The following is a 56,448-nucleotide window of genomic DNA, read 5'->3' as shown; positions in this document are numbered from 1 at the left end:
TGGCCGCGATGTCCATGGAGCGGCGCGGCGACCCCGAACGGTTCGTGGCGGAGCTCGCGGGCGACGACGAGGCGATCTCCAGCTACCTGGTCGAGGAGGTGCTCGACCAGCAGTCGCCCGGCATGCGCAGGCTCCTCCTGACGACGAGCATCCTGGACCGGGTGAACGCCGAACTGGCCGCCGAGCTCGCGGGCGACACCGACGGAGCCCTGTTCGCGGGACTCGTCCGGGAGAACTCCTTCCTGCGGCCCGTGGGGCAGGGCTGGTACCGCTGCCACCAGATGTTCGCCGACGTGCTGCGGACCTGCCTGCGGCACGAGACGCCCGGACTCGTGGCGCCCCTGCACCGCACGGCCGCCTCCTGGCTCGCCGGGTGCGGTCTGCTCGCCGACGCCGTACGGCACCTGTTCGCCGCGGGCGACGGGGACGAGGCGGCCCGGCTCATCGTCCACCACCTCGCGATCGGGCAGGTGCTCGGCCTGGCCAGGGCCCGGCTGCCCGTCGACACGGGCCGGCACCCGCCCGACGAACCGCCCGCGGAGGAACCGGAGTCCGCGCTGCTCGCGGCGGCCGTCGCCAGGACCCGCAGGGACGACCAGACGTGCACCAGGAACCTGGAGCGGGCCGCCGAACTCCTGGACCGGCTGCCGCAGGGGGAGGACGACCGCGTCGCACGGTGCCGGCTCACCCACGGCGTGATCCGGATGGAACGGCTGCGCGGCCACGATCCGCGCCGCGCGGGGGCAGCGGCGGCCGACGCGGAGGCGGCGGCACCGCAAGTGCCCCACACCCTGCTGGCCGAGCGGCCCGAGATACCGGCGCTCATCCTGACCGTGCGGGGCAGCGGAGAGCTGCGGGCCGGCAGCCTGAAGGCCGCCCAGGCCTCCCTCACCCGGGGACTGAAGGCGGCGGGCGCAGCGGGCAACGGCGCGCTGCGCCGGGACTGCCTCGTCGAACTCGCGCTCCTGGAGGCCCTGCGCGGCCGTTTCCGGGCCGCGGACGAGCTCACCGCCCAGGCCGTCCAGCCGCCGATGCCGCCGTGGACCGCGGGCGAGCCCTCGCGCGCCACCCTGCACCTCGTGCGGGCCTGGGGCGCCCTGGCGCGCGGCGAGCCCGTCCGGGCCCGGCACGAACTCGCCCACTGTGAAGCGGCGTTGGGAAAGGGCTCCGACACGTTCCTCGCCGAGATCGGCGGCATCGTCGCCCGGATCGCGAGCACGGTGGAGCGCGGGGGCCGGGGCGCGGACGCCGTCGCGAAGGCGGTGACGGTGTCCCGGCTGCCGCAGACGGTGCAGCGGACGGTCGCGCCGACCTGTGCCCGGCTGCTGAACCCCGCGCAGCCGCACCGCGCCCACGCCGCCGAACCGGCCGAGCAGGACCTGCTCGCGCAGGTTCCCGCCGAGCGGCTCAGCGCACGCGAACGCGATGTCCTCGGCCGGCTCGCGCAGATGATGACCACCGAGGAGATCGCGGACGAGCTCTACCTCTCGGTCAACACGGTGAAGACACACCTCAAGAGCGTCTACCGCAAACTGGCCGTGTCCCGCCGCTCGGCAGCGGTACGCCGGGCCCGCGAGCTCCAGATCCTGTGAGCGCGCCGGGCCGGGCGGCGCGCCTCAGACGAGCCCCAACTCCCTTGCCCGGACCAGCGCTTCGGCGCGCGAGCACGCGCCCAGCTTCCGGTACACGGCGCGCGTGTGGCTCTTGACCGTGTTGTACGAGACGTAGAGATCGTCGGCGATCTGCCGCAGCGAGACCTCCTCCTGCAACTGTTGGAGCACGGCGAGTTCACGGCCGGTCAGCCGCTGCGGCGACGGCAGTGTTCCGTTTCTCCGTGGGACCGGTGAGACCGGTGGGACGGGTGCCGGCACCGCGGCGAGCGCGTCCGAGGCCCGGTGCACCAGCGCACCGGCGGTCCGCGGATCCGCCACGTCCCCCGCGATCTCCACGAGGACCCCGGCGACCCACATCAGACAGGTCGTCAGGGCGGCGTCGGCCGCCGCCGTACCTTCCTGGTCGAGCGAGCAGAGCTGAAGGCGCAGCGCGGACGCGCGCCCCGTGTTTCCCGGATCTTCGACCGTGCGTGGGCACAGTGCTGTGGGCATGCCCCTCACCTCCCCATGTGGAGGGCATCACCCCACCACGGTGGGGCTCGCGCGACCCGGGCGGAAGGGGTCTTCCGCGCCGTTTTCAGGGATGTTCGGCCCGTTGCGCGGCCGAAAGGGGCTGTGCGCCCGGCTAGGGCCTGATCCAAACGACAGGCCCTACTCCCTCGGATCGCGTGGCCCCGGGAGCCGGCGGACCTCGAGGAGTTCGAGGCCGAGGCCCTGGATGCGGTCGAGGATCCCGTACAGGGCGGCCTGGTCGAGTCCCGCGCCGACCAGCACCGTCTCGGCGGGGCGCAGCACGACCGTCAGCTCGCCGAACGCCGACCGGAAGGCATCGCCGAGCCTGCCCCTGACGCGGATCTCGAAGTCGCTGCCTCCGGAGGGCGTTCCGGCCCGATCGGGTCCCGGACCCGTGTGTGAACCGCCCATGGCGTCACCTCCAGTGCGAGCATCACCCCGCATGCCATTGTCCCGGCGACCGCACGGCCCTGGGCATCACCTCGGACGGGTGACAGCCGGGCCCGGGGGCGGGGCTCATCCGCTGCGGGTGAACCGGGCCGGGCGGCGTCGGCCGCATGCTCCGGGTCCATCGGCTCCGCGGCCATCGAGCCGGGGCCGTCGAGGAGGAGGTTCGACATGACCGAGCAGATGCCGCAGGGCCCGGCGCGCTCCGACCCTTCCGGCGCGCCCGAACCGGCACCCCGCGCCAACGTGGGCGTCGTCGGGGGAGTCGTCTTCGCCGCGTTCGTGATGGGCATCATCGGCGCCTATCACGCGATCGCCGGCCTCGCCGCGATACTCAACGAGAACTTCTACCAAGCGCAGGACGACTACGCGTTCGACTTTGACATCAACGCCCGCGGCTGGGTGCAGATGATCACCGGGGTCATCGTCTTCGCCGCGGCGGTCAGCCTCTTCAGCGGGCGCACCTGGGCGCGGATCGTCGTCATGATCATCGCTGCGATGAGCGCGCTGGAGAACTTCTTCTTCACCCCGTACCAGCCCGTGTGGTCGGCGATCCTCATCGCCCTCGACATCCTCGTGATCTGGGCCCTCGCCATGTACGGACACCGTGAGGCGCACAAGGTCTACGGGGCGCCGCTCTAGGGCCTGTCTTCAAACTCCCGTCTGCCCGGCGACGCCTGGCACGCACGCTCGCGGCGTTGCCGAAAAGCCCGAGTAGCTCCGCTACTAGGACTCTCCGGCGCCTTGCGATCGCACGCACCAGACGCCGCCGGGCCGCCCTCCGGGCGACGACGGGAGTTTGAAGACAGGCCCTAGGCCGACTTGACCTGGGGCGACGGGCCCCGGCGGCTCAGGGCCGCCGGACCGTCAGGGCAAGGCCCGTGATCCCGCGCCAGTCCAGCGGCGGGCGTTCCCGGTACGTTCCCGGGCGCTGCCTCGGCACGATCACCCGCAGCGCGCCGGGGCGCACCTCGATGCGGACGGGGACGTCCATGCGCACCGCCTCGCCGTCGAGGCCGACGGGGATCGAGTCCTGGTCGGCGTCGACGACCACCGAGGAGGCGGTCCGCGTCGTCACGCCGGCGGACCGGCCGCCCCGCAGCAGCCCCGCGGCCTGCGCGGCGCTCGTGACCCGCACGCCGACGCAGCCGAGGATCCCGCCGTCGAGGCGGGTGCGCCGGCCGAGGCCCGCGATGTCCCGCGCGCCGTACGGGTTGTTGCTCACCAACAGCGCCTGCGGGTCCGCCACTTGGTGCTCGTCGACCCGTGCCGTCAGCTCCGCGCCCTTGTGCCGGGCGAGCAGGTCGGGCAGCAGCTCGAGGGTGGTACGGGTCTTGCCGTCGCGGTAGGCCGGGCTCTGCACCACCTCGGCGTAGGCCCCGAACGAGACGTTGTTGACGAACGGGAGGCCGCCCGCCCGGCCGAGGTCGACCCGCAGCTCCACGCCGTCGGACAGCGCGTCCAGCGCCTTCGACGGGTCCTCGCGGTCCAGGCCCAGGTCGAGGGCGAAGTGGTTGCGGGTCCCCGCGGGGATCACCAGGAACGGCAGGCCGAGTTCGGCGGCGACGTCGGCGACGAGGGCCTGCGTGCCGTCGCCGCCCGCGACGCCGAGGAGGTCCGCCCCCGCGGCGGCGCGGGCACGGGCCAGCGCCGCCACGTCGACCGGCTCCGGACCCTCCAACAGCACGACCTCGGCGCCCAGTTGCTCGGCCTTCGCGCGCAGCCCGAAGCGGTCGACCTTCCCGCCGCCCGAACGCGGATTCATGATGAGTACCGGCCGCTGGACCGTGGGCGCCGCCGTCTCGGGCATCGGGGCGGGGGACGAGCGCGGCCCCAGCGCCGCCCGGCCCGCCGCCGCGGCGAGCAGCCACAGGCCGCCCGACACCAGCACCACCCACACCAGGTGCCCGCGGGCGTACTCGACCACCACCCAGACCGGCGCGGCGAGCGCCAGCAGCAGCGCCAGATACCGCGCGGGGCCCCGCCTGCTGAGCACCCACCACACGGCGGCGGCCGTGACCGCCGTCCCCAGGATCCCCGCGCCCAGCAGCGCGAAGGTCCGCAGCCCCGCGAAGACGGCCAGGACCAGCACGGCGGCCGCCGCGGCGGCCAGCGACGCGCGCGCCAGCCACCGTTGCCCCCGCTGCTGTGTCGTCCGCCGGTGTGTCGTCGCTTCCATGACCGACAGTCTGCGGCCGGGGGAGCCCCGGGGACTCACCCCCGGGAGGCGACCTCACACCGGCGGGGTGACGTCGCGGCGCCCGGCCCGGCGCACGGTGTGCACAGCCGCACAGCCAGGAAAGGGAGCTCCGCCATGACCGAGACGACGAGCAGGCGCCGCACCGCGCGCGAGCGGGCGAGCACGGGCAGGTCCGCGAGGTCCCGGGTCCCGCGCTCCGGACACGACGCCTACACCCCCGCAGCCGACCGCCCCGACCCCGTGGACATCCTGGAGAAGCAGTCGGCGAGCAGGCTCCAGGAGCTGATCCCGATCCGCTACGGGCGCATGCTGGAGTCACCGTTCCGGTTCTTCCGGGGCGCCGCCGCGATCATGGCGTCCGATCTGTCGCACACCCCGGTCACCGGCATGCGCGCCCAACTGTGCGGGGACGCGCACCTGTTGAACTTCCGGCTGCTCGCCTCCCCGGAGCGGCACCTGATGTTCGACGTCAACGACTTCGACGAGACGCTGCGCGGGCCGTGGGAGTGGGACGTCAAGCGGCTCGCCGCCAGCCTCGTCATCGCGGGCCGCGGCAACGGCTTCGGCCGCACGGAGCGGGAGCGCGTGGTGCAGATCATGGCGGCCTCGTACCGACAGTCGATGGAGCGGTTCGCCGGGATGCGCACGCTCGACGTGTGGTACTCGCGGATCGAGGCGGACGAGCTGTACGCCACGGTGTCCGCGAAGCTGGACGGCCGCACCAAGCGGCGCATGTCGCATGCGCTCGGCAAGGCCCGCAGCCATGACCACATGCAGGCCCTGGACAAGCTCGCCCACGTCGTCGACGGCGAACTGCGCATCGCCGCCGATCCGCCCCTGATCACCCCGCTCGACCAGCTGCTGCCGGGAGTCGAACGCAAGCAGCTGGAGGAGCAGTTGATGGACCTGGTCGAACGGTACGCGCGCACGCTCAGCGCCGAACGCAGGGCGCTGCTCGCCCAGTACCAGGTCGTCGACATGGCGCGCAAAGTGGTCGGGGTGGGCAGTGTCGGCACCCGCTGCTGGATCATTCTGATGCTCGGCCGCGACGACCGGGACCCGCTGTTGTTGCAGGCGAAGGAGGCGGGTACGTCCGTGCTCGCGGAATTCGCGGGGCAGAGCGACCACGACAACCAGGGGGAACGCGTCGTCGTCGGGCAGCGCCTCATGCAGGCGGCCGGTGACATGTTCCTCGGCTGGGAGCGGGTGGAAGGGATCGACGGGGAGCAACGCGACTTCTATGTGCGGCAGTTGAGGGACTGGAAGGTGATTCCGCAGGCGGACCTGATGACTCCGCGCGTCATGGGCCTGTTCGGTCGGGCGTGCGGAGCGACGCTGGCCCGCGCCCACGCCCGTTCCGGAGACCGTGTCGCCATCGCCGCCTACCTGGGCCGTTCCGACCGCTTCGACCAGGCGCTCGCCCGCTTCGCGGAGGCCTACGCCGACCAGAACGAGCGGGACCACGAGGCGCTGGCCGCGGCCGCGCGGGACGGCAGGGTGACGGTGGCGTCAGCCTGAGCCGGTGGCCGTCGTACCGCCGAACCTGCGCCGCAGGAACTCCTCCTGGGCGAGGACGCGTCCGACGGCCACGCCGAACACCACCACGGTGAAGAACACGATCAGCCAGGACAGCACGGTGAACACCGAACCGAGCGCCCCGTAGCGGTCCGTGCTCATCCGCAGCGCACGCGGCAGCCACAGCCCCGACACCCCGCAGAACGCCACCACTCCCGCCCCGGTCAGCACCGCCCCCGGGAGCAGCGGCAGCCACGGCACCCGGCCGGCGAGCAGCAGATGCTGGGTCCACCACCACATCAGGGCGGCCGCCGCGAACTGCAAGGGGTAGCCGATGACGGCGCCCGCGCCGAACGCCCGGAGCAGCGCGCCCTGCACGATCAGCATCGCCACCCACACGAGCAGCCACACCGCCCACCGCCACGCCACGATGCGCACCCCGGAGCGCGGCACGTCCCAGGCACGCTCGCACAGCCGCTGAAGCGCCCGGGCGAACGCCGTGGCCGAGAGCAGCGCGACCAGCACGCCGGCCGCGCCCCAACTGTGCAGGGCGACGTCGCCTCCCTTGGTCAGCCGCTCGGCCTGCGCCACGGCCGACCCGGACGCCCCGAACAACGTACGCAGGGAGCGCAGGAGTTCGTGCCGCACCGGCTGCGGAAAGAACGAGGCGAGGGCGATGAGCATCGGCAGGGCGGCCAGGAACGCCTGTGCCGCGAGGCGTGTCGCCATGTCCAGGATGGTGACGTGCATCAGCTGCTGCACGATCCGGCCCGCGAGGGGCCGGGCGGCATCCGTGATCGTCATGACAACGCCCTCCCGGGACGGGGGACAAGCACTCCTGCCCGGGCACTGTCGGGCCTTCCGCCCGGACGTACGTCGCCCGCGCCGGGTGACACCTCGACTCCTGCCGACCGTCGCGTGCCCGGATTCTTCCCGTTCGCTCCCGTCATTGCTTAAAGGTGATCGAAACAAGCCTTGACCCATCAACTTCGAGCAAATAGCGTCCTTGCATTCCGGTCGACCCTTCACCAGGAAGGCTCCCTGTGCGCAGGCGCTCTCTCCTCGCCGCGGCCGCCACGACACTCGCGGCGGCGCCGCTCGCGTCCGGCTGCGGCCCCTCCTCGTCGAACGCCTCGGACGCCGCCGGCGGCGACGCGCGGCGCGGCCATCTCACGTACGGCGTCTGGGACGTCTACCAACTGCCTGCCATGCAGCGCGCGGCCCGGGCCTTCGAGCGGGCGCGGCCGGGCGTGAGCGTCGACGTCCAGCTGACCCCGAACGGCACGTACTGGACGAAGCTGCGCACCGCCTGCACCGGCGGCTCCGCGCCCGACGTGTTCTGGATGAACGGGCCCAACTTCGGCATGTACGCGGACGCAGGGCAGCTGCTCCCCCTGGACACCGAGGGCGGCGACGCCGTGCTGCGGACCGCCGACTTCCCGGCCGATCTGGTCTCCCTCTACCGCTGGAAGGGCACCCAGTACGGCGCTCCGAAGGACTTCGACACCGTCGCCCTCTGGTACAACAAGGAACTCTTCGACCGCGCCAAGGTGCCGTACCCGGACGGCAGTTGGACCTGGCAGGACCTCATCGAGCACTCCCAGCGGCTCACCGACCGAAAGCGCGGGATCTACGGGGTGGGAGCGCCCGTCCGCGCGCAGGAGAACTACTACAACTCCATACCCCAGGCCGGTGGCCGGGTCATCTCCGACGACAAGCGGAGCTCCGGATACGCCGACGAGCGCACCCGCGAAGGCCTGCGGCTGTGGGTCGACCTGATCCACCGCTACCGCTCCTCGCCCACCCTCCAGCAGATGACCGACACCGACCCCACCCAGATGTTCCAGTCGGGCACGCTGGCCATGACCTACGAGGCGTCCTACAACGCCGCCACCTTCTACGCGGACCGCGAGCTGCGGGCCAAGGTCGACGTCGCGCCGATGCCCAGGGGCAAGCACCGCGCCACCGTGCTGCACGGCCTCGCCAACGTCGTGTACGCCCGCACACCGAACCCCGAACTCGCCCGCGACTTCGTCCGCTTCCTCGGCACCGAACGCATCTCCCTCCTCCAGGGCAAGTACGGCACCGCCATCCCCGCCCGCAACGGCACCGCGAAGCCGTGGGCCGCCGGGATGCCGCGCTTCAACCTGACGGCACACCTCGACGCGCTCGACTACGCGGTGCCCTTCCCCGGTTCCGCCAACAGTGCCGCCTGGCAGCACAAGGAACAGATGTGGCTCGCCAAGGCGTGGAGCGGTGTCGAGAGCCTCGACTCCGCCACGGACTCCCTCGCGGACGCCATGAACCAGCTGCTCGCGCAGGAGAGGAAGGGCAGGGCCTGATGAGCGTCGACACACAGCCGAGAGCCGCGGTTCCCGCGCAGCGAAGTCACCAACAGTCAATGAACCAGCGGGAGTTGAAGCGTCGCGAGCGCCGCTTCCGGCACCGCGACAAGTGGTGGGGCTACGCGCTCATCGCCCCGGCCGGGCTCGGCCTCGCCGTCTTCTACCTGTGGCCCGTGGTGCAGACGCTGTACTACAGCTTCACCGAATGGGGCCCCTTCGGCGGGACGACCTGGATCGGGGCCGCCAACTACCGCACCCTCGTGGGCGACCCGGAGTTCTGGCAGTCCCTCGGCAACACCGCCGTCTACACCGGACTCGTCCTCCTCGGCATCCCGCTCTCGATGCTGATCGCCGTACTGCTCAACCTGAAGGGACTGCGCGGCACCGGCATCTACCGCACCCTCTACTTCCTTCCCGTCGTCACCATGCCCGCCGCGGTCGCCGTCGTCTGGCGCTGGCTCTACAACGGCGACGCAGGCATCCTCAACCACGCGCTGTCCACGATCGGCATCGACGGCACCCACTGGGTGTCCGACCCGCACACCATCCGCTTCGCGGTCGCCGTCGTCGGTGTGTGGATGACCGTCGGGTACAACATGATCCTGCTGCTCGCCGGACTGCAGTCCATCCCCGGCGACTACTACGAGGCCGCCGCCCTCGACGGCGCGGGCCGCGTACGGCAGTTCTTCTCGGTCACCATGCCGCTGCTGAGCCCCACGCTGTTCTTCACCACCGTGCTCTCGGTGATCCAGTCGCTCCAGGTCTTCGACCTCGTCTACCTGATCATCGGCGCCAACACCCAGAACGCGCTGCAGAACCCCGCCTACGGCGAGGGGCAGACCGTCGTGATGCTCTTCTTCCAGAAGGCGTTCTTCGACAACCAGCGCGGCTACGGCGCGGCCATCGTGTGCGTGCTGTTCGTCCTCATCATGGCGCTGACCGCCGTCCAGTTCCGGCTGCAGAAGAAGTGGGTCCACTATGCGTAAGGCCGTCGCGCGCGAAGGGCGGCTCTGGCCCGCCCATGTCCTGTTGATCCTCGGCGCCGTGATCACCGTGTTCCCGCTGCTGTGGGAGCTGCTGACCTCGTTCAAGACCTTCGGCGAGTCCGTGCGCGTGCCGCCGACGATCCTGCCCGCGCACTGGGACTTCACGAACTACGCCAAGGTCTTCGACGGCGTCCCGTTCGGCCGGCAGTTCGTGAACACGCTCGTCATGGCGCTGTTGCGAACCGCCGCCCAGATCCTGCTGTGCTCGATGGCCGCGTACGCCTTCGCCCGCATCCGCTGCCCGGGGCGCGGGCCGATCTTCCTCGGGTTCCTCGCCGTTCTCATGGTGCCGGGACAGCTCTTCCTGCTGCCGCAGTACCAGATCATGCAGAACCTCGGCTGGCTCGACTCCATGCAGGCGCTCGTCGTGCCCGGCATGTTCTCCGCGTTCGGCACCTTCCTGCTGCGCCAGTTCTTCATGGGGCTCCCGGAGGAGGTGGAGGAGGCGGCCCGGCTCGACGGCGCCAACCCCTTCACCGTCTTCTGGCGCATCGCGCTGCCGCTGGCCCGCCCCGGCCTGCTCGCGCTCGGCATCCTGACGTTCCTGTGGTCCTGGAACGACCTGATGTGGCCGATGATCGTCAACACCGACCCGGCGAAGATGCCGCTGTCGGCGGGCCTGGCCTCGCTCCAGGGCGCCCATCTCACCGAGTACCCGGTGCTGATGGCCGGGTCCCTGCTCGCCACGCTCCCGGTGATCGTGGTGTTCGTCGCGATGCAGCGCCAGTTCATCCAGGGCATCGCTTTCTCCGGCATGAAGGGCTGAACCACGCATGACCACCGACATCCGTACGCAAGAGCCGCACACCCACGCGCACACCCGCGACCTCCGCCTCGGTGTCATCGGGCTCGGCCTGCGCGCCACCGTCGCCCGCGAGGCCCACCACCCCGGCGAGGGCTCCGCCGTGGTGGCCGTCGCCGACATCTCGCCCGGCATGTTCGACCGGGCCCGCGAGTGGTTCGGCGACGACGTGCACACCTACGAGGGCCACCGGGCGATGGTGGACGCCGAGGACCTGGACGCCGTCTTCGTCATCACGCCCGACCACACCCACGAGGAGCTCGCCGTCGACCTCCTCGAAGCCGGTGTCGCCGTCTTCGTCGAGAAGCCGCTCGCCATCACCACCGAGGGCTGCGACCGCGTCCTGGAGGCCGCCCGCACCTCCGGCTCCCGGCTCTACGTGGGCCACAACATGCGGCACATGCCCGTGGTCCGCGTCATGCGCGAGCTCATCGAGCGCGGCGAGATCGGCGAGGTCAAGGCCGTGTGGTGCCGCCACTTCGTCGGGCACGGCGGCGACTTCTACTTCAAGGACTGGCACGCCGACCGCCGCAACACCACGGGACTGCTCCTCCAGAAGGGCGCCCACGACCTCGACGTCATCCACTGGCTGGCCGGCGCCTACACGGAGCGGGTCAGCGCGCTCGGCGGGCTCACCGTGTACGGGGACATCGCCGACCGCTCGGGGCAGGCGCCCGGCGCCACCATGCCCGACTGGTACGACCCAGAGAACAACTGGCCCCCGAAGTCCCTCACCGGGCTCAACCCGGTCGTCGACGTCGAGGACCTCTCCATGATGGTGATGCGCCTCGAAGGCGGCATCCACGCCAGCTACCAGCAGTGCCACTACACGCCCGACTACTGGCGCAACTACACGGTCATCGGCACCGAGGGCCGCCTGGAGAACTTCGGCGACCACGGCGAGAGCGCCGAGGTCCGCGTCTGGAAGCGGCGCAGCGGCTACCGCGCCGACGCCGACCTCGTCGTCCCGATGCCCTCGCCCGGCGAGGGCGGGCACGGCGGCTCCGACCCGCTGCTCGTCGCCGAGTTCCTGCGCTTCGTGCGCGAGGGCGGCGCCACCGACACCAGCCCCGTGGCGGCCCGCGAGGCGGTGGCGGCGGGCGTCGCCGCCACCCAGTCGCTGCGGGCCGACGGGCAGCCGGTGACGGTGGCACGGGTCGCGCCCGAACTCGCCGACTGGTTCACGGGCGGCCAGAACTGAGGGGACCGGACCCCCTCACCCTGCCCACGACCAGTTCGCGACCTCGGGAAGGTCCGTGCCGTGCTCGCGGATCCACGCGCGGTGCCGCGTGCGGGCGTCGGCCATCGTCTGGCGCACCGCCGTGGCCCGCACGGCGAGCCCCGGCACCCGGTCGATGACGTCCATGACCAACCGGTACCGGTCGAGGTCGTTGCGCACGACCATGTCGAACGGCGTGGTCGTGGTGCCCGACTCCTTGTAGCCGCGCACGTGCAGATGGGCATGGCCGGTGCGGCGGTACGCGAGGCGGTGGATCAGCCACGGGTAGCCGTGGTACGCGAAGATCACCGGCTTGTCGGCCGTGAACAGCGCGTCGTACTCGAAGTCCGGCATCCCGTGCGGGTGTTCGTCCTTGGGCAGCAGCCGCGTCATGTCGACGACGTTCACGACGCGCACGGCGAGATCTGGCAGGTGGGTGCGCAACAGGCCCGCCGCGGCGAGGACTTCCTGCGTCGGCACGTCGCCCGCGCACGCGAGGACGACGTCCGGCTCGCGGCTGCCGTCCTCGGTGCCCGCCCACTCCCACACCCCGGCGCCGCGCGCGCAGTGGGCACGGGCCGCGTCCAGGGACAGCCAGTCGAAGCACGGCTGCTTTCCGGCCACCACGACATTGACGTAGTCCCGGCTGTTCAGCACGTGCTCGGCCACGGACAGCAGCGTGTTGGCGTCCGGCGGCAGATAGACCCGTACGACGTCGGGGCTCTTGTTGAGGACGTGGTCGACGAAGCCGGGGTCCTGGTGCGAGAAGCCGTTGTGGTCCTGGCGCCAGACGTGCGAGGTCAGCAGGTAGTTGAGGGAGGGCAGCGGGGCTCGCCACGGCAGTTCCCGCGAGGTCTTCAGCCACTTGATGTGCTGGTTGACCATCGAGTCGACGATGTGCACGAACGCCTCGTAGCAGGAGAACAGGCCGTGCCTTCCGGTGAGGTTGTAGCCCTCCAGCCAGCCCTGGCAGAGGTGCTCGGACAGCACCTCCATCACGCGGCCGTCGTGCGCCAGGTCCTCGTCGGTGGGGAGCGTGCCCGCCTGCCAGGCCTTTCCGGTGGCCTCGTAGACGGCCTGGAGGCGGTTGGACGCCGTCTCGTCGGGGCCGACGATGCGGAAGTCGCGGCGGTCCGCGGTGTCCCGCATGATCTGGGCCAGCAGATCGCCGAGCACCCGGGTGGGCTCGTGGAGCGCGGTGCCCGGCTTGTCGACGGGGACGGCGAAGCGCTCCAGCGGGGCGATCGGCAGTTTGCGGGTGAGCAGCCCGCCGTTGGCGTGCGGCGTGGCGCCGAGGCGCCGGGTGCCCTCGGGCACGTACGAGAGGACCTGCTCGGTGGGGCGGCCCTCGGCGTCGAAGAGTTCCTCGGGGCGGTAGGAGCGCAGCCACGCCTCCAACTGCCGCAGGTGGTCCGGGTTCTCGCGGACGCCGGGCAGCGGCACCTGGTGGGAGCGCCACGTGCCCTCGACGGGTTCGTCGTCCACGGTTCCCGGGCCCGTCCAGCCCTTCGGCGTACGCAGCACGATCATCGGCCAGCGCGGGCGTTCCTTCGTCCTGCCCTCGCGGGCCTCGCGCTGGATGCGGGCGATGCGGTCGAGGGCCTGGTCCATGGTGCGGGCCAGGTCGCGGTGGACCCGCAGCGGGTCGTCGCCGGTCACGTGCAGCGGCTCGTGCCCGTATCCGCGCAGCAGCTCGTCGAGCTCGGCGTCGGGGATGCGGGCGAGCACGGTCGGGTTGGCGATCTTGTAGCCGTTGAGGTGCAGGATCGGCAGCACGGCCCCGTCGTGCACCGGATCGAGGAACTTGTTCGCGTGCCAGGAGGTCGCGAGCGGCCCGGTCTCCGCCTCGCCGTCGCCGATCACGCAGGCGACCAGCAGCTCCGGGTTGTCGAGGGCGGCGCCGTAGGCGTGCGCGAGGGAGTAGCCGAGCTCACCGCCCTCGTGGATCGAGCCGGGCGTCTCGGGCGCGACATGGCTGGGCACCCCGCCGGGGAAGGAGAACTGCTTGAACAGCCGCCCCATGCCTGCGGCGTCCCGAGAGACGTCCGGATAGACCTGCGAGTACGTGCCCTCCAGCCAGGAGTTCGCGAGCACGGCGGGCCCGCCGTGGCCGGGGCCCCAGACGCACAGGGCGTCGATGCCGCGCTCCTTGATGACACGGTTGAGGTGGGTGTGCACGAGGTTGAGGCCCGGGGAGGTGCCCCAGTGGCCGAGAAGGCGCGGCTTGATGTGCTCGGGGACAAGCGGCTCGGTGAGGAGTGGGTTGTCGAGGAGGTAGATCTGGCCCGCCGCGAGATAGTTGGCGGCCCGCCAGTGCGCGTCGAGCGCTGCGGCCTGGTGCTTGGAAAGATCCTTCGCCATGGCAGCTCCATCGGTAGCGGCAGAGAGTACTCGGCGCCGCCAGTCTGCCGCCCCACCGGCCGCGCACGAAGAGGCCTTGTGGCCCCATCGTGCCGGTACGCCGAGCCGACCCGCCCCAGGGAAGGGGCGAGTCGGGTGACGCGTGGCTACAGGGAGACCTGCTTGCCGCCGAGGGTCACGACGAGCTTGCCGTCCGCCGCGTACGACCAGGCGAGCGCGCCGCTGTAGGAGGCGCAGCGCGAACCGTTGGTGCCGGTCCAGAACTGGTTCGTGGAGTCCGCGTTGCCGACGGTCTTGTCGTTCGACCCGGAGACCGAGAACCGGCACGAGGTGTTGGAGCGGAACACCGAAGTTCCCTCGTCCCAGGCGAAGTTGCGCTGCGGATTGTCGATGCTGAGGTTGTTCGACACCGCCATGGAGCCCGGGTTGCTGTTGTACGTGAACCCGTGCTTGCCGTTCTTGTACGCGATGCTGCGCCGCACGATGTGGTTGACGCCGATGTCCTCGCCACCGAGCTTGTACCCGTTGCGGTCGCCGTTCGCGTTCACGGTGCCGTCGCTCAGCGTGCCGTTGTTGTACGAGAGGGAGTCCTCGATGGTCACCGGGCCGATGGGGCCCGTGTCGGACTTGGTGTAGAGGTCCCAGCCGTCGTCGATGTTGTGGTGCGAGACGGCGTAGCGGAAGACGTTGCCCGCGCCGGTGGTCAGCTTCGCGGCGAACCCGTCCGCGTCCTCGCCGTCCGAGTCCGCGTTGTCGTGCGACTCGGCGCTCACGATCAGGTTGTTGGCCGGCCACTGCGACTGCGGGGTCGTGGACGCGATCCGGCCGAGCTGCAGCCCCGTGTCCCGGTTGAAGCGGGTCACCGTGCGCTCGATGACGTTGTTGCTGCCGCCGACGAAGATGCCGTTGTCCCCGGCGCGCTCCACGACGATCCCGTTGACGTGCCAGTACGAGGCGTTGAGGGCGAGCCCGCGGTTGGTCGAACTCTCGCTCTGCGCGGAGAAGTTGAGGACCGGCTTCTCGCCGGGGTAGGCGGTCAGCTTGGTGCGGGCGGAGGAGGTGCCGTTCTTGCCCTCGGGGATGGTGACCGTCGAGGAGTACGCGTACGTGCCGCCGCGCAGATAGATGGTGCCGCCCGCGGTGACGCGGCTGATCGCCGAAGTGAGCGTGGTGGGCGCGGACTCGGTGCCGGCCGCGCCGTCGGTCCCGCTCGGCGACACGTACAGGGCGTCGCTCGCCGGCGGGGTGGTGGTGTCGCCGACCGGCGCGTCGACGTCCACGTAGTCGATGTTGGGGAGCCCGGCGGAGGCGGTCGGGTTGAGGCGGATCGTGTTGCTGCCCGCCTTGACCGGCACGGTCACGGTCTTCGTGGCCCACGTCGTCCACGCCCCGGTGCCCGCGAACGAGGTCGAGGCCGCCGTGCTGCCGTTGACCACGATGTCCGTGGCCCGCGCGGTGGTGGTGCCGTTCGCGTAGCGGATGGTGAGGGTGGCGGTGCCCGCGGCGGGCGAGTCCACCGTCAACTGGGCATACGCGCCACTGGCGTTGGTGGCGTTGCAGTAGCCGGAGCCGGTGTAGCCGGACCATTCGGTCTCGACGACGCCGGTGCACACGGCCGGGGAGGTCTCGGCCTGGTAGCGGGTGGTCGCGGCCTGGGCAGAGCTGCCGGACAGGGCGACGAGGGCGCCGGCCAGAAGGCCGGCGGAGGTGACGGTGACGAGGGGTCTCGCGGCTCGTAAGTTCATCGTTCGTCTCCAGGGGGCGTGAACGTGGCTGGTTCGAATCCGTGAACGTGGCCGCCCGGAGTCCCATAATCAGGGTGGGGAAAGCCCTTTCTGCGGGCGGTCGTCGTGACGGTAGAGCTGGCGTCGTGTCCGCGTCAACGGCTATGTATGTGATCGTTGTTCGTGAATATGAACGATTAAGGTGTGGGGAGGCCGCCCGCACCGGGCCGCGGCAGGTCTCAGGTGCCGGTCAGCGTCTGGAGCGGGGTGCGTCCGTAGGCCTCGCGGTAGAGCGCGGCGAAGCGGCCGGAGTGGTGGAAGCCCCACCGCGCGGCGATTGCGGTGACCGTCGCGCTCGCCGGATCGGCATCCCGCAGCTCGTCGTGCGCGTGCGCGAGCCGCACCCGGCGCAGATAGGCCAGCGGCGTGGTGTCCAGATGCCGCCGGAAGGCGTATTGCAGCGCCCGGACGGTGACATGGGACGCCGCCGCGATCTCGGCGACGGTGAGCGGCTCCTGGGCGTTCGCGTCGATATGGGCGATGGCGCGCCGCAGCGTCGCGGAGTGGGCGTCGTGCCGGTCCGTCCCGGTGGGCCGGATGAGCGCGGTGTTGGGGAAGGCCAGCAGCACGCTCGCGGCCAGGTGCTGGGCGGCGGTCGAGGTGACCAGCGGCTCGGCGGCGACCGCGGGGTCGGCCAGTACGTGGTCGCGGACGTGGATGATGGTCCGCTTCAAGTGCTGGGCCGCGGCGGCCGACACCGGCCGGTGCCCGATGAGCCGGACCGGTCCCGGCTCCGCTCCAGGGACGGTGGCCGCGACCTGGTTCAGGAGGTCGGGGTCGAGCATGGTGATGTTGTACCGGGCGGCGCAGATCCGCCCCTCGTAGGGCAGTTCGGGCGGGGCGAAGGAGACCATGTCGCCGGGGCCGAAGGCGTCCTCGACGTCGCCGAAGGCGTGATCCTGGACGGTGCCGTCGTGGACGAGGCACAGACAGATCTTCTGAAGTGGCGTCACCGCGTAGCGCATGTCGAAGTCGAGGTCGAGTTCGTCGACGGTCACCCCCGGCATCTCCTCGCGCCGGATCCGCGCACGGCTGGACTCGGGGGTGCCGTTGCCGATGCGCATGCGAGCGTAGTGACGACTGAGAAAATCCTCGGTGACCTCTAGGTCGCTGCTGTCGAAATGCAGTGTGCCCATGTGCGCCGCGCTCCCCGCAAAATCCTCACTGAATATGCCCGGTGCGGTGAGTTTACGACGGCCGCCGGGGCCTCTGCCACGGCGCATACCGGCGAGGGAGGTCGCCTGCGCATTTCGTTTACTGGATGAAGCTCCGCCCGACACTTCGCTCAGAGGACTGCGGGTTTCGAGCGGAAGGCCCGAGCATCAAGAGGTCGGCTCTTCCACAGCCCAAGTACCGTGGCGGCTAGGGCCTGTCGTTTGGATCGGGCCGGATCAGGGAGCGGGGTCCGGTGCGTGCGATCGCAAGGCGGAGGAGGGAGTCGACGCGGAGCGTCGGCGACCGACGACAACGCCGCGAGCGTGCGGGCCGGGCCCCGCGAGCCCGGCCCGATCCAAACGACAGGCCCTACGGGTCGAGAGCGCCTGCCGGCGCTCCCGTCGCAGTCTGAGAAAGGTGAACGTCCTGCCCGCTCCCGCTTCCGAACCTGGTGGCCCCATGGCCTTCTTCATGTTGTCCTCGACGCGGCCGCTCACCCTCCTGTCCGCCACCGACCTCGCCAAGGAGCACGAACGCCTCCAGATCGAGGTGGCGCAGCTCAAGCAGGCCGTGACCTCGCACGCCCTCGTGGACCAGGCGATCGGCGTGGTCGTCGTCCTCGGCCGGATCCCGCCCGAGGACGCGTGGCGCGTGCTGCGCGACGTGTCGCAGCGCACCAACGTCAAGCTGAACCTGGTGGCCCAGCATCTCCTGGAGTTCGCCCAGGGCGGCCTCCTGCCGGACGACGAGCGGTTGGAGCTGCAACGGGCTTGCGTGCGCTATGCCGCGCTGCGGGCCCCGTCGGCGCCGTCGGAGCAGTCCGGAGAGTCCGGAGAGTAGGGGCGGCGGCCGCGGCCGGTGGAGCAGTGAGTGCGGCGGCCGCGGCCGGTCAGCTCAACTGTCGCCGCATGAGGGTCAGATCGAGCCAGCGGCCGAATTTGGTGCCCACCTCGCGGACCGTTCCGGCATGCTCGAAACCGTGCCGCTCGTGCAGGCGGATCGAGGCCGCGTTGCCCGACTCGATCCCGGCGATCATGATGTGCAGGCCCGCGGCGGTGGCCGATTCGACGAGCGTCGTCAGCAGGGCGGACCCGATACCGGCCCCCTGGTGGCCGCCGGTGACGTACACCGAGTTCTCCACGGTGTGCCGGAAGCCGGAGTACGCCTTCCAGGGCCCGTAGACACCGAACCCGACGACCTCTCCGCCCAGCTCGGCCACGTAGGCCGAACCGCGCTCGAGATGCGCGCCCAGCCAGGCCGCGCCCTCCTCGCGGGACTGCGGCGTGTCCGTCCACAGCGCCGTGCCGTGCTCGATGGCGTGATTGCGGATGGCGAGGACGGCGTCCAGGTCGTCCTCGTGGGCCGGGCGAACCTTCACCGCCGGGGCCCGCGTCTCGTATCGTAGAACCATGTCCAATATCGTAGACCCCCTGGTGGAGCGCATCGGTGCCCGGATCCGCGCGGAGCGGGACCGGCGCCGTTGGACCCTCGCGGAGCTGGCCGAGGAGTCCGGGGTGTCACGGGCGATGATCCACCGGATCGAGCGCGGCGAGAGCAGCCCGAGCGCCGTGATCCTCGGCAAGCTGTCGGCGGCGTTCCGGCTGAGCGTGGCGACGCTCCTCGACCCGGAGCCGGAACCGGGGCCCGGGTCGGCCGAGGAGCGGGTGCGGCGCGCGGAGGCGGCGCCGCAGTGGCACGACCCGGAGACCGGATACGCGCGACGGCAGGTGTCGGGACCCGGTTTCCCCGCGGAGGTGGCCGAGATCCGGCTCCCGGCCGGGGCCGAAGTCCCCTACCCGGCCGCGGCGTTCGCGTTCCACCGCCAGATCATCTGGGTGCTCGAAGGACACCTCACGTTCCACGAGGGCGACGTCGTGCACGAACTCGACGCGGGCGACACGGTCGAACTGGGCCCGCCCACGGCCTGCGTCTTCGCCAACTCCACGCAGCAGGACTGCCGTTACGCCGTGGTCCTCGTGCGCGGCGAGGCGCCGTGAGGCTGCCGCGCGGGGGCGTCGCGGTGCTCTCCTGCACCGCCGGAGTGGCGCTCGCCAACAACTACGCGATCCAGCCGGCGCTCGGCGACGTCGCCCGCGACACCGGCTCCTCGGCCGCCGCCATCGGCCTCGTCACGACGGCCGCGCTCGGCGGCTGCATCGCCGGATTCGCCTTCCTGCTGCCGCTCGCGGACCGGGCGGCGCCGCGGCGGCTCGTCGCGGGACAGCTCGCGCTGCTCACGACGGGCCTGCTGCTCGCCTCCTGCGCCCCCGGCCTCGGCCTGCTGCTCCTCGCATACGTGATGGTGGGCGTGGGGGCGAGCGTCAGCGCGATGGCGTCCACGATCGCCGGGCGCGGGGTGCCGGGGGAGCGGCGCGGGACGGCCGTCGCGGGCGTCGCGGCGGGCATGTCGGCCGGGATCCTGCTGAGCCGGCTCGTCGGCGGGGCGCTCGCGGACGCGCTCGGCTGGCGGGGGATGCTGCTCGCGTTCGCGGGGCTCGTGGTGGTCTGCGGGGCGACCGCGTGGGTGCGGCTGCCGGGGGAGCGGCCCGAGGGCGCCGGCAGCGGCGGGTACCTCGGCACCGTCGCCGCGCTGCCCGGACTGCTGCGCCGGCACCGTGCGCTGCGGCTCGCGGTGCTGAGCGGCAGCCTCTGGTACCTGGCCTTCAGCCTCGTCTGGGTCGCGCTCACGGTGCGGCTCGCGCAGCCGCCGTACGGGCTCGACGCCGCGCACATCGGCCTGTACAGCCTGGCCGGGGCGCTCGGGTTCGCGGCGCTGCCCGTGGCCGGGCGGCTGGGGGACCGGTACTCGCCGCGGGCGGTGATCGCCGGGAGCATGGTGGTCGCGTCCGTCGGTGCGGCGCTGCTGTGCACGGGGCTCGACCGGCCCGTGGTGACGGGGGCGGGCCTCGCCCTGGTCGACGCGGGCTGCTTCACGGCCCAGGCCGCCAACCAGACCCGCGTCATGTCCATCGACCCGCACCGCAGCGGCAGCCTCAGCGGCGTCTACCTGCTCCTGTACTTCCTGGCGGGAGCCCTCGGAGCGGGGGTGGCGGCGCCGCTTGTCGGGGTGGGGGGTTGGGGCGGGGCGAGCGGGGTGGTGTGTGGGGCGTTGGTGGTGGCGGGGGCGCTGGTCGTCATCAGGGCCCGGCCGCTGCGGGGAACGGGGGCCGATTCAAGCCCTTGCGACGATCGAGGCCGGGGCAATTTAAGCCCCTGCGGCGATTGAGCAGCGGGGTCCGGGGCAGAGCCCCGATCTTTCAAGCCCCGCCGGCGATTGAGGCGCGGGGTCCGGGGCGGAGCCCCGTGCGGTGGGGCGCAGGCCACCCGGTGACCTCAACGCCCCACCCGATCACGCCTCGCGCTGAGCCCGCTTCTCCGCCTGCTCCGCGTGCAGCTTCTTCACGCGCACGTTCTCCTTGCGGACATCCGCCTGCGTGGCCCGCTCCGCCTGCAGCCACTCGGGGTTCTCGGTCTTGATCGCGTCGATCTGCTCCGTGGTCAGCGCCTCCGTGACGCCGCCGCGGGCGAGCCCCGAGATGGAGACGCCGAGCTTCTGCGCCACCACGGGGCGCGGGTGCGGCCCGTTCGCGCGCAGGTCGACGAGCCACTGCGGCGGCTCGGCCTGCAGGGCGGTCAGCTCGGCGCGCGTGACGACGCCCTCCTGGAACTCGGCGGGCGTGGCGTCGAGGAACACACCCAGCTTCTTCGCCGCGGTCGCGGGCTTCATGGTCTGGGTGCTCTGGTGCGAACTCATGAGGTCAAGGGTATCGATCGCGACGGGGCCCGCCGACCACGGCGGGTAGCCTTGGCCCCGTGACCGGCACGCAAGAGACCCCCGCACCGCCCTCAGGCCCCCGCTTCCGCCTGGCCTACGTTCCCGGGGCCACCCCCGCCAAGTGGGTGCGGATCTGGCGTGAGCGTCTGCCCGACGTGCCGCTCGACCTGGTGCAGGTGACCGCGGCCGAGGTGCCCGACGTGCTGCGCCGCGGGGACGCCGACGCGGGCCTCGTGCGGCCGCCCGTGGACCGTACGTACTTCAGCGCGATCCCGCTCTACACCGAGAAGACCGTGGTCGTGGCCCCGAAGGACCACCTCGTGACCGCCGCGGACGAGGTCACGCTCGCCGACCTCGACGACGAGATCGTCCAGCATCCGCTCGACGACGTGCTCGGTTGGGAGCGGCCGCCGGGGCAGCCCGCCTTCGAGCGGCCCGCCACCACGGCCGACGCGATCGAGCTGGTCGCGGCGGGTGTGGGTCTGCTCGTCGTTCCCATGTCGCTCGCCCGTCTGCACCACCGCCGCGACCTCACGTACCGCACGGTCACCGACGCGCCGGAGTCGAGCGTGGTGCTCGCGTGGCCCGAGGAGCGCACCACGGATCACGTCGAGGACTTCATCGGCATCGTGCGTGGCCGCACGGTGAACAGTTCGCGGGGGCGTACGCAGGCGGAGCCCGAGAAGAAGGCGGCCGAGAAGAAGCGGCAGCCGGGGAAGAAGCCGTTCGTGAAGCCGGGGCGGATTCGGCAGGACGGGAAGCCGCAGTCGAAGCGGAGCGCCAATAAGCCGGCGAAGAACGCGAAGGGTGGCAAGCCGCGGAAGCGTTCCTGAGTCACCGGGTCCTCGTGCACGGTCGACCGTCCTCCGGTCGCGGGGCTCCGCCCCGGGCCCCGCGCCTCAATCGCCGGCGGGGCTGAAAAGATCGGGGCTCCGCCCCGGACCCCGCGCCTCAAACGCCGGCGGGGCTGGATGTGCCGCCAGGGCCCGACGCGCCTGGCGCACCCGCCCGCAGTCCGTCCATCACCAGGTCCAGCAGGCGTCCCGCCCGTGTTTGCCAGTCGCCTCGTGGGTCGATCAGCCACAAGCCCGCGATGGCCAGCATGAAGTCGTCCGGGGTGACGTCGGGGCGGATCGTGCCCGCCTTTTCGTTCGCGTCCAGGAGGTGCGTGACCGCCTCGGTCAGTGGGGCGTGCGCGAGTTGTTTCATCGTGCCGCGCGCGCTGGTCGCCTCGCGGAGGGCGTCCGCGAGGCCCGCCTTGGCCATCGCGTACTGGGCGAGGCGGTCCATCCACTCGCGCAGCGCCAGCTCCGGCGGTCGTCCGCACAGCAACTCGCAGGCCGCGTCGGCGACCTGCTCCACCTCGTAGCGGTACACCTCGAGGACGAGCGCCTCACGGCTGGGGAAGTTGCGGTAGAACGTGCCCTGCCCGACGCCCGCCTTCTTCGCGATCGCGCTCAACGGCGTGTCCGCGGAGCGTGTCAGCTCGGCCAGGGCCACCTCGAGGATGCGGTCGCGATTGCGCTGCGCGTCCGAGCGCAGCGCGGCCGACTTCTTCGCGTGGCCCACGCGACTTCACCTCCTTCTGCCGTGGCGGGGAATAGTCCTTGCTAGGCGGACAGTTGTCCACTACGTTCGTGTCCCGTTGAACGGACAGCTGTCCGGTTGGAGTCCACACCATAGTGGTACGGGCGCCGGACCGCATCCATGCCCGGTCCGCGTTCCACCCTGCGTACAGCGCCGATTCTCCACGCACCAGACACGCGAAAGAAGGCTGCACACATGCCCCCAGCTGACACCGGCGGCACGACCGTGTCCGCTACGTCCAGCGTCGTCACCTTGAACATCAACGGGGAGAAGCACACGCTGCCCGTCGACCACCGCACCACGCTGCTCGACGCCCTGCGCGAGCGGCTCGATCTGACCGGCACGAAGAAGGGCTGCGACCAGGGGCAGTGCGGCGCCTGCACGGTGCTCGTCGACGGGCGCAGGACCGTCGCCTGTCTGCAGCTCGCGGTCGCCGCCGAGGACCGCGAGATCACCACCATCGAGGGCATCGCCGGCCCGGACGGCGAACTGCACCCGGTGCAGGAGGCGTTCGTCGAGCTCGACGGCTACCAGTGCGGCTACTGCACGCCCGGCCAGATCTGTTCGGCCCTCGCCGTCATCGAGGAGCACGCCGCGGGCTGGCCGTCCGCGGCCACCGGCGACGTGCGGCCCGAGGCCGGGCCGCAGCCGCTGACCCCGGAGGAGATCAGGGAGCGCATGAGCGGAAACCTGTGCCGCTGCGGCGCCTACGTGTCGATCGTGCAAGCGGTCGCCCACGCGGCCGCGCACTCCGCCGACGACGCGAAGGAGACCGTGGCGTGAGGGAGTTCGGATACGAGCGGGCGTCCGATGTGTCGGGCGCGGTGGCGGTGCTCGGTGCCGACCCCGAGGCGCGCTTCCTCGGCGGCGGCACCAACCTCGTCGACCTGATGAAGATCGGCGTCGAGCGGCCCGCACGCCTCGTCGACGTACGGGAACTGCCGCTCGACAGCGTCGAGTTGACCGAAGACGGTGGGCTGCGCATCGGGGCCACCGTCACCAACAGCGACCTCGCCGCCCACCCCGAAGTGCGGCGCCGCTACCCGGCGTTGACGCAGGCCGTGCTCGCCGGGGCCTCCGGGCAGCTGCGCAACATGGCCACCGTCGGCGGCAATCTGCTGCAGCGCACCCGCTGCGGCTACTTCACCGACGTCAGCAAGCCGTGCAACAAGCGGGAGCCCGGCAGTGGTTGCCCGGCCGTCGAGGGCGAGCACCGCAATCACGCCATCCTCGGCGCGAGCGAGCACTGCGTGGCCGTGCACCCGTCCGACATGGGTGTCGCGCTCGCCGCGTTCGACGCCGTCGTCGAGTACGAAACCGCCGAGGGCAAGGGCGAGTTGGCGCTGGCCGACTTCTACCGGCCCGTCGGTGACACCCCGCACCTGGAGACCGGGCTCCCGGCCGGTGCGCTCATCACCGCCGTCACCCTGCCGCCCGCGCCCGTCGCGGCGAACTCGGTGTACCGCAAGGTCCGCGAGCGCGCCTCGTACGCTTTCGCGATCGGCTCCGTGGCCGCCGCCGTCGACGTACAGGACGGCGTCGTACGGGACGCGCGGATCGCGCTCGGCGCGGTCGCCTCGCGGCCGTGGCGGGCCCGTGCCGCGGAGGCGGCGCTGATCGGGCAGCCCGCCGAGGGTGCGACGTTCGCGGCCGCCGCCGACGCCGAACTCGCGGCGGCGAAGCCGCTGCCCGACAGCAGGTACAAGGTGCCCCTGATGCGCAATCTGATCGTTGCGCTGCTCACCGAACTCGCCTCGGAGGCCACCCGATGACGACCACCACCACAGCGGCCGGCACGACCAAATCGGGCTCGGTGGGTGTCGGGCGCAGCCGGATCGAGGGCCGCGAGAAGGTCACGGGGGCCGCCCGGTACGCGGGCGAGTTCCCGTTCACCGATCTCGCGCACGGCTGGCTCGTGCTGTCCACCGTGGCGCGCGGCCGGGTCCGCTCGGTCGGTGAGGAGGCCGTGCGCGCCATGCCCGGCGTGCTGGCCGTCATGCACCACGGCAACGCGCCCCGCATCAACACCGACTACCTCACCCTGATGGGTCCGCCGGACGGCATCCTCCACGTCTTCCAGGACGACAAGGTGAAGCACGCGGGCTGGCCCGTCGCGCTCGTCGTCGCCGAGACCTCCGAGCAGGCCAGGGAGGCCGCGGAGGCGCTCGTCGTCGAGTACGACACCGAGCCGCACGACATCGCCTTCGAGGCCGACCGGCCCGGCACCTACGCGCCCGAGGGCTCGGAGGCGACCAAGGGCGACCTGGAGGCCGAACTCGCCGCGTCCGCCGCCGTGGTGGACGAGCGCTACACCACCCCTGAGGCGCACCACACGGCCATGGAGCCGCACGCGGTGACCGTGCGCTGGGAGGACGGGCGCCTGGAGGTGTACGACGCCAACCAGGGCAGCAAGGCAGTCGCCGACCAGCTCGCGCAGACCTTCTCGCTCGACCCGTCCGCCGTGCGTGTGCGCTCGGAACACGTCGGCGGCGCCTTCGGCGGCAAGCTCGTGGCGGCGCATCACATCGCCGCCGTGATGGCCGCGACCGAACTCCAGCGCCCCGTCCGGCTCGCCCTGACGCGTCGCCAGGTCTTCGCGATCACCACCTACCGCAGCCCCACCACCCAGCGAATGCGGCTCGGCGCCGACGCCGACGGACGGCTGCGCGCGTTCGGGCACGACGCGCAGTCGCTGACGTCGAACATCCGCGAGTTCGTCGAGGCGAGCGCCGGATACGGGCGCGTGATGTACGCGTCCGATGCGCACTACTCGGTGAACCGTGTGGTGCCCGTGGACCTGCCGACCCCGGGGTTCGTCCGGGCGCCCGGCGAGGCCCCCGGCTCGTACGCCGTGGAGTCGGCGCTCGACGAGCTCGCCGAGAAGCTCGGCATGGACCCGGTCGAACTGCGCGTGCGCAACGAGCCCGAGGTCGGTCCGGTCTCCGGGCTGCCCTTCAGCAGCCGCAATCTCCTCGGCTGCTACGAGGAGGGCGCGCGCCGCTTCGGCTGGGCGGGCCGCGACCCGCGACCGCGCGTGCGCCGCGAGGGCCGCTGGCTCCTCGGCACGGGCGTGGCCGCCTGCTCCTTCCCGTCCGGTGTCGCCCCGTCCACGGCGTCCGTCACCGCCGAGCACGACGGTACGTTCACGGTCCGGATCACGGCGGCGGACGTCGGCACAGGCGCCCGTACCGCGCTGACCCAGATCGCCGCCGACGAACTCGGCGTCGACCAGGGCCTGGTGCGGGTGCGGATCGCCGACAGCGACTTCGGGCAGGCGTGGCTCTCGGGCGGCTCCATGGGCACCCGCTCCTGGGGCTGGGCCGTGATGGCGGCCAGCCGCGAACTGCGCGACCGGCTGTCCCCGACCGCCCCCATTCCGACCGAGGGCCTCACGGTCCGCACCGACACCACCGAACTGGTCGGCGCCCTCGCGCAGAAGGAGCGCTACTCCTACGGCGCGCAGTTCGCCGAGGTCGCCGTGGACGTGGCGAGCGGCGAGGTCCGCGTGCGCCGCCTCCTCGGCGTCTTCTCCGCGGGCCGCATCATCAACCCCCTCACCGCGCGCAGCCAGTTGGTGGGCGGCATGACGTGGGGCATCTCCATGGCCCTGCACGAGGAGGCCGTGCGGGACGCGGCGGACGGCGGGCACGTCGGCGCCGACTTCGCGGGCTACCACGTCGCCGCCAACGCGGACGTGCCGGTCATCGAGGCGCACTGGGTCGACGACACCGACCCGGACGACCCCGTCGGCATCAAGGGCGTCGGCGAGATCGGCATCGTCGGCACGGCCGCCGCGATCGGCAACGCCGTGTGGCACGCGACCGGGGTGCGCCACCGCGATCTGCCGCTGCGGCCCGACCGGGTGCTGCTCGCCGAGGCGGAGCGCAATGCTTGACCTCGCCGCCGAGCTGAGCGAATGGGCCGCGCAGGGCCGGGAGTTCGCTGTCGCCACCGTCGTCTCGGTGAGCGGCAGCGCGCCCCGGCCGCCCGGCGCGGCCCTCGCCGTCGACTCGGCGGGCGAGGTCATCGGCTCGGTCTCCGGCGGCTGCGTCGAGGGCGCGGTGTACGAACTGTGTGTCCAGGCGCTCGCGGACGGTACGCCGGCCCGCGAGCGGTTCGGCTACAGCGACGACGACGCGTTCGCCGTGGGTCTGACCTGCGGCGGCGAGGTCGAGGTGCACGTCGAACCGGTGCGGCTCGACTCGCCGTCCCGGGCGACGGTGGTCTCCGCGCTCGCCGTCGCGGCGCGCGGCGAGGCGGTGGCGCTGGCCCGCATCCTCGACGGGCCGGGCGAACTCGCGTCCACCGGGGGCCTGTTGATGGTCCACCCCGACGGCTCGCACGAGGGGCGGCTCACGGAAGGCGACGACTCGGGGCTCGCGGCGCAGACCCGCGCCTACCTCGACCTCGGCCGCACCGGGCTGTGCGAGGTGCCGGAGAGCAAGGCGCGCTGCGACGGCGACGTCACCCTGTTCGTCGAGTCGAGCGTGCCGCCCGCGCGGATGATCGTGTTCGGCGCGGTGGACTTCGCGGGCGCGCTGGTCAAGGTCGGCAAGCTGCTCGGCTTCCACGTCACCCTGTGCGACGCGCGCGGCGTCTTCGCCACGCGGGCCCGCTTCCCGGAGGCGGACGAGGTGGTCGTGGAGTGGCCGGACCGCTACCTCCGCTCGACCGAAACCGACGAACGCACGGTGCTGTGTGTGCTGACGCACGATGCGAAGTTCGATGTGCCGCTGCTGGAGGTCGCGTTGCGGCTTCCGGTCGCGTACGTCGGGGCGATGGGCTCGCGGCGCACGCACGACGACCGGATGGAGAAGCTGCGCGAAGTCGGTCTGGGCGAAGCCGAGTTGGAGCGCCTGCACTCCCCGATAGGGCTCGACATCGGCGGCCGTACACCGGAGGAGACCGCCGTGTCGATCGGCGCGGAGATCGTCGCGGCACGGCGCGGCGGGAGCGGACAGCCGCTGCGCGCCGGCGAGGGGGCGATCCACGGCTGAGCGGCGGCGCCGCGGGCGTTACGCCGGTCGGCCGCCGGGGGCTGCCTTGCGGCGGAGCCGTGCCGGCCACTTGCGGGTGTCGCGCGGCTCCACGTACGGCTCCTCGTCCTCGGGGTGGCCGCTGCCGATGGCGCGCTCCCGGGCCAGCTCCGCGTCGAATTCCAGGCCGAGCAGCAGCGCCAGGTTCGACAGCCACAGCCAGACCAGGAAGATGATGGCGCCGGCCAGCGTGCCGTACGTCTTGTTGTACGAGCCGAACCAGGCCACGTACAGCGCGAAGCCGCCCGAGGCCGCCAGCCACAGCAGCACCGCGAGCAGGCTGCCGGGGCTCAGCCAACGGAAGCCGGGGCCACGGACGTTGGGCGCGCGCCAGAACAGCAGCGCCACCATCAGGACGACCAGCGCGAGCAGCACCGGCCACTTCGCGATGTTCCACGTCATGAGCGCCGCGTCGCCCGCCCCGAGCGCGTCGCCCGCGCGCTTGGCGAGCGGCCCGGTGAACACGATGATGATCGAGCTCATCGCGAGCAGCACCATCAGCACGACGGTCAGCGCGACGGTCAGCGGTGTCAGCTTCCAGACCGGGCGGCCCTCCTCCGTGTCGTAGACGGCGTTCGCGGTGCGGATGAACGCGGCGACATAGCGGGAGGCCGACCAGACCGCGACCAGGAGGCTCAGGATCGCGACCGCGCCGCTGGCCCCGCCGCTGTCCTGCAACTGCCGCACGGCGTCGCCCAGCAGATCGCGCACCGGGCCCGGTGTGAGATTGCGCAGGTTGTCCAGGACGCCCGTCGTCGCCCGCTCGCCGATCACGCCGAGGAGGGACACCAGGACGAGCAGCGCGGGAAAGATCGAGAGGACGCCGTAGTACGTCAGCGCGGCGGCCCGGTCGGGCAGGTCGTCGTCGAGGAACTCCTTCCCGGTGCGGCGCAGCACCGCCCACCAGGAGCGGGCCGGAAGGTCCGTCGGGTCCTGCGGGCCAGGCTCACTCGTCGCCGCGGTCTCGGCGGGCCCGTCCTCGTCGTGTCCGGGATGCTTGGGGTGGGTCATGGTGCTCCCTCAACTCGCGCTCGGCGCCAGGGGGCGTCCGTGTCTCCCGAGTCCCCTCGAAGGGGCTGCTCACGCCCGGAATCCGGGTACCCGGCCCGGTGTCCCGTACAAGGAGCTCCGATGACCGCGACATCGCGCCTGCGCGCGCTGACCATGAACGTCCTCGCCCCCGAGTACGCGGACGGCCCCGCGCGCCGCCGTGTCCTCGACGCCGCACTCGCCGACGCGGCGCCCGACGTGCTGGCCCTGCAAGAAGTGGTGCGGGACGACGTGCGACGGCTCGAGGCCGACGGCTGGCGGGTCGTCCCGCACCCGCGCAGCGGCCCGGACGGCGTCGGCGCGCTGCTCGCCGTCCGCGCGCCGCTCGGCCGCGTGCGCACCGATCCGCTGCAGGTGACGGAGCGTACGACGGGTACGCCGTGGTGCGGGGTGGTGGCGGCCGAGGTCGCGTACGAGGAGCCCCTCGGCAGCGTCCTCGTCGTCCACCACAAACCCAGCTGGCCCTACGGCTTCGAGGCCGAGCGGGAGCGGCAGGCGCGGGCCGCGGCCCTCCTGGCGGAGCGGATGCTCGCCGAGGGGGCCGGGCGGCTGCGGCACGTCGTCGTCCTCGGCGACTTCGACGCGGGGCCCGACGCCGCGAGCCTGCGGTTCTGGCGCGGCCTGCAGTCCCTGGGCGGGGCGAGCGTCTGCTACCAGGACGCGTGGGAGGCCCGGCACGGCGACGCGCCGGGACACACCTTCAGCCCGGACAATCCGCTGGTGCGGGCGGGGGACATGCCGCTGGAGGCGGGGCGCCGCATCGACCATGTGCTGGCGCGCTGCGGACGGCACGGGCCGACCCTGCGGGTCGAGGCGTGCGAGCGGTTCCTCGTCGAACCGATCGACGGGGTGCAGGTCAGTGATCACTACGGGGTGTGCGCCGACTTCGCGGTGCCGGAGCGGGAGCCCGGGGCGTGGGCGGAGTGATCCGGCAGGCGCAGGTGGCATGAACAGGCCCGGTACCCGGTACCCGGCCCCCATGGATCACACCGCCGCCCCCGTCCTCGAAGCCCTCGACTCGTACCACGCGCACGGCAGGCTCGCCTTCACGCCACCCGGTCACAAGCAGGCGCGCGGCGCCGACGAGCAGGCCAGGAGAGTGCTCGGCGACGCCTTCCACTCGGACGTCCTCGCGAACGGCGGCCTGGACGACCGCCGGATGCGCGGCCGGGTGCTGCGGCGCGCCGAGGAGCTGATGGCCGACGCGGTCCACGCCGACCACACGTTCTTCACCACGTGCGGCAGCTCCCTGTCGGTCAAGGCCGCCATGCTGGCCGTCGCCGGGCCCCACGAGCAGCTGCTCATCGGGCGTGACGCCCACAAGTCCGTGGTGAGCGGGCTGATCCTGTGCGGTATCGACCCCGTGTGGGTCGAACCGCAGTGGGACGCCGAGCGGGGCCTCGCGCATCCGCCCTCCCCGCAGGCGTACGAGGAGGCCTTCGAGCGCCACCCGGACGCGCGCGGAGCGCTGATCACCAGCCCGACCCCGTACGGGACCTGCGCCGACCTGGAGCGGCTCGCCGAGGTCTGCCACGCGCGCGGCAGGCCGCTGATCGTCGACGAGGCGTGGGGCGCGCACCTGCCGTTCCACCCCGACCTGCCCAAGTGGGCCATGGACGCGGGCGCCGACGTGTGTGTCACCAGCATCCACAAGATGGGCAGCGGCCTGGAGCAGGGCTCGGTGTTCCATCTGCGCGGCGACCTCATCGACCGGGAGACGCTCGCCTCCCGCGCCGATCTGCTCGGCACCACCAGTCCCTCCGTCCTCATCTACGCGGGCCTCGACGGCTGGCGGCGCCAGATGCGGCTGCACGGCCGCGAACTCCTGGGCGACGCCCTCGACCTCGCGACGGAGGCACGGCAGAGCATCGACGCGATCGACGGCCTGCACGTGTACGGCCGCGACGAACTCACCGGCGCCGGCCTCGCCCGCGACCTCGACCCGCTGCCCGTCCTCATCGACGTCGCCGACCTCGACACGAGCGGCTACCGCGTCGCCGACTGGCTGCGCTCCCACCGCGCCCTCGACGTGCACATCGCCGACCACCGCAGGGTCGGCGCCCAGCTCACCTTCGCGGACTCCCCGGCGACGCTCGGGGCCCTCCTCGACGGCCTGCGGGACGTCGCCGAACACCGCGCCGAGCTGAGCGGCGCGCCCACCGTCGCCGTACCGAAGCCGTCCGAACTCCGCCTGGAACAGGCGATGTTGCCGCGCGACGCGTACTTCGGGCCGATCGAGGAGGTACCGCTGGAACGCGCGGCCGGACGCGTCGCCGCCGAGATGGCCACCCCGTACCCGCCGGGCATCCCGACGGTGCTGCCGGGGGAGCGGCTCACCGAACCGGTGCTCACCTATCTGCGTACGGGCCTCACGGCGGGCATCAACGTCCCCGATCCGGCGGACCCGGAACTGCGCACGATCCGGGTGGCGGTGGAACCCTCCTGAAGCGGCCGCTAAGGGCTCCCGGCCGCCGCCTCACGCCGCACCTCCGGCGCTCGCTCGGGCGCGGCCACGTGCCCTGAACTCCCGCCGTTGAACGCCAGGTTCAGGCCGAACGCCAGCAGCGTCGCGCTCGTCACCGGTGAGCCGAGGACGATGCCGACGCCCTCCGGGAAACGCGAGTACAGATCGGGTGCCACCTCGGGCGCCATGCCGACGCCGATCGACACCGCGACGATCAGCAGGTTGTGCGTGCCGTCGAACTCGACCTTGCGGAGCGTGTTGATGCCGACCGCGGCGACCGTCGCGAACATCACGAGCCCCGCCGCGCCGACCACCGGCTGCGGCAACCCGGCGACCAGCGCGCCGAGTTTGGGCACCAGACCGAGGACCACGAGGATGCCGCCGGCGACCGTCGCGACGTGCCGGCTGCGCACCTTCGTCATCGTCACCAGGCCCACGTTCTGCGCGAACACCGTGTCCAGGAACGCGTTCATGACGCCGCCCAGCACCCCGGAGAGCCCGTCCGCGGCCAGCCCGCGTGCCATGTCGGCGGTGGTCAGCCGCTTCCCGGTCAGCTCCGCGACCGCGATCAGATCGGCCGTCGACTCGGCGAACAGGACCAGCATCACCACGCACATCGACAGCACGGCGACCGCGGGGAACTCCGGAGCCCCGAAGTGGAAGGGGGCGCTGACCCCGATCCAGTCCGCGGTCCGCGCCGCCGAGAAGTCGACCAGGCCGAGCGGCACGGCGACCGCCGTCCCCGCCAACAGGCCCAGCAGCACGCCGGTTTGGGCGAGGAACCCGCGCCCGAACCGAGCCACCAGCAGGATCACGATGACGACGAACGCGGCGAGCGCCAGCCGCGAGGGCGCCGCGTGGTCGGCGGCCTTCGGATCGTTCCCGACGACCAGGTTCACGCCCACGCCGATCAGCGCGAGCCCCACCACCGTGATCACCACGCCGCTCACCAGTGGCGGAAAGAAGCGGACCGCCTTCGCGAACGGGTAGGCGATCAGCAGCCCGAACACACCGGCCGCGAGCATCGACCCGTACACCGCCTGCAGGCCGTACTCCCCGGCGATCAGAATCATCGGCGTCACCGCGGTGAACGCCGCCCCCGCCATCACCGGCATCCGCACGCCGAGGAACCGGCCGACACCGGCGCCCTGAATCATCGTGACGACGCCCGCGACGAGCAGATCGGCGTTGATCAGTACGGCGATCGTCGCGGCGTCGAGGCCCGCTGCGGCGCCGAATACCAGCGGCACGGTCACACACCCCGTGTACATCACGAGCACGTGCTGGAGCCCCAGCACCGCGAGCCGCCCGAAACCGGCCCGCTGTCCGCCCTTCGCAGGCATCGTCACGTCAACCACCTGACTATCGGGCGAAGTTGGCAGCGATCCGCTGCTGGATGTAGTCGGCCGCGGTGATCGGCGGGTAGCGGCCCTCCGGACCCTCGATCACCACGTCGCGGTCGGCCTGCGCGAAGAACGCGATGCTGTGACGGGCCGACCGGTCGTCGTCCGGGCCCGGCGACCTGACCCGGTGGAAGTTCGACGGGAGCCGGTCGTCGCTCCACCGCATCAGCATGTCCCCGATGTTGCAGGTGATCACGGAGTCCGCCGGCTCGACCGGCGTCCACTCCTGCGCCTCGGCCTCCTTGCCCGGACACACCTGCAATCCGCCCTGCCCGTCCCGCTGGAACAGCAGCGTCAGGCAGTCGAAGTCGGTGTGCGCCCCGGCCCGCCACACGTTCTCGGGGATCACGGCGTCCTCGGGCACGGCGAAGTAGTGCAGCATCCGCAGCGTCGACTGGTACTGCGGGCTCGCCGGGTCGTGGGCGCGCGCGAAGAATCCGTCCGGCAGGCCCAGCTTGTCGGCGAAGGAGCCGAGGACGCGCATCGCCAACTCCCGGCAGCGCGCCTCGAATTCGAGGGTGCGCTCGCGGAATCCGGGCAGCGCGTCGTCCGGCCACAGTCCTTCCATGTGCGGACGGGTCAGCTGGTACGACTCCTTCTGGTCGGGCGTCCCGATCGAAGGACGCACCTGGGTCATCGACTCCCAGCCGGAGTTGAGCCCCTTCTTCAGGCCGTGCCGCGCCTTGGTCTCCTCCGGCAGCGCGAAGAAGGCCTCGGCGTCGGCGAACGCGCCGTCCACGGCGTCGGGTTCGATGCCGTGGTTCACCAGCTGGAAGAAGCCGATGTCGGTGGCGGCGGCCCACAGCTCCTCGGTGATCTCCGCCTTGCGGTTCTCGAAGTCGGCGAGGTCGATGCGGCGGATCTCGCGGGTGGTCGTTTCGGTTCCTTGGCCGCCCATGCGGGTTTCCTTGGCCAGTTCGGTGAGGTCGTAGGTGGGCATGGCGCTCCTCGGGAGGTGAGGGTGAAGGTGACGTGAGGTGGTCCGTGGTTGCGGGCGCGGGGCTCTGCCCCGGACCCCGCTGCTCAATCGCCGCAGGGGCTTGATTTGCTCAGTCGGCGACGGGGCCCGACCGGGTGGCCCTGAGGTTCGCTGCCAGGGCGTGGGACGGGAGGCGGACGTGTTCGCCGTCGCGCACCAGGATCTCGCCGTCGACCATGACGGTCGCCACCGTGCGGCTGCCCGCGCACGTCAGGAGCGTCGCCCCCGGATCGCGTACCGGAAGGCAGGCGTAGTCCCGGTCGAAGCGGTGCAGGACGAGGTCCGCCCGCATTCCGACCCGCACCCCGCCGTCCGGGTTCTCCTCGATCCCGAGGACCCGGTTCGCGCCGCCCGCCGCCATCGCGAACATCTCGGAGAACCCGAAAAGGTCCGCCTTGCGGTGCGCGGCCCGTTGCAGATACGCGCCGATGCGCAGCGCCTCCAGGATGTCCTGCGTGTCATTGCTGGCGGCCCCGTCGACCCCGAGCCCGACGCTCAGGCCGGCCTCCAGCATCTCGGGCACCGGCGCGATCCCGCTGCCGAGCCGCATATTGCTCAGCGGGTTGTACGAGACACCGACGCCGTGCCGGGCGAGTGTCTCGCGGCCCACCGCGTCCAGCTCCACGCAGTGCACAGCGAGCAGCCGGTCCCACAGGAACCCCGCCCGCTCCAGATACTCGACTGCGCCAACTCCCGTACGGTCGCGGCACATTGTGTCGTCCGTCATCGTCTCCAGCAGGTGCAGCGACACGGGCAGGTCGCGCTCGTCCGCGTACGCGCGTACGGCGGCCATCCCGTCCGGTGTCAGGCACCGCGGGTTGGGCACGGCCACCCCCACGTCCACCCGGCTGCCGCGCGCCTGCGCGATCAGCTCGTCCGTGTGCGCGAGGGCCTCCTTCAGCGGCTGCATCAGCCGCGGGTCGAAGCCCCACTTGCGGCTCCGGTCCGCCCGGTCGGCGACGCCCCGGCACAGCACGGCCCGTACGCCGCTGTCCTTGAGGGCCCGCAGCACCGCGTCGTGCACCTCGGGCGACGGGTGCGGCCACATGTGCTCGACGAGGGTGGTGGTGCCGCTGCGCAGCGCCTCGGCCGCGGCGGAGGCAGCGGTCGCGTAGGCCCGCTCGGGCGTGAGCCGCGCCGCCTCCTCGCCGACGGCGCTCAGCCACGCGAGCAGCCCGAGCCCCTCACCGATGCCGCGCAGGCCGGCCTGGAAGAGGTGGGTGTGGGTGTTGACGAGGCCGGGAGTCAGGTGACCGCCACTGCCGTCCAACACCTCACCAGTACACGGGAGTTCACCGTGCGGCACCAGCGCCGTGACCCGCCCGTCGGTGATGTGCACATCCATCCGGGGAAGCCAGCGGCCCCCGCTGTAAACGGTGACGTCCGTGATCGTCCGGATGCTCATCGGGCGGACTCCTTCCGGAGACGGGCCGCGCCCGTGTGGTGGAACAGCAGATTGAGCAGGAACGCCACGATCCCGGTGACGGCGATGCCGCTGTCCAGGACGGTGCGTACGTACGAGGGGAGCGGAGCGTAGAAGTCCGGCGCGCCGACCGGGATCATGCCGAGCGCGAAGGCGAGCGCGACGGTCAGCAGGTTCCGGGAGTCGGTCAGATCGGCGCGCGCCAGGATGCGCAGCCCGACCGCCCCCACGGTCCCGAACATCACGAGCGACACCCCGCCGAGGACCGGCCCCGGCACGGCGGCGACGGCGGCCCCGAGCACGGGCACGAACGCGAGCACCACCATCAACACCCCGGACAGCGCGACGACATGACGGCTCTTCACCCGCGTCACGCTCACCAGACCGACCGACTGGCCGAACGTCACGATGGGGAACGAGGCCATCGCCCCGGAGACGACCGTGGCTGCGCCGTCCGCGCGCAGCGCCCGTACGACGGTGGGCGCGTCGTCCCCACGGCCGACGATCTGGCCCACCGCGAGGGTGTCACCGACGGACTCGACCATGTTCACGAGCTGCACGACGAGCATCGCCGCGATGGCCGGGACCACGAACGTGGGCGCACCGAAAGCGGTCGGATCTGGCGCCGTGACGACGCGCGCTTCCGCGACCCCCGAACCGTCGAACAGGCCGAGCGGCAGGGCGAGTACGGTCCCGGCGGCCATCGCGACGAGCACCGAGAACCGGGCGACCGCCGGCGGCGCGAGCCGCTGCACCAGCACGACGAGCAGCACGGTCGCGGCGGCGAGCGCGAGAGCCTTGCCGCCCCCGCCCCCGCCGTCGCCGGTGATGAGTCCTGCCGCCGACGGTACGAGCGAGAACCCGATCACGGCGATGACCGTCCCGGTCACCAGCGGCGGAAACAGATGCAGGCACCGCCCGAACCACGGAGCGATGGCCAGTGTCACGAGCCCCGACACGATCGTGGCGCCGAACACGGCGGCGAGCCCGTGCTCCTCGCCGATGATGATGGCGGGTGTGATGGCGGTGAACGTGGACCCCATGACGATGGGAAGCCGCGCCCCCAGCCACTTCACACCCATCGACTGCAACACCGTCGCGATCCCGCTGACCAGCAGGTTGGCGCTGATGAGCAGCCGGATCCGGTCCTCGGGCAGATGCAGCGCGGTCCCCACCAGGAGCGGCATCGTGGCCATGCCCGCGTACGCGACGAGCAGATGCTGCAGGCTGAGCGGCACGAGCCGGCGCCACGGTGGCCGGGCGTCGACGGGGTGGGGGCCTTGGTGTGCGGGCGCGACGGCATGCTCGGCGACAGCCATCGTTCCTCCTCAAAGCTCGGCGGAAGATGGCTGGTTAGCGCCGTGGCGGGTCAACGCGCGGACGCCCACCGGCCGTTGCAGCCATGACCGGTGTGAGGGGGACACTAGGGAGCGGGTGTTTCGTCGGCGTTGCGTTCAGGAAACCGACGCGGAACCTGATCCCTGTCCAGGGAACTGGGGCCCAGAGATCTAGGGAGCCGGTTCCTTCTTGAAGGCCCACTTCATCTCGGGCTCCATGGCCCAGTGGAACAGCCGCTGGACGGGTGGGGTGCACAGGGCGGTGATGACACACGCCGCGATGACGGTGACGGTGATCTCGCCGAGCGGGGTGTGCACAAAGTCGTTGTCGTACCAGCCCCAGAAGCGGGAGCCCTTCGCCAGGAAGCCGTGCAGGAGGTAGCCGTACAGGGTGCCCGCCCCGAGCACCGTGCACCACATGTGACGCCCCGGGACCCACGCGAAGAAGCAGGCCATGAGGATCACCGAGCAGCCGAACAGGGCGAGCGTCATCACCACACCCGTCCAGCCGGGTGCGCCCAGCTCCTGCGCGCTGTCACGGCGGTAGAACCACGTGGCGGTCATCCGCGGCGCCGCCCAGTACGCCACGAGCAGCGCGCCCGCGAACACCGGCAGGGCGAGCAGTCGGGCCTCCCGGCGCCGCACCAGGCTGAAGTGGTGCGGCTTGAGACACAGGCCGAGCACGAAGAAGGGCAGGAACTGGAGCACCCGCTGAAGGTCCAGGTCGTCGCCGATGTCGGGGGAGACGGCGGCGAGCACGGCGATCGCGAGAGCAAGCGGCAAAGGCCAGCGGATGATCTTCCACAGTGGCGTGGTGATCCGCCAGATGAAGAGCGCGATCAGGAACCAGGTCAGATACCAGGGGTCGAGCAGCGTGATCGGGTAGTCGGGGTCGTCGCCCACCGTGCGCTTGAAGAAGGTGTACGCGAGCTCGAAGATCACATACGGCACCAGTACGCCCGTGACCAGGCGTTTCATCCGGCGGGGGCTCGCGTCGAACGACCGCGAGAAGTATCCGGAGATCACGATGAACGCCGGCATGTGGAACGTGTAGACGGTGAAGTAGAGCGCGGAGGCCGCCCGGCTGTCCCCGCGCAGCGGCTCCCAGGCGTGGCCGAGCGCGACGAGGACGATCGCCAGGTACTTGGCATTGTCGAAGTACGCGTCGCGGCCGTCCGCCTTCATGCGGTCTCCGTCCCGGTCGGTGAACCTCCCGCTCACGCTTCACGGACCTTGACGATTGCGCAAGTGAGAGGGGTACGGAGGGTGTAACGCGGCCCCGCGCGCTCACCGTTCCGCTAGACCGGCAGCAGCCGCCCCACCAGCGTGCTCAGCTGTCGGGCGTTGCGGCACTCGTACATCTCCACGACCTCGGCGTACGCGGACGCCGCCGAGTCGCCCGTGTCCCACTGGGAGCGGGGTTCCGGGTTGAGCCAGTGGGTGCGGCGGGAGGCGCGGGCGATGCGGCGCAGGGCCGGGAGGTTCGGGTTCTGCTGGTTGTTGCGGGCGTCGCCGAGGACGAGCACCGTGCTGCGGGGGCCCACCGCGGACTCGTAGCGCTCCACGAACTCGCCGAGCGCCGTGCCGTAGTCGCTGCTGCCGTGCCAGCCGGTCAGCGTGGCCTCGGACGCGATGCGGGCGCCGAGGCCCTCCGCGTCCGCGGCGCCGTGCGCGATGAGGTCGGTGACCTCGTCGATCCGGTTGACGAACGCGAAGACGCGGATCTTGCTGAACTGGTCGTGCAGGGCCTGGACCAGGAGCATCGTGAAGTTCGCGAAGCCGGCCACCGAGCCCGACACGTCGCAGAGCAGGACCAGTTCCGGGCGGGTCGGGCGGCGCTTGCGCAGGACCGGCTTCATGGGGACGCCGCCCGTCGACAGCGAGCCGCGCAGCGTCCGGCGCAGGTCGATGTGGCCGCGGGCCGCGCGGCGCCTGCGGGCCGCGAGGCGGGTGGCCAGCTTGCGGGCCAGGGGGTGGACCGTGCGGCGCAGCTCGGCGAGCTGGGCCTTGTCCGCGTAGAGGAACAGGGTGCGGTCGGGGGTCTGGACCGGCATGCGGCGTGCCAGTTCGTCGCGGTTGCGGGCCTCCGCGACCCGGCGGCGGGCCTCGCCGCGCACCCCTTCGCGGAAGGCCTCGATGCGGCGGCGGATCTCGTCCGCCTCGATGCGGTCGGTGAACGCCCCGGACTGGCCGCTGCCGCCCGCCCGGATCGCCGACATGACGGGCGCGAGGAGGGTCTGCGGGCGCAGCCGGTCCAGCGTCTGCTGGGACGACCAGCCGTTCGTGTCGTAGCCGCCGAGGGCGTCCACCGCCGCGGCGGCCAGGCGGGCAAGGGCGGCGCTGTCGTTCTTGGCCAGGGCCTCGGTGAGGCGTTCGCGCAGGCTGTCCCGGTCGGTGGGGCCGTCCTCCCCGGGCGCGCCCACGGCGTGCGGGAAATACACGTCGAAGACCGGGTCGAAGACCGCGCGTTGCCCCTGGTCGTGCAGGAGCGTGGCGGCCAGCCCCTCGCGCAGCCGGTCCCGGCTGTCGAGGCCCAGCGCCGCCACCGCCTGCGCGGCGTCCACGCTCTCGCCCGTGCCGATCCGGATGCCGTGCGCGCGCAGCGCCCGGACGAGCGAGGTGACCCGGTCCGCGACCGAGAGCGCCGTGTTCACACCGCGTCCAGGTCGAGCTTCGCCGCTGCCGTGTTCACGTCCTCCTGATGCTTGAGGACCACGCCGAGGGACGCCCGTACGACCTCCTCGTCCAGGCGGTCCGCGCCGAGCGCCAGCAGGGTGCGCGCCCAGTCCACCGTCTCGGCGACCGAGGGCACCTTGCGCAGATCCATCGCGCGCAGCGCCCCCACGACACGTACGAGGGACTCGGCGAGCACCGCGTCGAGCTCGGGCACCTTGAGGGCGACGATGCGGCGCTCCAACTCCTCCTCTGGGAAGCCGATGTGGAGGAAAAGGCAGCGGCGGCGCAGTGCCTCCGACAGTTCGCGGCTCGCGTTGGAGGTGAGGACCACGAAGGGGCGCCGGGTGGCGGCGATGGTGCCCAGCTCGGGGACGGTCACCTGGAAGTCGGAGAGGACTTCGAGGAGGAGACCTTCCACTTCTACGTCCGCCTTGTCCATCTCGTCGATGAGGAGGACCTTGGCGTCCTCGCCGCGGATCGCGGTCAGGAGCGGGCGCGAGAGGAGGTACTCCTCGCTGAAGATGTCCGTACGGGTCTGGTCCCAGGTCTCGCCCTGGCCCGCCGTGATGCGCAGCAGCTGCTTGGCGTGGTTCCACTCGTAGAGCGCGCGGCTCTCGTCCACGCCCTCGTAGCACTGGAGGCGGATCAGGCGGGCGTCGCTGATCGCCGCGACCGCCTTCGCGAGTTCCGTCTTGCCGACGCCCGCGGGGCCCTCGACGAGCAGCGGCTTGCCGAGCTTGGCGGCCAGGAAGACGGTGGTCGCCACGGCGGGCGAGGCCAGATAGCCGGTCCCGGCAAGGCGCGTGGTGACTTCATCCACGGAAGCGAACAACGGGGCCTCCAGCTCGGTGCGTTGTCGAACCTTCAGGTGATCAGGTGTGCGGGGCGTTCACAATGGGCCGGCACCGTTCATGGTGAATGTCACTCGGGGCAGGTGCCGTCGTGGCCAGTTCCGTCTTGTAGGCAGACTCACTTGTCGAGCTTCGTATCCTGGGCGCATGAGGCGCACATCCTTTGCCGACTGGCCCTGCTCCATCGCGCGCACCATGGACCTCCTGGGGGACTGGTGGACGCCGCTCGTGCTGCGCGAGGCGTTCTACGGCATCACCCGTTTCGACGTGTTCCAGCAGGAGCTCGGCATCGCCCGGACGACCCTCGCCGAGCGGCTGCGGCGGCTGGTCGAGGCCGGGCTGATGGAGAAGCGCGCCTACGACAGCGCTCCCGTGCGGCACGACTACGTCCTCACCGAGAAGGGGCGGGACTTCTTCGGTGTCCTCGCCGCCATGAACGCCTGGGGCAACCGCTGGCTGTCCGGCGAGGAGGGCGCGCCCGTCGTCTTCGAACACGACCGGTGCGGGCACGAGGGCGAGGCCGCGGTCGTCTGCGGGCACTGCGGGGAGCCGATGACCGCCGAGGACACCCACGCGCGGATGGGCCCCGGCTACCCGGAGAAGCTCGCGCGGCGTCCGGACATCGCGGCGCGCTTCACCCGCTGAACCGACCCCCGCATGGGTCCGTACCCCTCTTGACGTGGTGAGTCCAACTACGAAACTCTCATGCTTCGAGCCGATACGAGAGAGAGGTGGGCCACGATGGAGTGGACGGGCGCGCGCTATGCGGACACCCCGACCGTCGAGGTGCGGCGCAGGATCGAGGCGTCCCCGGAGCGGGTGTGGGAGCTGGTGACGGACATCGGCCTCATGCCGCGGTTCAGCGCCGAGTTGCAGTCCGCCGAGTGGCTCGGTGAGGAGCGCGGCGTGGGCGCCCGGTTCGTGGGACGCAACCAGCACGAGGCGTTCGGCGCGTGGGAGACCACCTCGTACGTCGTCGAGTGCACGGCGCCGCGCGTGTTCGCGTGGGCGGTCTCCGACCCCGAAGTCCCCAGCGCCGTCTGGCGGTTCACCCTCGACGCGCTGGACGACGGGGCGACGGAGCTGGCGCAGTGGGTGCGGATGGGGCCGGGCCGCTCGGGCCTCTCCTTCGCGATCGACCGGATGCCGGAGAAGGAGCAGAAGATCGTCCACGTCCGGCTGAAGGAGTTCGAGCAGGGCATGGCCGCCACGCTCGACGCCCTGAAGGACCTCGCGGAAGGGGCGGCCGTCTGATGCGCACCTCTACCACCATCGAGGCGTCCGGCGGGAACTGGCGGGAGACCGTCGACTTCGTCACCGAGGCCGAGCGTCTTGGCCTGGACATCTGCTGGGTCGCGGAGGCCTGGGGATCCGAAGCGCCGTCCCCGCTGGGGTACTTGGCGGCGCGCACCGAGCGGATGCTGCTCGGCTCCGGCATCATCCAGCTCGCGACCCGCACCCCGGCCGCGATCGCGCGCGCCGCGATCACGCTGTCGAACATCTCCGAGGGACGCTTCCTCCTCGGGCTCGGTCCTTCCGGGCCGCAGGTGATCGAGGGGCTGCACGGGGTGCCGTTCGCGCGGCCGTTGAGCCGGATGCGGGAGACGGTCGAGATCGTGCGGATGGCGGCGACCGGCGAGAAGATCGCGTACGAGGGGCGGGAGTTCACGCTGCCGTTGCCCGGTGGCGACGCGAAGCCGATGCGGCTGTCGATGCGGGCGGAGCACGAACTCCCCATCTACCTGGCCACGTTGTCGCCGAAGATGCTGCGGCTCACCGGGGAGGTCGCCGACGGGTGGCTCGGGACGAGCTTTGTGCCCGAGGGGGCCAAGGAGGCGTACTTCGACCACTTGGACGCGGGGCTCGCGGCGTCGGGCCGGACCAGGGCCGACCTCGACATCTGCCAGGGGGCGGAGGTGAACTTCGTCGAGGACGAGGAGGAGCTGGCCGAGGTCGTGGGCAGCCGGAAGAAGGAACTCGCCTTCAGCCTCGGCGGCATGGGTTCCGCCTCGACCAACTTCTACAACCAGGCCTACAGCAGGCAGGGTTGGGCCGACGTCGCGGCGTCGGTCCGCGAACGCTGGCAGGCCGGCGACCGCGAGGGGGCGGCCGCCCTGGTCACCGACGACATGGTCCTCGCCACGACGCTCATCGGCACGGAGGACATGGTGCGGGACCGGTTGAAGGTGTGGCGGGACGCGGGGGTGGACACGGTGCGGATGTACCCGGCGGGGGACACGGTGGGGGCGCGGCTGGCGACGTTGGGGCGGGCGATTGAGCTGGTACGGGGGGTGGGCTGACGGCTTCGCGGTGCGCTTGCCGCCGGGTGGGGGCAGGGGTGGGCCCTGCGGCACGGCCCCCTGCCGGTTCCGCCCTGCCGCACCGCTGCCCGGCAGCGCCCCACCCGCGGGCCGGTGCCCGGTCGCGTCCTACCCGGACGCCGGGGCCTGGCCGTCTCCCACCCGCGCGCTGGGGCCCGGTCGTGTCCCACCCGCCGCCGGGGCCTGGGTCGGTTGAGGCCCGGCGTTAGCTGTGATGGTTGCGCGGCACCGGCCTTGCTTCGGCTGTGCCGGTGCCTGGTCGTCTCCCACCCGCCCGCCCCCTCCGGGGACTTCGGTCCGCCGGGGTCCGGGTGCGGTGCCGGGGTCGGCGCTTGTGGTGATGGTTGCCGGGTGTGGGGTTTCGGTGGCGTGCGTCGGGGTTGGTGTGCCGTGTCATTGGTACGTGGTACCGGTCTTGCTTCGACTGCGCCGGGGCCTGGACGTCTCCCACCCGCCCGCCCCCTCCGGGGGCTTCGGTCAGCCGGGGCCCGAGTGCGGTGCCGAGGTCGGTGCCCGCGGTGGCCGATGCGCGGCACCGGGACCGCCTCGTCCATCCTGCCGCCCAAGGCGGCCGATTGCTCCAGGCCGTGTCTGATGGATCCTTCCCGGCTCCTGATAGATCAGTCAGTGATTCGTGTACTCCGGGGTTGCGGCAGGGGGCCGGTCGCGTCGTCTGAAGGGGCGGTCATGATGGTGCCGAGTAACAGCAACTCCTACGAAGGCGGCGTGACATGGCCTATGGCTACATCGGCTCGATGAAGACTCAGCCCGGTAAGCGCGACGACGTGGTTGCGATCCTGCTCTCCGGAGCCGATGGTCTCCGTGAGCTTGGCTGCAGAAGCTACGTGGTGGGTCTGGCCGACGATGACCCGGACACGATCGTGGTCACGGAGGTCTGGGATTCGAAGGACCACCACGACGCTTCCCTGCGGTTGCCCGAGGCCAAGGAAGCGATCGCTGCTGCCATGCCCATGCTCACCGGCGAGTTCACCAGTCGCGAATTGGTTGTCGCCGGCGGCCTCGGCGCTGGTGACTAGTGCCGCGGGTCTGCAAAGCGACGAGTATGCGCTGCCGGGTGCCATCGCGGGCCCAACGGGGGAACCGGTCAAACACCGTCCGGCACGTCACGCCAGGCGAGGTTGTTGCGATACTTGAACGCCACCGCGTCGATCACCCGCCGGTGAACGTCCACTAGGTCCCGCCCAGCGGAGCATGACGGAGCTGAGCCGCGCCGGTTTGTGAACGCCGACATCTCGCCCAAGCTGCAGAGCGCGCAAGCCAGGTCCGCATACTCACCGTCATGACGTCGACGATCCCGACCGAACCGAAGCGCGCGGCCACGACGGTGGCCGGGCGTCGCCTCTCCTTCCTCGACTTCGGCGGCCCGGGACGACCACTGCTGGCCCTGCACGGACACTTCGGAGAAGGCCGCACCTTCACGCGTCTGGCCCGGGAACTGGGCGATTCCTGGCGAGTCATCGCCCTCGACCAGCGTGGGCACGGGTACTCCGACCGTCCCGTCGACTTCTCCCGCACCGGCTACGTCGAGGACGCCGCGACCGTGCTGGAACATCTGGAGATCGACAACGCGGTCGTACTCGGCCACTCCCTCGGAGGCGTCAACGCCTACCAACTCGCCGCCCGGCACCCCGGGCTCGTGGACGCACTGATCGTCGAGGACATCGGCGCCGAAGTCGATGACGAGCTCTCCTTCAGCCTGGCCTGGCCACACCGGGCACCGACCCGGGCCGAGCTGCTGGAGGAGCTCGGCCCGTCGGCGAGCTACCTCACGGATGCCGTGCGTGAGTACCCCGACGGCTGGGGCCTTGCCTTCGACCCAAAGGACATGAACGCTTCACAGCAGCACCTCAACGGCAACCATTGGGACGACTGGCTCGCCGGCAACTGCCCGGCCCTGCTCATCCGCGGCAACCGCAGCACGGTCCTCAGCGCGGAGCACGCGAAGGACATGGCCGACCGGAGCCCCCACGCCCAGCTCGTTGAACTCCCGGCCGGGCACACCGTCCACGAGACAGCCCCAGCGGAGTTCGCTGCGGCTGTCCGAGGATTCCTCAGCTCCTTGTGACCTGCGCTGCTGACGCTCCCGAAGTCGCCGCACACGCCTGACGTACTGCCCGGCCCGCGACCTCTGGGCACGATCAATCGCCAGCCCAGGCGGGCGACGGTCGGCCGCTGTGGGTGGGGAGCCGTCCCGGCGACGGGTCGGCCAGTGCGGTTGCGGCACCCCGTTGGGCCGACGCCCCCGGAGGGGGCGGGTGGGTGGGAGATGGGCGACTGAACGGCGCGATCGATGGGGCTGACCGGGGCGGTGCGGCCCGCGCGTTGCCCAACCCGGCGGGGGCGCCCCCGCGTTGCCCAGCACGGCCACGCGGCCTGCGCGTTGCCCTACACCGTCGGGCCTCCCGCGCGTTGCTCAACGCCATGCGGTCGCCCGCGCGTCGTCCAACACCCCGGTCCCGCCCCCGCGCCGTGGGGGACGTACTCGCGCGCGGGCGGGATCGCGGGCGGTCCGGTCAAGCCCGCCCCGCGTTCGACGGTGTGCCCGTAGGGCGGCGAGGGGGCTGGGGCTGGAGGCCCCAGGGGGTGACGCCGGTGCGGGGTGACGGGGTGTCGCCGGCCGCCAAGCGGAGCGCCGGCGCCGGGGAGCGGCCCCAGCCCACGTCCCCCTCGATGTGCCGCAGCAGAATGCCCTCGCGGATCGCCCACGGGCAGACCGTGAGCTCGCTGATGCCCATGAGCTTCATCGCCGTGTGACCGACGAGCGCCCCCGCCAGGGACTGCGACGCCCGGGGCGCGGAGATGCCGGGCAGCTCCGCGCGCCGCTCGGCCGGGAGCGCCGCCAGCTCCGTGACCGCCAAGCCCAATGCCCTGCGGGTCAACTGGCGTGGAACGAAGGGGCCGTAACGCCCCGGCGGCGCCCCGCACAGGCGCGCCAGTTGCGTGAACGTGCGGGACGTGGCCGCCGCCGTCAACGGCCCCTCCCAGCGGATCCGCGCCGCGACGTCCCTGAGCTGGTGCCGTACATGGCGCCGCAATGCCTTGAGCTGCTGCTCCGTCGGTGGCGACCCGTCGGCCGGCAGGTGCTCGCGTGTGAGGCGTCCCGCCCCGAGCGGCAGCGAGATCGCGAACTCGGGGAGTCGGCCGCGCCCGAAGGCGACCTCGAGCGAACCGCCGCCGATGTCGAGGACACCGAGCGGCCCGGCCCGCCAGCCCATCCAGCGCCGCGCCGCGAGGAACGTCAGCTCGGCCTCCACCTCGCCGGGCAGCACCCGGGGCCGCACCCCGCTGCCCGCCTCGATGGCGTCGAGCACCTCGTCCCGGTTCGGCGCGTCCCGCACGATGGCCGTGGCGAACACGAACGGCTCGTCGCTGCCCCAGCGTTCGGCCTCCGCGATCGCCGCCCGCACCGCCTCCACCAGCCGCTCGACGGCCGCAGGACCCAGTCTGCGATCGGCGCCCACCAGCTCCGACAGGCGTAACCGCCGCTTGGCCGTGTGCACGGGCAACGGCGCTCCGTCGCGCGCGTCCGCGATCGCGAGGCGCACGGTGTTCGAACCGACATCCACCACACTGATTCGCATGATCGACCGAGTACCCCTCTCGGAGTGCATCAATGCACGGGTGTGTCCGAGGCCATGGCCGGCGCGTCCAGTGCCGAGAGGATCCAACTCCGCGAATCCGCCGGGTCGATGACCGCGTCGATCTCCAGCGCCGCCGCCGCGTTCACCGCCTTGCCGTGCTCGTACAACTCGGCGACCCGCGCCTCGAACGCCCGCTCCCGCTCGGCGGGGTCGGCGATCGCCTCCAGTTCGCGCCGGTAGCCGAGCCGCACCGCGCCCTCCAGGCCCATCCCGCCGAACTCGCCGCTCGGCCAGGCCGCCGTGCCGAGCGGCGCCCGCGTCGAACCGCCCATCATGGCCATCGCCCCGAGCCCGTACGCCTTGCGCAGCACGAGACACACCAGTGGCACGGTGAGGCGGGCGCCCGCCACGAACAGGTCGGCGAACTGCCGTACTGTAGCGGTGCGTTCGGACTCCGGGCCCACCATGAACCCCGGTGTGTCGCACAGCGAGACGACCGGGAGGCCGAATGCCTCGCACAGCCGCAGGAAGCGTGCCGCCTTGTCCGCGGCGTCCCGGTCGACGGCGCCGCCGAGGTGTGCCGGGTTGTTGGCGACCAGGCCCATCGGGCGGCCCTCGATCCGCACCAGCGCCGTGATGACTCCCGCTCCGAAGCCGCGGCGCAGTTCGAGCACCGAGTCCGTGTCGGCGAGTCCCTCGATCGCGGCGCGGATGCCGTAGGCGCGGCGCCGGTTCTCGGGCACCGCGTGGCGCAGGCGTCGCGGGTCCGGCGCCTCCCAACTCGCCTGCGGGCCCTGGAAGTACGAGAGGTAGGCGCGGGCCACGCGCACCGCCTCCGCCTCGCCGGCGACCGGGAGGTCCACGACCCCGTTCGGCACCTGCACCGACAGCGGGCCGATGTCCTCCGGTCGGTGCACACCGAGGCCGCCGCCCTCGATCATCGCGGGGCCGCCCATGCCGATGTTCGCCTCGGGCGTCGCGATGATGACGTCGCAGCAGCCGAGCAGCGCCGCGTTCCCCGCGAAGCAGCGGCCCGAGGCGATACCGACGAGCGGCACTTTGCCATTGAGGCGGGCCATTTGATGGAACGTCATGACGTCAAGGCCCGCGATCGAGGAGGTGTCCGTGTCGCCGGGGCGGCCTCCGCCGCCCTCCGCGAACAGCACGACGGGCAGGCCGCGTTCCTCTGCCAGGTGCAGCATCCGGTCGGTCTTGCGGTGGTTGTTGTGGCCCTGCGTCCCGGCGAGCACCGTGTAGTCGTACGACATCACGACCGTGGGCGCGCCGCCGATCCGGCCCGTGCCGGTCACCATGCCGTCGGCGGGCGTCGAGCGGATCAGGTCGTCCAGCGAGCGGCGCCGCCGCTGGGCGGCCACCGCGAGCGCGCCGTACTCGGTGAACGTCCCCGGGTCGCACAGGTCATCGATGTTCTCGCGGGCCGTGCGGAGCCCGGTCGCATGCCGCTTGGCGACCGCTTCGGGGCGGTTCTCGTCGAGGCCGAAGGCGTGCCGCTCGACGACCTGCGCGAGGTCGGGGCGTACCGCGTCGAGGTCGAGCTCCTCGGCCGCGTCCTCCGTGGCGCCACCGCTCTCCGTCACGTCAAGCAGTACCAACTCGGCGCCCTCGGCGACCGTTTCGCCGACTCCCGCGCCCACGGCACGTACGACACCCGCGTGCTCGGCACGCACCACGTGCTCCATCTTCATCGCTTCCAGCACGAGCAAGGTGGCGCCCGCCGCGACGAGTTGGCCGGGCTCGGCCTCGACGGTGACGACCGTGCCCGCCATGGGCGCGGTCACCGTGCCCGGTTCCGTGGCACCTTCCGGTGCGGCGTCGGCCGGCGGTACGAGTTCGGCGAGGTGGCGCTGTACGAAGCCGGTGTCGAAGCCGCCCGCCGTGAAGCCGGGGTGGTCGAGCAGCCTGGCCAGGAAGGGGATTCCGGTCCGTACGCCCTCCACCGTGAACTCGTCGAGCGCCCGCCGCGCCCGCGCGCACGCCGCCGCGAAGTCTCCGGCCGGCGCGTACGCGACGACCTTGGCGAGGAGAGAGTCGTAGCGCGTGCCGAGTTCGGTGCCTGTGCGGCCGGCGGTGTCGACGCGCACACCGGGACCCGTCGGCACGTCGAGGCGCGCGAGCCGTCCCGCCGACGGGCGCACCGCGCCATCCGGCCCCGTGACCTCCGCGTTCACTCGCAGCTGCACGGCGAAGCCGCGTGGCTCGGGCGGTTCCCCGGCGAGACCGAGGCCGGCCAGCGGCTCGCCCGCCGCGATCCGCAGCTGCGTCGCGACCAGGTCGACACCCGTCACCTCCTCCGTCACGGTGTGCTCCACCTGGAGGCGCGGATTGGCCTCCATGAACACGAACTCCTCGCCCCGGACGAGGAATTCGACCGTGCCGACGCCTGCGTAACGGGCGGCTCCGGCCAGGTCCAGGGCGGCGTCGAGGAGTCGGCCGCGCACGACGGCGTCGAGGCCGGGCGCCGGGGCGATCTCGACGAGCTTCTGGTGGCGGCGTTGCGCGCTGCAGTCCCGCTCCCACAGGTGACTCACCATGCCACCGTCGCCGACCACCTGCACCTCGATGTGCCGGGCGCCCTCCCACAGCCGCTCCACGTACAACTCACCGCGACCGAAAGCCTGTTGGGCCTCGGACGCGCACCGCTCCCATGCCTCGTCGAGCTCCGCCGCGTCCCGTACGACCCGCATACCGCGCCCGCCGCCCCCGCCCACCGCCTTGACCATCACCGGCCCTTCGGCGAGGAACGCCCGCGCCTCCTCCAGCGTGGTGTCACCCTCCGTACCGGGCAGGACCGGCACCCCGGTCTCGACCGCGAGCGCACGGGCGCGCGCCTTGTCCCCGAACAGGTCGAGCACCTCCGGCGAAGGGCCCACGAAGGTGAGCCCGGCGTCCGCGCACCGCCGGGCGAGCTCCGCGGACTCGCTCAGGAAGCCGTAGCCGGGGTGGAGATACGTGCACCCGGAACGGCGCGCGGCCGCGACCAGTGCCTCGGCGTCCAGATAGCCGCCCGCCGCGAGCGGCACGGCCTCGTCCGCCAGATGCAGGTGCGCCTCGTCGCCCGGCTCGTGCACGGCCACCGTGCGCAGCCCGAGTTCGGCGGCGGCGCGCAGCACCCGTACGGCGATCTCCCCTCGGTTGGCGACGAGTACGGCGGCTGACCCCATGTGCCCCTCCGGGATGTCGAAGTCGGGTCCGGCCCCAAGGTTGCGAGGTCCCGAAGGTCCAAGGTTCCGAGGTGCCGAACGCGGATTCCGTCATGCTCATTGACACTGACGTCAACGTCAATACTCTGGCGCTGTGGCACGCAGTCAGCAGGACAGACCGCCCCGGCGGCAGGAATGGGCGACCCGCACCGCCCGCGACCGGACCGACGCCCCGGCGCGCGGACGGCTGCTCGACGCGGCCGAGCAGGTCTTCACTCGGCTCGGCTACGGCCCGGCGACCATCGCCGACATCACGGCGCGGGCCGAGGTGTCACGGGCCGGCTTCTACGTCTACTTCGCGTCCAAGGAAGAGGTCTTCCGGGTGCTGGCGGGGCGCGTACGGGACGCGTTCCTCGCCGCGCAGGACGTGCCCGGGGTGGACCCCGACGACGTGGCGGCGGTGGCGCGCGCCTCCACGGCCGCGTTCATCGCCGCCTACGCGCGGCACCTGCCGCTGCTCGTCCTGCTCGAGCAGCAGGCGCGGGGCGACGCCGAGGTGCGTGCCCTGTGGGAGGAGATCCGCGAGCGTCCGGTCCGCCGCGCCGCCCGCTACGTACGCCGGGTCGCGGCCGAGGGCAGGGCGCACCCGGTCGTCGACCCGCTCACCCTGTCCCGTGCCGTCGGCGGCATGAGCATCGAGTTCGCGCGGCTCGTCGCCGAGCGACCGGACACGTACGACCGGGCGGTCGCCGACGCGACCGTCATGTACCTGCACCTTCTCGGTATCGGAGCAGCACCGCAGCAGTAGGGAGCCGCACGTTGTCTCACGGCACGTCCACCATCGACACAGAGGCGTATCTGCGCGACCTGCGCGCCCGCCAGGCCAGGTCCAGGGCCGGCCGCCAGCCGTCCGAAACCCGCCACGAGGCAGGGGAGTTGACGCTCCCCGGGCATGTGGCCCGCTGGGCCGTGCGCCATCCGGACCGGCCCGCGATCGTCACGGCGGCCGAGACCCTCAGCTACATGCAACTCGACGACCAGAGCGCCCGGTTGGCGGGGTGGATGACCGAACAGGGCGTGCGGTCGGGCGACCGCGTCGGCGTCTTCCTGCCGAACGGGGCCCGCTTCGTCGTCGCCCTGCTCGCCGTGCTGCGCATCGGGGCGGTGCACGTGCCGGTGAACCCGATGTTCCGCGCGGCGGAACTGCGGCACGAACTGAACGACGCCGGACCGGAGTTGGTCGTCACGCGGGACGCGCTGCTGCCCGCCGTCGACGAGGTGCGCGCCGACACACCCGTACGCGCCGTGCTGGCCGACGCCGACTGGCCGCGGGCCGTCGCGCACGAGCGCCATGAGTCGATCGCCGACGACCTCGATGCGCTCGCCGCCCTCAACTACACCGGAGGCACCACCGGACTCCCCAAGGGCTGCGAGCACACCCAGCGGCACATGGTCTACACGGCCACCGCCATCGACAACGGCCGCACAGCCACGGACGCGGAGCGCGAGCGAGGCATCGTCTCGGTCTGCTACCTGCCCATCTTCTGGATAGCCGGGGAGAACCTCGGCATCCTCGCCCCGCTCGTCTCCGGCGGCACCAGCATCATCCTCAACCGCTGGAACGCGGTCGAGGTCCTCGACGCCATCGAGACCCACGGCGCGACCACCATGGCCGGCACCGTCGAGAACTACCTCGAACTCCTCGACCACCCCGACTTCGCGCGCCGCGACCTGACGAGCCTGTCGAGCCCGCTCACCGTCTCCTTCATCCGCAAGCTCACCCCGGCCCTGCGCGCGCGGTGGAAGAAGGCCGTCGGCGAGCACAGTGTGCTGCGCGAGGCCTCGTACGGGATGACCGAGACACACACCAGTGACACCAACACACTCGGCTTCCAGGACGGCGACCACGATCTGCTGAGCGACCCGGTGTTCTGCGGACTCCCGGTCCCCGGCACGGACTTCATGGTCGTCGACTTCACCACCGGTGTGCCGCTGCCGCTGGGTGAGCGGGGCGAGATCGTGGTGCGCGGCCCGTCCGTGCTCACCCGCTACTGGCGTGCGCCCGAGGCCACCGCGAGCGCGCTGCGCGACGGGTGGCTGCACACCGGGGACATCGGCGCCCTCGACGAAGAGGGGTGTCTGCACTACCTGGGCCGCGACAAGGACATGATCAAGGTGAAGGGCATGAGTGTCTTCCCCACGGAAGTGGAGACACTGCTCGCCCAGCACCCCGATGTGCTCGCCGCCGCGGTCGTCGCCGTCGACGACCCGGACAGCGGTCAGCGCCCGTACGCGTTCGCGCGCACCGTCCCCGGATCGGCGCTCACCGGGGACGCGCTCAAGGAGTGGGCGGCCGGGGCCATGGCGACGTACAAGGTCCCGCACATCGTCGAGATCCTCGACGAGCTGCCGCTCACCCCCACCGGGAAGATCAGGAAGACGGAGCTGAGCGCTCGAGCCACTCGCACGCGGCCCGCGCCGTGAACTCCTCCTGACCGCCCTTGAACAGCAGGTCGGCCGTGGTGAACGCCGGGTCCTCCGCCTGCGCCGCGACGTACGGCAGCGCGATGCAGCGCATGCCGGCCGCGTGCGCGGCGGCGGCCCCCGGCGCCGCGTCCTCCAGGACCACACAGTGCGGGGCCTGCGTGCCGAGCCTGCGCGCCGCCTCGAGGAACACGTCGGGGGCCGGCTTGCCGTGCTCGACCTCGTCCGCCGACACGTACAACGGCAGCTGCGCCATGAGCCCCGTGCCGGTGAGGATCGCGTCGATCGCCTCCGGGGACGAGCCCGACGCGACGATCATCGGCACGCCCGCCGCGTGCAGCCGCTCGACGAACAGCCGCATCTGCGGGAAGACATGGGTGTCGGCACGCGCGAGTTCCAGATAGCGGGCGTTCATCTCCTCCAGCAGCTCGCTGTCCGGCGCCTCGATGCCGTACTTCCGCTTCCAGATGCCGATGGTCTCCAGCGTGGAGATCCCGACGTACGTCTCGTGGTCGGCCCACGTGAAGTCCTTGACGCCCTGGCGGGCGAGGGTGGCCAGGGAGGCCCGGAAGTAGTTCGGCTCGCTGTCCACGAGGGTGCCGTCGAGATCGAAGACGATCGCGGTGTCGCCGAAGTGGTACGAGGGGTGGTTCGCGTCGCTCATGGGAACCAGGATGCAGGACCGGGGTCCACCGATCATCCGCGCGGCTGCCCCGCCGCCTTCCCGATCGCCTCGACCAGCGGCAGCAGCCGGTGCGGGACGCGCTCGCGCAGCGCCACCTCGGTGCGGGTGCGGACCACGCCGGGCAGGCGGTTGAGCTGCTGGATCACATCTTCCAGGTGCTCGGCGTCGCGCGCCGCCACGCGGGCGAGGAGATCCCCGCCGCCCGTGGTGGAGTACGCCTCGATGATCTCCGGCACCCCCGCGAGCTCGTCCCCGACGTCCCCCAGGTGGCCCTGCGTGGTCTCGATGTGCACGAAGGCGAGCACCGGGTGGCCGAGGGCCGCCGGGGAGAGGGACGGCTGCACGCCCGTGATGACACCGTCCCGCTCCATCCGGTCGAGCCTGGCCTGCAACGTGCCGCGGGCCACGCCGAGGATCCGGGCGTACTCGCGCATGCTGGTGCGGGGCTGTTCCAGGAGGAGCCGCAGGATGCGGGTGTCGAGCTGGTCCACTGCCATGGGCGTCGGGCTCCTTCGGTGGCTCGGCGGAACGCGGCCGACTGTACCAATGGCTCAGTGTCGGGCGCCTGTCGTGCCGGTAGCTCCGGGCGGCCCCGGCAGGTCGACGAACGTCCCGTCGTGGTGCACCAGCGGCCCCGCATCCGTGACCCGGCCCGCCCGCACCACGAGCCCGATGAACAGCGCGTGGTCGCCCACCGGCCGGGTGCTGACCGGCGTGAGCACGAAGCGGGCCAGTACGCCGTCCAGGGCGGGCAGGCCCAGCGGGTCGAGATGCCAGGAGGTGTCCGGCCCGAAGCGGGCGTGGCGCGGGCCCGCGAAGACCCGCGCCACCTCCTCCTGACCGGCCGCGAGCAGCTGCACCATCACCCACGTCGCGCCCCGCACCGCCTCCCACGAACCCGACCGCAGGCCCACCGTGAACGACAGGAGCGGCGGGTCCAGGGAGAGCGAGGCGAGCGAGGTGACGCAGAACCCGGCGGGCCGCTCCCCGCCGACCGTGACCACGGCGACCCCCTTGGCGTGCCGTCGCAGCGCGGACCGTACGAGGTCGGGCTCGGCCGCTTCGACGCCCGGCGGACTCGTCGCCTCGGCGGTCATGCCGCGCCCTCCCGCAGCGCGGCCCCGGCGCGGGCGTGGATCTCCTCGGCGTGCGGGGAGGCGCCGCCGCGCTCGTACGCGGCCAGGTGGGCGCGCCAGTCCGTGAGCGCCCCGGACGGGTCGTCGAGGGCGAAGCGGCTGACACCCCGCAGGTACAGCAGCTCCGGGTCGGGCGCGGCGCCGGCCGAGGCCATGGCACGGTCCAGGTCGGCGGCCGCGCGCCGGTGGTCGCCGAGGGACTGGAGCGCCACGGCCCGGTTGGCCCGCAGTTCCGCGTCGTCGTCGAGCGCGAGGGCCGCGTCCAGGTCGGCGACGGCCTCGGCGGGGCGGCCCGCGTCGAAGGCGAGGACGGCCCGGTTCGCCCAGGCGGCGAGGCAGCGCGGATCCGCCTTCAGCGCCGCCGAATAGCTCTCGTAGGCGGCTCCCGTGTCGCCCAGTTCGGAGTGCAACGCCCCCTGTGTAGCGAGGAATTGGGTGTTGTCCGGCGCGATGTCCAGGCCGTGCTCGATGTCCGCGCGGGCCCGGTCGAAGTCGCCGCGCTCCAGGGACAGGTCCGCGCGGTGCAGCAGCGAGTCGAGGTGGTCCGGCTCGATGGAGAGGGCATGGTCCAGATCGCGCAGCGCGCCCGCGTCGTCGCCCAACTCCCGCAATAGATCGGCCCGGTTGAAGTGCGCCTCGTAGAACGGCGGCGTGAGGCGGATCGCGGTCGCGTAGTCGGCGAGCGCCTCGTGGGCCGCGCCGAGCGCGCGGTGCTGGGCGGCCCGCTCGAAGTAGTAGTCGCCGTAGTCCGGGTCGCGGCGGATCACCTCGTCGTAGTCGGCCAGCGAAGCGGTGTGGTCGCCGCGCGCGCCGCGCACCTGCGCCCGGTTGTACAACAGCACGGAACGGTGCAGGAGTTGCTCGTCAGGGCCGAAGTCGGCGTCCGTGATCGCCATCGCCTCCTCGACCAGGGCGAGCGAACCGTCGGCGTTGCCGCGGTGCAGCTCGACCAAGGCCCGTGCGTTGCGCATGAACGCCCGCACCAGGACCCGCTTGTGCGGGTCGGGGTGCACGTCCGCGATCGAGATGGCCGTGTTCACCCAGGCCAGCGCGAGGTCCTCGTCGTGCGCGTCCTTCGGCAGGAACCGGGTGTAGAGCATCGCCATGAGGTACGCGGTCCCCATGTGCGCGTCCTGCGAGGTGGAGCCGCGCCGCATCTCCTCGAAGTACGCGAACGCGTCCGCGCCGCGTCCCAGATAGCACAGGCAGGCGCCGGTCTTGTGCGTCAGGTTCCAGTACGTACGGTCCGGCTCGACGCCGGCCAGCAGTGCCCTGCCGCGTTCGGCGAGGTCCACCACGGCCTCGTAGAACCCCTTGTTGAAGCAGGAGTTGACGGCCCGGACGATCGCCTCGACGCCCGCGCCCCGCGGGTCCGTGCCGTGCTCCAGGTGGTACGGGATCGCCCCGAGCCGCAGCGTCGGCTCGTCCCGCCCGGCGAGGAGTTCGGCGCGTGCGGTGTGCCGGCGGGCCCGCTCGGCGGCGGGCAGCGATTCGTAGGCGCGGCGCAGGCGGGCGTCGTCACTGGTGCCGTCGCCGTCGATGTAGCGCTGCGCGAGGTCCGTGTCGGGCAGCAGCTCCGCGTCCACGAACGGGAGTCGGGGAATCCGGTGGGTGTGTGCGGCGAGCGCCTTGCCGAGCAGGTCGTCGGCCGCCCCCGCGCCGTCGACGACCACGGTCAGGGTCGCGGGATCGCAGCGCCGCAGCAGCACGGCCACCAGGTCCCGGTCCGTGGGATCGGCCTCGTCCAGGCCGCGGAAGGCGAGGGTGAGGCCGCGCGGGTGGGCCACCCGCGCCCAGTCCATGAGGAGTTCGGCCACGCCGTGCGCGATGCGCAGGGCGCGGGTCGCCGGATAGAAGCGGGTGCGCTCCTTGGCGTCGGCGAGGTTGGTGAGGGTCTGCGGCGGCGTCGGCACGATCTCCATCAGCTCCGGGGCGATGGACTCCACCTCGGCCGCCCGCGCCGATGCCACCAACTCGCGGTCGCGCTCGACCAGTTGGGGTACGGCCCGGTGGAGGAGGAAGTGCGCGGCGGTGAACGGGCCGCGTAACCGGCGGTGGCAGGCGACCTCCAGGGACGGTGACGGTGGTGACTCGGCGGCGGTGGTGTCCGCGGTGGCGTCGAACCACCAGTGGTGCGTCGACAGGTGAGCGGTCATGTCAGGGCTCCTTGAGGTGACTTGGTACGGGACCGGTTCCGCCGGTCCCGCAGGGTGATGTGCACGAGCAGCCCGATCTGCAGGCCGGACAGGAGCAGGAAGCCCGCCGCGTCGACCAGGTCCCAGAACGGGGTGTGCGGATCGCCGAGCCGGTCGGCGACCGTCGTCCAAAAGCGTGTGGCGGTCGGGATCCCGGCCCAGGCCAGCGAGGCCAGCGAGAACCCGTACCCGGCGAAGAGCAGCGGCGCGTACCAGCGGGCCACGGCACGGTCGCGCGGCGACCACTCGGTGTCCGCCGTCGGCGGCGCGAGCCGCAGTGCCTTGCGGAACCCGGTACGCAGCCGGAATCGCGACGCATTCTGCAGATCCGTACATCCGGTGGCGGTCGTCACCACGTAATAGATGTCCGTCTCCAAATAGAACAGGAATTGCCAGATGAGACGCAGGACACAGGTGAAGGCGACAGCAAGACAGAGTTTGTGAATCCACGACGGAATTGCGTTTGTGTCAAGCGCGAGCGAAAGCAGCGTGAACCCGCACAGCAGAACAACATCCGCCAACATGCCCGCGCAGAAGACCAGATAGCGTTTCCTGCGCTCCACGCTGAGCAGCGAATCGAGCCGCGTCTCCGCGACGATGTAGTAGAGCCTGCGCCCGATCCCGAGCGTCGACGGCAGTCCGAGCCGCCGCGCGGCGAGCGCGTGGAACGCCTCGTGCACGACGATGCACGGCAGCGCGAGCGCGAACACGGTCAGCGGAATGAGCGTCAGATAGTGCGTGAAGAACACCTGGTGGTACGAGGGCCGCAGCCCGGGCTCGCGGACCATCATGGCCACCGCGGCCGCCACCAGGGCGGCGTACGCGACCCAGGCCGGCCAGGAGAACAGCGCTCTGCCGAGCCCCTGCCTGCGCACCCGCCGCTGCTCCACGACCGGTTCGCCGGTGTGCAGAAAGCCGAGGTCGGCGAGGGTTTCCAGGAAGTCGTCCATGTCGAGCGGATCGCCGCACGTGCGCTGGTACCAGTCGGCGACCTCGCCGACGGACGCCCCGTCGGCGAACATCCGCAGCGCCTGTGCCCCCTCTTCGGGGAACACCGCGTACGAGTCGATGTCGGGCCGGCCGACCATCACGCCGTCGTCCTCGGCGACCATCGTGAGCCGGTGCAGACGAACGGTGTCGTTCATCCGGCACACCCCCTTGTGGGAGACGGAAGTCAGGTGGCCGGGGCCGGACCCCGAAGGCGGGCCGGCCCCCGCCGCGGCGGGGCCAATTACGCGGCGGCGGCGCCGAGGGAGTAGCAGGCCGGGGGGAGACGGATGGGC

General features: G+C 72.0%; 49 protein-coding genes (1 of these 49 only partly in view). 24 read left to right on the top strand and 25 right to left on the bottom strand.

Annotated elements, in window-relative coordinates; all coding sequences use genetic code 11:
• Positions 1-1,592 carry the 3' portion of a LuxR C-terminal-related transcriptional regulator gene (locus ACYSUO_RS09135; protein WP_461775549.1) on the top strand. The gene continues 691 nt to the left of window position 1, outside the view, so only the last 1,592 of its 2,283 coding nucleotides appear in the window; its start codon lies beyond the left edge, outside the window; the stop codon is at positions 1,590-1,592.
• Between the two features lie 24 nt (positions 1,593-1,616).
• Here ACYSUO_RS09135 and ACYSUO_RS09130 read toward each other — a convergent pair whose 3' ends face one another.
• Both ACYSUO_RS09130 and ACYSUO_RS09125 read right to left on the bottom strand, forming a co-directional pair.
• Positions 1,617-2,105, bottom strand: coding sequence for a helix-turn-helix transcriptional regulator (locus tag ACYSUO_RS09130; RefSeq protein ID WP_461775548.1), 489 nt, complete (start codon positions 2,103-2,105; stop codon positions 1,617-1,619).
• Positions 2,106-2,264: 159 nt separating this feature from the next.
• Positions 2,265-2,537, bottom strand: a complete 273-nt coding sequence (locus ACYSUO_RS09125) for a hypothetical protein (protein ID WP_426905291.1) — start codon at positions 2,535-2,537, stop codon at positions 2,265-2,267.
• Positions 2,538-2,744: 207 nt separating this feature from the next.
• On the opposite strand from ACYSUO_RS09125, the gene ACYSUO_RS09120 reads away from it, so the two are divergent.
• Entirely contained in the window at positions 2,745-3,215 is a 471-nt protein-coding gene (locus tag ACYSUO_RS09120) for a DUF7144 family membrane protein (protein ID WP_461775547.1), read from the top strand.
• Between the two features lie 208 nt (positions 3,216-3,423).
• Here ACYSUO_RS09120 and ACYSUO_RS09115 read toward each other — a convergent pair whose 3' ends face one another.
• Complete coding sequence (locus ACYSUO_RS09115; protein ID WP_461775546.1) at positions 3,424-4,752, bottom strand: diacylglycerol/lipid kinase family protein; 1,329 nt, start codon at positions 4,750-4,752, stop codon at positions 3,424-3,426.
• 135 nt (positions 4,753-4,887) lie between these two features.
• Between ACYSUO_RS09115 and ACYSUO_RS09110 the strand changes: the two genes are divergently transcribed.
• Complete coding sequence (locus ACYSUO_RS09110) at positions 4,888-6,291, top strand: DUF2252 domain-containing protein (protein ID WP_461775545.1); 1,404 nt, start codon at positions 4,888-4,890, stop codon at positions 6,289-6,291.
• On the opposite strand, the gene ACYSUO_RS09105 is transcribed toward ACYSUO_RS09110, so the two are convergent.
• Positions 6,283-7,092 (bottom strand): YhjD/YihY/BrkB family envelope integrity protein, encoded by an 810-nt coding sequence (locus ACYSUO_RS09105; RefSeq protein WP_461775544.1) that lies wholly within the window; start codon positions 7,090-7,092, stop codon positions 6,283-6,285. The genes ACYSUO_RS09110 and ACYSUO_RS09105 overlap by 9 nt on opposite strands.
• A gap of 239 nt (positions 7,093-7,331) precedes the next feature.
• Here ACYSUO_RS09105 and ACYSUO_RS09100 point away from each other — a divergent pair, with 239 nt between their 5' ends.
• From ACYSUO_RS09100 to ACYSUO_RS09085, 4 genes are read left to right on the top strand one after another with little or no spacing between them, the layout of a single operon-like run.
• The gene (locus tag ACYSUO_RS09100) at positions 7,332-8,630 is read left to right on the top strand and encodes an ABC transporter substrate-binding protein (RefSeq protein WP_461775543.1); all 1,299 of its coding nucleotides are present in this window, start codon (positions 7,332-7,334) and stop codon (positions 8,628-8,630) included.
• A gap of 59 nt (positions 8,631-8,689) precedes the next feature.
• The gene (locus ACYSUO_RS09095) at positions 8,690-9,619 is read left to right on the top strand and encodes a carbohydrate ABC transporter permease (RefSeq protein WP_461775542.1); all 930 of its coding nucleotides are present in this window, start codon (positions 8,690-8,692) and stop codon (positions 9,617-9,619) included.
• The gene (locus ACYSUO_RS09090; protein WP_461775541.1) at positions 9,612-10,445 is read left to right on the top strand and encodes a carbohydrate ABC transporter permease; all 834 of its coding nucleotides are present in this window, start codon (positions 9,612-9,614) and stop codon (positions 10,443-10,445) included. The genes ACYSUO_RS09095 and ACYSUO_RS09090 overlap by 8 nt, the downstream gene beginning before the upstream one ends.
• 7 nt (positions 10,446-10,452) lie before the next feature.
• Entirely contained in the window at positions 10,453-11,682 is a 1,230-nt protein-coding gene (locus tag ACYSUO_RS09085; protein ID WP_461775540.1) for a Gfo/Idh/MocA family protein, read from the top strand.
• Between the two features lie 15 nt (positions 11,683-11,697).
• Here the strand turns inward: ACYSUO_RS09085 and ACYSUO_RS09080 are convergent, their stop codons facing one another.
• The 3 genes from ACYSUO_RS09080 to ACYSUO_RS09070 form a co-directional block, all read right to left on the bottom strand.
• Positions 11,698-14,061 carry a phosphoketolase family protein gene (locus ACYSUO_RS09080; protein WP_461775539.1) on the bottom strand — a complete coding sequence of 788 codons (2,364 nt, stop codon included), beginning with the start codon at positions 14,059-14,061 and terminating at the stop codon, positions 11,698-11,700.
• A 146-nt stretch (positions 14,062-14,207) separates the two neighbouring features.
• Positions 14,208-15,806: a carbohydrate-binding protein gene (locus ACYSUO_RS09075; RefSeq protein WP_461775538.1), complete on the bottom strand. Its 1,599-nt coding sequence runs from the start codon at positions 15,804-15,806 to the stop codon at positions 14,208-14,210.
• Between the two features lie 218 nt (positions 15,807-16,024).
• Positions 16,025-16,981 (bottom strand): helix-turn-helix transcriptional regulator, encoded by a 957-nt coding sequence (locus ACYSUO_RS09070; RefSeq protein ID WP_461775537.1) that lies wholly within the window; start codon positions 16,979-16,981, stop codon positions 16,025-16,027.
• A gap of 478 nt (positions 16,982-17,459) precedes the next feature.
• Here ACYSUO_RS09070 and ACYSUO_RS09065 point away from each other — a divergent pair, with 478 nt between their 5' ends.
• Positions 17,460-17,840, top strand: a complete 381-nt coding sequence (locus ACYSUO_RS09065; RefSeq protein ID WP_461775536.1) for an ANTAR domain-containing protein — start codon at positions 17,460-17,462, stop codon at positions 17,838-17,840.
• A 49-nt stretch (positions 17,841-17,889) separates the two neighbouring features.
• On the opposite strand, the gene ACYSUO_RS09060 is transcribed toward ACYSUO_RS09065, so the two are convergent.
• Positions 17,890-18,411 carry a GNAT family N-acetyltransferase gene (locus ACYSUO_RS09060; protein ID WP_461775535.1) on the bottom strand — a complete coding sequence of 174 codons (522 nt, stop codon included), beginning with the start codon at positions 18,409-18,411 and terminating at the stop codon, positions 17,890-17,892.
• On the opposite strand from ACYSUO_RS09060, the gene ACYSUO_RS09055 reads away from it, so the two are divergent.
• Positions 18,410-18,997: a helix-turn-helix domain-containing protein gene (locus tag ACYSUO_RS09055; RefSeq protein WP_461775534.1), complete on the top strand. Its 588-nt coding sequence runs from the start codon at positions 18,410-18,412 to the stop codon at positions 18,995-18,997. The two genes, ACYSUO_RS09060 and ACYSUO_RS09055, sit on opposite strands and share 2 nt — an antisense overlap.
• Positions 18,994-20,226 (top strand): MFS transporter, encoded by a 1,233-nt coding sequence (locus tag ACYSUO_RS09050; RefSeq protein ID WP_461775533.1) that lies wholly within the window; start codon positions 18,994-18,996, stop codon positions 20,224-20,226. Before ACYSUO_RS09055 ends, ACYSUO_RS09050 begins: the two co-directional genes overlap by 4 nt.
• Positions 20,227-20,349: 123 nt before the next feature.
• On the opposite strand, the gene ACYSUO_RS09045 is transcribed toward ACYSUO_RS09050, so the two are convergent.
• Positions 20,350-20,754, bottom strand: coding sequence for a DUF5997 family protein (locus tag ACYSUO_RS09045; protein WP_461775532.1), 405 nt, complete (start codon positions 20,752-20,754; stop codon positions 20,350-20,352).
• A 59-nt stretch (positions 20,755-20,813) separates the two neighbouring features.
• Here ACYSUO_RS09045 and ACYSUO_RS09040 point away from each other — a divergent pair, with 59 nt between their 5' ends.
• On the top strand, positions 20,814-21,608 hold the full coding sequence (locus ACYSUO_RS09040) for a LysR family substrate-binding domain-containing protein (protein ID WP_461775531.1): 795 nt from the start codon (positions 20,814-20,816) through the stop codon (positions 21,606-21,608).
• 118 nt (positions 21,609-21,726) lie between these two features.
• Here the strand turns inward: ACYSUO_RS09040 and ACYSUO_RS09035 are convergent, their stop codons facing one another.
• Positions 21,727-22,344, bottom strand: coding sequence for a TetR/AcrR family transcriptional regulator (locus ACYSUO_RS09035; RefSeq protein ID WP_461775530.1), 618 nt, complete (start codon positions 22,342-22,344; stop codon positions 21,727-21,729).
• A 213-nt stretch (positions 22,345-22,557) separates the two neighbouring features.
• Between ACYSUO_RS09035 and ACYSUO_RS09030 the strand changes: the two genes are divergently transcribed.
• From ACYSUO_RS09030 to ACYSUO_RS09015, 4 genes are read left to right on the top strand one after another with little or no spacing between them, the layout of a single operon-like run.
• Positions 22,558-23,145: a 2Fe-2S iron-sulfur cluster-binding protein gene (locus tag ACYSUO_RS09030; RefSeq protein WP_266715989.1), complete on the top strand. Its 588-nt coding sequence runs from the start codon at positions 22,558-22,560 to the stop codon at positions 23,143-23,145.
• Positions 23,142-24,134: an FAD binding domain-containing protein gene (locus ACYSUO_RS09025; RefSeq protein ID WP_461775529.1), complete on the top strand. Its 993-nt coding sequence runs from the start codon at positions 23,142-23,144 to the stop codon at positions 24,132-24,134. Before ACYSUO_RS09030 ends, ACYSUO_RS09025 begins: the two co-directional genes overlap by 4 nt.
• Complete coding sequence (locus ACYSUO_RS09020; RefSeq protein ID WP_461775528.1) at positions 24,131-26,257, top strand: xanthine dehydrogenase family protein molybdopterin-binding subunit; 2,127 nt, start codon at positions 24,131-24,133, stop codon at positions 26,255-26,257. Before ACYSUO_RS09025 ends, ACYSUO_RS09020 begins: the two co-directional genes overlap by 4 nt.
• Positions 26,250-27,359 (top strand): XdhC family protein, encoded by a 1,110-nt coding sequence (locus ACYSUO_RS09015; protein WP_461775527.1) that lies wholly within the window; start codon positions 26,250-26,252, stop codon positions 27,357-27,359. The genes ACYSUO_RS09020 and ACYSUO_RS09015 overlap by 8 nt, the downstream gene beginning before the upstream one ends.
• Positions 27,360-27,377: 18 nt before the next feature.
• Here the strand turns inward: ACYSUO_RS09015 and ACYSUO_RS09010 are convergent, their stop codons facing one another.
• Positions 27,378-28,409: a YihY/virulence factor BrkB family protein gene (locus tag ACYSUO_RS09010; protein ID WP_461775526.1), complete on the bottom strand. Its 1,032-nt coding sequence runs from the start codon at positions 28,407-28,409 to the stop codon at positions 27,378-27,380.
• A 120-nt stretch (positions 28,410-28,529) separates the two neighbouring features.
• On the opposite strand from ACYSUO_RS09010, the gene ACYSUO_RS09005 reads away from it, so the two are divergent.
• Together ACYSUO_RS09005 and ACYSUO_RS09000 are read left to right on the top strand one after the other, a co-directional pair.
• Positions 28,530-29,375, top strand: a complete 846-nt coding sequence (locus ACYSUO_RS09005; RefSeq protein WP_461775525.1) for an endonuclease/exonuclease/phosphatase family protein — start codon at positions 28,530-28,532, stop codon at positions 29,373-29,375.
• Between the two features lie 52 nt (positions 29,376-29,427).
• A complete protein-coding gene (locus tag ACYSUO_RS09000; RefSeq protein ID WP_461775524.1) occupies positions 29,428-30,894 on the top strand; it encodes an aminotransferase class I/II-fold pyridoxal phosphate-dependent enzyme in 1,467 nt (488 codons plus the stop codon).
• 8 nt (positions 30,895-30,902) lie between these two features.
• Here ACYSUO_RS09000 and ACYSUO_RS08995 read toward each other — a convergent pair whose 3' ends face one another.
• The 7 genes from ACYSUO_RS08995 to ACYSUO_RS08965 form a co-directional block, all read right to left on the bottom strand.
• On the bottom strand, positions 30,903-32,255 hold the full coding sequence (locus ACYSUO_RS08995) for a nucleobase:cation symporter-2 family protein (protein WP_461775789.1): 1,353 nt from the start codon (positions 32,253-32,255) through the stop codon (positions 30,903-30,905).
• A gap of 19 nt (positions 32,256-32,274) precedes the next feature.
• Positions 32,275-33,255, bottom strand: a complete 981-nt coding sequence (locus tag ACYSUO_RS08990) for an isopenicillin N synthase family dioxygenase (RefSeq protein ID WP_461775523.1) — start codon at positions 33,253-33,255, stop codon at positions 32,275-32,277.
• Between the two features lie 109 nt (positions 33,256-33,364).
• Complete coding sequence (locus tag ACYSUO_RS08985; protein ID WP_461775522.1) at positions 33,365-34,699, bottom strand: amidohydrolase family protein; 1,335 nt, start codon at positions 34,697-34,699, stop codon at positions 33,365-33,367.
• Positions 34,696-36,036 (bottom strand): uracil-xanthine permease family protein, encoded by a 1,341-nt coding sequence (locus ACYSUO_RS08980; RefSeq protein ID WP_461775521.1) that lies wholly within the window; start codon positions 36,034-36,036, stop codon positions 34,696-34,698. Before ACYSUO_RS08980 ends, ACYSUO_RS08985 begins: the two co-directional genes overlap by 4 nt.
• A gap of 189 nt (positions 36,037-36,225) precedes the next feature.
• Positions 36,226-37,239, bottom strand: coding sequence for an acyltransferase family protein (locus tag ACYSUO_RS08975; protein WP_461775788.1), 1,014 nt, complete (start codon positions 37,237-37,239; stop codon positions 36,226-36,228).
• A 113-nt stretch (positions 37,240-37,352) separates the two neighbouring features.
• Positions 37,353-38,708: a vWA domain-containing protein gene (locus tag ACYSUO_RS08970; RefSeq protein ID WP_461775520.1), complete on the bottom strand. Its 1,356-nt coding sequence runs from the start codon at positions 38,706-38,708 to the stop codon at positions 37,353-37,355.
• Positions 38,705-39,562 (bottom strand): AAA family ATPase, encoded by an 858-nt coding sequence (locus ACYSUO_RS08965; RefSeq protein WP_426905323.1) that lies wholly within the window; start codon positions 39,560-39,562, stop codon positions 38,705-38,707. Before ACYSUO_RS08965 ends, ACYSUO_RS08970 begins: the two co-directional genes overlap by 4 nt.
• Before the next feature lie 166 nt (positions 39,563-39,728).
• On the opposite strand from ACYSUO_RS08965, the gene ACYSUO_RS08960 reads away from it, so the two are divergent.
• The 5 genes from ACYSUO_RS08960 (at position 39,729) to ACYSUO_RS08940 (ending at position 43,988) form a co-directional block, all read left to right on the top strand.
• On the top strand, positions 39,729-40,226 hold the full coding sequence (locus ACYSUO_RS08960) for a winged helix-turn-helix transcriptional regulator (protein WP_461775519.1): 498 nt from the start codon (positions 39,729-39,731) through the stop codon (positions 40,224-40,226).
• 96 nt (positions 40,227-40,322) lie between these two features.
• Positions 40,323-40,835 carry an SRPBCC family protein gene (locus ACYSUO_RS08955; protein WP_461775518.1) on the top strand — a complete coding sequence of 171 codons (513 nt, stop codon included), beginning with the start codon at positions 40,323-40,325 and terminating at the stop codon, positions 40,833-40,835.
• Positions 40,835-41,881: an LLM class flavin-dependent oxidoreductase gene (locus ACYSUO_RS08950; protein ID WP_461775517.1), complete on the top strand. Its 1,047-nt coding sequence runs from the start codon at positions 40,835-40,837 to the stop codon at positions 41,879-41,881. The genes ACYSUO_RS08955 and ACYSUO_RS08950 overlap by 1 nt, the downstream gene beginning before the upstream one ends.
• A 752-nt stretch (positions 41,882-42,633) precedes the next feature.
• Positions 42,634-42,939 carry a putative quinol monooxygenase gene (locus ACYSUO_RS08945; protein ID WP_461775516.1) on the top strand — a complete coding sequence of 102 codons (306 nt, stop codon included), beginning with the start codon at positions 42,634-42,636 and terminating at the stop codon, positions 42,937-42,939.
• Positions 42,940-43,202: 263 nt separating this feature from the next.
• Positions 43,203-43,988, top strand: a complete 786-nt coding sequence (locus ACYSUO_RS08940) for an alpha/beta fold hydrolase (protein WP_461775515.1) — start codon at positions 43,203-43,205, stop codon at positions 43,986-43,988.
• Between the two features lie 448 nt (positions 43,989-44,436).
• Here the strand turns inward: ACYSUO_RS08940 and ACYSUO_RS08935 are convergent, their stop codons facing one another.
• Entirely contained in the window at positions 44,437-45,504 is a 1,068-nt protein-coding gene (locus ACYSUO_RS08935; RefSeq protein ID WP_461775514.1) for a Ppx/GppA family phosphatase, read from the bottom strand.
• Between the two features lie 29 nt (positions 45,505-45,533).
• The gene (locus ACYSUO_RS08930; protein ID WP_461775513.1) at positions 45,534-48,686 is read right to left on the bottom strand and encodes an acetyl-CoA carboxylase family protein; all 3,153 of its coding nucleotides are present in this window, start codon (positions 48,684-48,686) and stop codon (positions 45,534-45,536) included.
• 133 nt (positions 48,687-48,819) lie between these two features.
• Between ACYSUO_RS08930 and ACYSUO_RS08925 the strand changes: the two genes are divergently transcribed.
• Both ACYSUO_RS08925 and ACYSUO_RS08920 read left to right on the top strand, forming a co-directional pair.
• Positions 48,820-49,473, top strand: a complete 654-nt coding sequence (locus ACYSUO_RS08925) for a TetR/AcrR family transcriptional regulator (RefSeq protein WP_461775512.1) — start codon at positions 48,820-48,822, stop codon at positions 49,471-49,473.
• 11 nt (positions 49,474-49,484) lie between these two features.
• On the top strand, positions 49,485-51,149 hold the full coding sequence (locus tag ACYSUO_RS08920) for an AMP-binding protein (protein ID WP_461775511.1): 1,665 nt from the start codon (positions 49,485-49,487) through the stop codon (positions 51,147-51,149).
• Here ACYSUO_RS08920 and ACYSUO_RS08915 read toward each other — a convergent pair.
• From ACYSUO_RS08915 to ACYSUO_RS08895, 5 genes are read right to left on the bottom strand one after another with little or no spacing between them, the layout of a single operon-like run.
• Positions 51,097-51,813 carry an HAD family hydrolase gene (locus ACYSUO_RS08915; RefSeq protein ID WP_461775510.1) on the bottom strand — a complete coding sequence of 239 codons (717 nt, stop codon included), beginning with the start codon at positions 51,811-51,813 and terminating at the stop codon, positions 51,097-51,099. The genes ACYSUO_RS08920 and ACYSUO_RS08915 overlap by 53 nt on opposite strands.
• 32 nt (positions 51,814-51,845) lie before the next feature.
• On the bottom strand, positions 51,846-52,331 hold the full coding sequence (locus tag ACYSUO_RS08910) for an Lrp/AsnC family transcriptional regulator (RefSeq protein WP_266716029.1): 486 nt from the start codon (positions 52,329-52,331) through the stop codon (positions 51,846-51,848).
• Between the two features lie 54 nt (positions 52,332-52,385).
• The gene (locus ACYSUO_RS08905) at positions 52,386-52,931 is read right to left on the bottom strand and encodes a flavin reductase family protein (protein ID WP_461775509.1); all 546 of its coding nucleotides are present in this window, start codon (positions 52,929-52,931) and stop codon (positions 52,386-52,388) included.
• A complete protein-coding gene (locus tag ACYSUO_RS08900) occupies positions 52,928-55,126 on the bottom strand; it encodes a tetratricopeptide repeat protein (protein WP_461775508.1) in 2,199 nt (732 codons plus the stop codon). Before ACYSUO_RS08900 ends, ACYSUO_RS08905 begins: the two co-directional genes overlap by 4 nt.
• The gene (locus ACYSUO_RS08895) at positions 55,123-56,310 is read right to left on the bottom strand and encodes a hypothetical protein (protein ID WP_461775507.1); all 1,188 of its coding nucleotides are present in this window, start codon (positions 56,308-56,310) and stop codon (positions 55,123-55,125) included. Before ACYSUO_RS08895 ends, ACYSUO_RS08900 begins: the two co-directional genes overlap by 4 nt.
• Positions 56,311-56,448 lie beyond the last annotated feature (138 nt).

Source organism: Streptomyces sp. UC4497, from assembly GCF_054871485.1.
This window is presented reverse-complemented; position numbering and strand designations above follow the sequence as displayed.

Bases quoted from the DNA above. Each gene is read 5' to 3' on its own strand.
- ACYSUO_RS09095 (WP_461775542.1), top strand. From the start codon at position 8,690: ATGAACCAGCGGGAGTTGAAGCGTCGCGAGCGCCGCTTCCGGCACCGC.
- ACYSUO_RS09005 (WP_461775525.1), top strand. From the start codon at position 28,530: ATGACCGCGACATCGCGCCTGCGCGCGCTGACCATGAACGTCCTCGCC.
- ACYSUO_RS08985 (WP_461775522.1), bottom strand. From the start codon at position 34,699: ATGAGCATCCGGACGATCACGGACGTCACCGTTTACAGCGGGGGCCGC.
- ACYSUO_RS08895 (WP_461775507.1), bottom strand. From the start codon at position 56,310: ATGAACGACACCGTTCGTCTGCACCGGCTCACGATGGTCGCCGAGGAC.
- ACYSUO_RS08900 (WP_461775508.1), bottom strand. From the start codon at position 55,126: ATGACCGCTCACCTGTCGACGCACCACTGGTGGTTCGACGCCACCGCG.
- ACYSUO_RS09080 (WP_461775539.1), bottom strand. From the start codon at position 14,061: ATGGCGAAGGATCTTTCCAAGCACCAGGCCGCAGCGCTCGACGCGCAC.
- ACYSUO_RS08930 (WP_461775513.1), bottom strand. From the start codon at position 48,686: ATGGGGTCAGCCGCCGTACTCGTCGCCAACCGAGGGGAGATCGCCGTA.
- ACYSUO_RS09015 (WP_461775527.1), top strand. From the start codon at position 26,250: ATGCTTGACCTCGCCGCCGAGCTGAGCGAATGGGCCGCGCAGGGCCGG.
- ACYSUO_RS09055 (WP_461775534.1), top strand. From the start codon at position 18,410: ATGTCCAATATCGTAGACCCCCTGGTGGAGCGCATCGGTGCCCGGATC.
- ACYSUO_RS09010 (WP_461775526.1), bottom strand. From the start codon at position 28,409: ATGACCCACCCCAAGCATCCCGGACACGACGAGGACGGGCCCGCCGAG.
- ACYSUO_RS09105 (WP_461775544.1), bottom strand. From the start codon at position 7,092: ATGACGATCACGGATGCCGCCCGGCCCCTCGCGGGCCGGATCGTGCAG.
- ACYSUO_RS08940 (WP_461775515.1), top strand. From the start codon at position 43,203: ATGACGTCGACGATCCCGACCGAACCGAAGCGCGCGGCCACGACGGTG.
- ACYSUO_RS08950 (WP_461775517.1), top strand. From the start codon at position 40,835: ATGCGCACCTCTACCACCATCGAGGCGTCCGGCGGGAACTGGCGGGAG.
- ACYSUO_RS08960 (WP_461775519.1), top strand. From the start codon at position 39,729: ATGAGGCGCACATCCTTTGCCGACTGGCCCTGCTCCATCGCGCGCACC.
- ACYSUO_RS08915 (WP_461775510.1), bottom strand. From the start codon at position 51,813: ATGAGCGACGCGAACCACCCCTCGTACCACTTCGGCGACACCGCGATC.
- ACYSUO_RS09020 (WP_461775528.1), top strand. From the start codon at position 24,131: ATGACGACCACCACCACAGCGGCCGGCACGACCAAATCGGGCTCGGTG.
- ACYSUO_RS09045 (WP_461775532.1), bottom strand. From the start codon at position 20,754: ATGAGTTCGCACCAGAGCACCCAGACCATGAAGCCCGCGACCGCGGCG.
- ACYSUO_RS08955 (WP_461775518.1), top strand. From the start codon at position 40,323: ATGGAGTGGACGGGCGCGCGCTATGCGGACACCCCGACCGTCGAGGTG.
- ACYSUO_RS09085 (WP_461775540.1), top strand. From the start codon at position 10,453: ATGACCACCGACATCCGTACGCAAGAGCCGCACACCCACGCGCACACC.
- ACYSUO_RS08990 (WP_461775523.1), bottom strand. From the start codon at position 33,255: ATGCCCACCTACGACCTCACCGAACTGGCCAAGGAAACCCGCATGGGC.
- ACYSUO_RS09000 (WP_461775524.1), top strand. From the start codon at position 29,428: ATGGATCACACCGCCGCCCCCGTCCTCGAAGCCCTCGACTCGTACCAC.
- ACYSUO_RS08935 (WP_461775514.1), bottom strand. From the start codon at position 45,504: ATGCGAATCAGTGTGGTGGATGTCGGTTCGAACACCGTGCGCCTCGCG.
- ACYSUO_RS09065 (WP_461775536.1), top strand. From the start codon at position 17,460: ATGGCCTTCTTCATGTTGTCCTCGACGCGGCCGCTCACCCTCCTGTCC.
- ACYSUO_RS08975 (WP_461775788.1), bottom strand. From the start codon at position 37,239: ATGAAGGCGGACGGCCGCGACGCGTACTTCGACAATGCCAAGTACCTG.
- ACYSUO_RS09075 (WP_461775538.1), bottom strand. From the start codon at position 15,806: ATGAACTTACGAGCCGCGAGACCCCTCGTCACCGTCACCTCCGCCGGC.
- ACYSUO_RS09120 (WP_461775547.1), top strand. From the start codon at position 2,745: ATGACCGAGCAGATGCCGCAGGGCCCGGCGCGCTCCGACCCTTCCGGC.
- ACYSUO_RS09030 (WP_266715989.1), top strand. From the start codon at position 22,558: ATGCCCCCAGCTGACACCGGCGGCACGACCGTGTCCGCTACGTCCAGC.
- ACYSUO_RS09060 (WP_461775535.1), bottom strand. From the start codon at position 18,411: ATGGTTCTACGATACGAGACGCGGGCCCCGGCGGTGAAGGTTCGCCCG.
- ACYSUO_RS09115 (WP_461775546.1), bottom strand. From the start codon at position 4,752: ATGGAAGCGACGACACACCGGCGGACGACACAGCAGCGGGGGCAACGG.
- ACYSUO_RS08980 (WP_461775521.1), bottom strand. From the start codon at position 36,036: ATGGCTGTCGCCGAGCATGCCGTCGCGCCCGCACACCAAGGCCCCCAC.
- ACYSUO_RS08945 (WP_461775516.1), top strand. From the start codon at position 42,634: ATGGCCTATGGCTACATCGGCTCGATGAAGACTCAGCCCGGTAAGCGC.
- ACYSUO_RS09090 (WP_461775541.1), top strand. From the start codon at position 9,612: ATGCGTAAGGCCGTCGCGCGCGAAGGGCGGCTCTGGCCCGCCCATGTC.
- ACYSUO_RS09125 (WP_426905291.1), bottom strand. From the start codon at position 2,537: ATGGGCGGTTCACACACGGGTCCGGGACCCGATCGGGCCGGAACGCCC.
- ACYSUO_RS09130 (WP_461775548.1), bottom strand. From the start codon at position 2,105: ATGCCCACAGCACTGTGCCCACGCACGGTCGAAGATCCGGGAAACACG.
- ACYSUO_RS08910 (WP_266716029.1), bottom strand. From the start codon at position 52,331: ATGGCAGTGGACCAGCTCGACACCCGCATCCTGCGGCTCCTCCTGGAA.
- ACYSUO_RS09110 (WP_461775545.1), top strand. From the start codon at position 4,888: ATGACCGAGACGACGAGCAGGCGCCGCACCGCGCGCGAGCGGGCGAGC.
- ACYSUO_RS08905 (WP_461775509.1), bottom strand. From the start codon at position 52,931: ATGACCGCCGAGGCGACGAGTCCGCCGGGCGTCGAAGCGGCCGAGCCC.
- ACYSUO_RS08995 (WP_461775789.1), bottom strand. From the start codon at position 32,255: ATGCCTGCGAAGGGCGGACAGCGGGCCGGTTTCGGGCGGCTCGCGGTG.
- ACYSUO_RS09070 (WP_461775537.1), bottom strand. From the start codon at position 16,981: ATGGGCACACTGCATTTCGACAGCAGCGACCTAGAGGTCACCGAGGAT.